Origin of the sequence: Peptoanaerobacter stomatis, from assembly GCF_000238115.1 — a bacterium.
GTDB classification, from domain to species: domain Bacteria; phylum Bacillota; class Clostridia; order Peptostreptococcales; family Filifactoraceae; genus Peptoanaerobacter; species Peptoanaerobacter stomatis.
In genome coordinates this window covers 1-57671 of sequence record NZ_JH414552.1, presented here as the reverse complement: position 1 = coordinate 57671, position 57671 = coordinate 1, and the positions used below count along the sequence as shown (strand labels likewise).

Genomic DNA, 57671 nt, shown 5'->3' with positions numbered 1-57671 from the left:
AAATGAAATAAAAAATAAAACTGTAGGTATACTTTCTCTTGGAAGAATAGGATTCAGAGTTGCAGAAATATGCTTAGCATTCGGAGCAAAAGAAATCGTAACTTATGACCCTTACCTAAAACAAGAAGTAGCTGATAAAATAGGTGCAAGAATACTTCCTTTAGACGAAGTTCTAAAAGTAGCTGACATAGTATCAATACACACTCCACTTACTCCTGAAACTAAACATATGATAGGAAAAGAACAATTGTCACTTATGAAAGACGGTTCTTTCTTATTCAATTTAGGACGTGGCGGTATAGTTGATGAAGAAGCTCTTTATGATGCTCTTACATCCGGAAAATTAGCAGGTGCAGGTTTTGACGTTATGGAAATTGAACCTCCTGCAAAAGATAACAAATTATTCAAATTGGATAATTTCAGCATAACTTGTCACATAGGTGCAGGAACAAAAGAAGCTCAAATATATATAGCAGACTCACTTGCAAACCAAATAATGAATTATATAAATAAATAATTTTTTATGTAACACCCTTTTTTGAAAAAATACCGTATATTTTACTTTATAAGAAGTATTTTATATGGTATTTTTTTTGCAAAAAAATTTCCCTATAATTAAGGGAAATCTTTTATTTTATACTAAACACTAATAAAATGATGGAAAATAGTGTTACACAAATATAATAAAGGGTTATTTATAAACTTATTAATTTATTACCTATTATTCTATTAGAAATCAGTTTTAAAATATTGATGGCTCTTCTTGAGTTTCATTTGAATTTTGTTGTGCGTTCACATTATTTACTGTTGTCGTTTTTGCAGCATCTTCAGCAGGTTTAACCTCTTCAGGTCCTGTACCTGTTCTTATTATTTTCGGTGTCATAGTATATCTGTCTTTTGATATAACTGTTTTTTGTCCGTCCACCATTTTATAGGTCACTGAAGTGTATCCTGTATGTCCCGGATCTTCTATTTCTTCTTTTCCTTTTGGCAAATTAGGATCATTTTTATATACCAATGTAGGCTCTACTGTACTTGTAACTTCAGAATATATGTCAACGTGTTTGCTTCTTGTTGTATCTCCATAAATTTGTGCTACCATAACTCCGCTGTCTGCATATGTTTTTATATATACAGGAAACGGATATGAGTTTTTATATTTTAAGTCCGGTCCTGACGTTGCAACTGTTGCATCTCTGCCTATCGGAACATATCCTATCGGAAATGAATGGTTTGTTCTTTGTGTTATATCCATTCCACCTAATAAAAGCGCATTATATAAAGTGGAACTCACTTGGCATACTCCACCTCCAACTCCGTCCTGATATTCATTATTCACTATAATTTTTGCAGCTCTAAATCCGTTTGATGTAGATACATCCCCAAGAACTCCAAGAAAGCTGACTTCTTCTCCCGGCATAAGCAACTGTCCGTTCAACTTTTGTGCGGCAAGCGCCACGTTGAATGAACGTTCTGAATCTTTGGTGGAATATTTTGAAGTATATGATGCTATAATTCCATTTATTGATGATAGCTCTTCTGTTTTTACTGAAGGCTCTTTTACAGCTACAGGTATAGCCACTTTTACTGTCTTTTCTTCACTTGATTTTACTGCGTTTTCAACATCAGCTTTTAATTTCTCTATATCCACTGCATATCCATTTTGTGAAGGAATTATGCTCACACTTCCTCCGTCTGCACTCACAGTGGCATTTACAGGTTCAGCATTGACCTCACTTGCAACTTTATTATAAAATTCATCAAGCTTTGTATAGTCTTCTTTTGTTTCAAGCTCAATAAATTCTTCCAAACCTGAATTCAGTGTAATAACTTTTATTGCATTTGTCAAAAAATTGCCTTTTCTTCCTATTTCATAGGCTTTTTCCACAGCTGTATCTATATCATATGAAAAACCTACATCTGACAATCCCTGCACCCACTGTTTATCTTCATTTGTAAGTGTAAGAGTTCCAAATTTAAAATTATTTTCTAATAAAGACTTGGCTTCATTAACGGAAAGATTAGACACGTTCACTCCATTTATAAATACATTATTGTATATGTTCCCTGTATTCATCAACGTATTTGCATATACTACAACTCCTGAAAAAATCATCAAAACAACAGCAAATACTATGGCTATTTTAGGAAAAACGGATCTTTTCTTTACTTTTTTTCTTTCTTTCACTTTATCACCTTCTTGCTGATTAAAAAATTATAAAAAATTATGATAACAAAAAATTTATATAAAAAATTCATATATATAGTAATCGAAAATAAGTTAAATATATTTAAGCAAATTGATATTACAATTATTTTAAATAAAATCACTATATATTTATTTTTTACTTAGCCAAAATTATAAAAAGCTTTTTAAAACATTTTAAACCTCTGTAAAATCCAATATATTTAAAAATTAACTCTTCTTTTTAAGTATATCTTTATAATATAGACAATATTCCTTGAGATTACACTTTTCACATAGAGGATTTTTGGCTTTGCAAGTATACCTGCCATGAAATATAAGCATATGATGTGCAAGAGTCCAGTCTTTTTTTGCAATCTTTTTTTGCAAATCAAGCTCGACTTTGTAGACATCTTCCTCTTTAGAAAAACCTAATCTGTGTGCTAATCTGAAAACGTGCGTATCGACTGCAATCGCCGGCACTTTAAAACAGTTGCTCATAACTACATTTGCAGTCTTTCGCCCTACCCCTGCAAGAGATGTTAACTCTTCCATGGTCTTTGGAACTTTAGAATTATATTTTTGTATCAAATCTCTCGACATTGATATTAAATTTTTCGATTTTGTATTAAAAAAACCTATCGTCCTTATATATTCTTTAAGTTTTTCTTCGCCTAAGTTCACCATCTTTTCAGGTGTATCAGCCACTTTGAACAAGTCTTTTGTGACTATGTTTACTCTCTTATCGGTAGATTGAGCCGACAGTATTGTTGCTACAAGCAATTCATAAGGTGTATTGTGGTTGAGCTCGCAAGTAGCATCCGGATACATCTCTTTTAAGATTTCAATTATAGCCTTATATTTATTCAAAATTTACTCCTTTTATTATGTTTTAACATAAAACAGTATCAATCATCTTTCAAAATATCCAAATTGCGCTTTATAACAGATTTTCCTCTAAAATTAAACGCCCTTGAAATGTATTTTTCTTTGAACTTTTTGTTTGACAACTCATCTATGTCTTCATTTTTTATAGTCTTAATTATATCACAATTTTTAGGAATAGTTTTTACATTATTATTAAAATGACACACATTTTGACATACATCGCAGCCGAAAATTTTTTTGCTCTTTTTAATTATCCCCTGCTCATGCTCGTTTAACTCCCCTTTTTTCTGTGTGATATATGAGGCACATCTATAACTGTTTATAGTAAAATCACCATTTATAGCTCCCCCGGGACAGCTTTTCACACAAGCCATACATTGGTCGCAATACTTTTTATCATATTTCTTCTCATTTAAAAGCAAGTCTGTCACTATAAGTCCTATGTTCACATAGCTCCCGTATATATCGCTAAAAATCATAGAGTTTATCCCAAGTCTACCTAACCCGCTATAAAATGCGAAAAATCTTTCATTTAATGTGCCTGTATCTGATTGAATATAAAAACCTGAATCTTTATGAAAGTTTTTGATATATTTTACAATCTCGCAAAGCATATCCTTAACAGATATATGATAGTCCATACCCATACAGTACATGGATAGATTTCCGTTTTTGCTGTGCTCATCTGTAAGATAAGGAAACAATATAACTATTATACTCTTTGCATTTTCAAGCACATTTTGGGCAAAAACTCTCGAGTTTATATCATCGCTTTCAAGCGAGGTTATCAAGTTGTCGTTTTTTCTATTTGTCAAAAAGCAAAAAAAATCTTGTTGGCTTTTGAGTAACTCTTCATCTTCCAAATTTAATATTGCATATTCTATTTCATAAGGCAAATTCAGATTCAAAATCGACTTTTTAACTATACTTGACATATCTTCCTCATCATATGGTATTATACTTTTAAAACCATACCAATTATATATTAATTATAATACTCCATTTGTCTAAAATCTAAACAAATGTATTTATATTTTTTACATCCGCTATTGATTTTTTACAAAAAAATGATAGAATTATATAATCATATTTCATTTTTATAAAATATATATTATTATATTATACCTTTACATTCCACTATATTCTAATAATTTATGCATAACAAAAACAATAACAATAACAAAACATATATTTTATAATTAAATTTTTGCATATTTAATATCATATTATTTCATTTTTGCATTATATTTTTAATTTATAACAAACTGCCTTAAATTTATATAAAGGAGATTTATTTATGAATACAGATGTTGTACTTATAAAGGGTGACGGCGTAGGTCCTGAAATTGTAGATCAAGCTGTAAAGGCTATACACGCTGTAGAAAAAAAATACTCTCATAAATTTAACTTTAATGAATATTTAATGGGAGAAAGTGCATATAACGTTTATAAAAAAACTCTGCCGGACAGCACTCTTGATGCCTGCAAAAAATGCAAAAATATATTATTCGGAGTGGTAGGCAGTCCCACTCTCGACCTTGACGAAGAAAAAAAGCCTGTAAAAGCATTGTTTGACATAAGAACGGAACTTGACCTGTTTACAGATTTAAGACCTATCAGAATAGACAAGAGACTTTCAAATCAAGCCTTACTAAAAAGTGAATACATAGAAGAGGGTGTAGATATACTTATAGTAAGAGAATTGACAGCAGGACTGTATATAGGAGAACATAAAATTTCAGGAGAAGGCGATAACAGATTTGCCACTGATTTAATGTATTATGATTTTAAGCAGATTGACAGAATAACATCGAGAGCGTTCGAGATGGCAAGGCGCAGAAGAAAAAAAATAACCTTGGTGGATAAAGCTAATGTGCTTGCGACATCTAAGTTGTGGAGATTGATATTCGATGATTATGCAAAGAAAAACCCTGACATAACAGTAGAACGTATGTATATAGATACCGCTACTATGCAACTGATAAGACGTGCAAGTGAATTTGACGTCATATTGTCCGAAAATATGTTCGGTGATATAATATCCGATGAAGCCGGCATATTATCAGGTTTTGTAGGACTTATACCGTATGCAAGCATCGGCGAAAATAACTGTATGTGCGGTCCTACTCACGGCTCTGCAAATGATATAGCCGGTAAAAATATAGTCAATCCTATGGCAAGCATATTATCGGCAGGTCTTATGCTTCGATACGGTTTTAACTTAAGTGATGAGGCTGACGATATAGATGAGGCTGTATACAGTGTACTTGCACAAGGCTATAGAGCAGGCATTTCTTCTCATAACAAAGACAGCTCTTTAAAATATGTAGGTACAGATACAATCGGTGATTTGGTAGCTGAAAAAATACTTATGAATTGTTAATAACTGTCGAAAAAAATTCTTTGTTTACAAAGTATAAATCTTATATTATAAGTTTAAAAATACATCTCCCCATAAGAGAACAAAAAAGTTCAATAATATTTGTTATAGAAAACTCTAATGTATATTATTAAATCTAATCATAACTTTCAGTTGAAGCGAATGCGGTATTTTCTTTAAATTTATAATAAAATCTTATAGAATAATGGAAAATCATGACAATTAATTTTTCTGATAGACTATGTATATTAATTTTATATAATTATACAACTTATCCATAATTTTATTAGAAAATAGTATTACAACAAAAAATACCAATACTAATCTTATTATGATTAATATTGGTATTTTTTTATATTATGCTGTCTCTTGCACTTCTTTTTGTTCTTTTACCTGTTCATTTTTTGCTTCTGCCGGAGGATTATTATCAGCTTCTTTTTTATCATCCGGTGCAGCCGGTTTCACACTCAAAGGTTCTTTTTTCTTTATTTCTTTACCTTTTATTGCATGTGTAGGGCATTTTTGAACACATATATTACACTGTTTACATTTGTCATAATCTATAGTAGGCAAGTTATTGTCAAAAGACATGGCTCCAAAAGGGCAACTCTTAACACATAGTTGACAGCCTATACATCCTACTGAACATACATCTTTTACATCTTTTCCTTTTTCTCTTGAGCGACAGAATATGTAAACTTGTTGATTTTCAGGTATCCAATCTATTATAGATTTTGGACAAACTTCTATACATTTACCGCAAGCAACACATTTTTCTCTATCTACGTGTGCAACTCCGTCTGTACCTATATATATGGCATCAAACTTACAAGCTCTGACACAAGTTCCAAATCCCATACAACCGTATGTACAGCCTTTTTGTCCGCTTTGTGCTATTGTCGCCGCTTTACAATCTATTATCCCTAAATATTTTGCTTTTTGAACTGCATTTTCAGTAGTACCGTTACAAGCTACATTTGCTACTTTTCTAACTCCTGATTCCGCTGTAACTCCCATTATAACCGCAACTTTTTCCGCTACTGCTGCTCCGCCTACAGGACATCCGTTTACAGGTGCTTTTCCTGAAGCTATAGCGGCTGCCAATCCTCCACAACCCGGAAAACCGCAACCTCCACAGTTTGCTCCCGGTAATACTCCTAATATTGCCTCTTCTTTAGGATCTACTTCAACAGCAAATTTTTTTGATGCAATAGCAAGTCCTGCTGCAAATGCAAATCCCATAACTGAAAGACTTACTACTGAATTTATTATTACGCTCATCTATTACACCTACTTTCCTAATCCACTAAATCCGAGGAATGATATTGCCATAAGTGACGCTGATATAAGTGCTATCGGAAAACCTTCAAATGTTTTCGGTATATCTGACAGCTCCAATCTCTCTCTTATTCCTGCAAATAATACTATCGCAAGTGTAAAGCCTAATGCTCCACCTAAACCGTTGAATATAGTTTCTATCAAGTTATAGTTGTTTTGTATGTTAAGTATAGCTACCCCAAGCACTGCACAGTTTGTAGTTATAAGAGGCAGATAAACCCCCAATGACTGATATAGAGTAGGACTTGTCTTTTGAATTACCATCTCTACGAATTGAACAAGTGCAGCTATTACAAGTATGAAAGCTATTGTCTGTGTAAACTGTATACCTAATGCGTTCAATAATAACTGTACCAACCATGTGATTATTGATGCCAATACCATTACGAATGTAACCGCCATACCCATACCTATTGCTGTTTCAACTTTTTTTGATACGCCTAAGAACGGACATATACCGAGAAACTTCGACATACAAAAGTTGTCAACAAGTATGGAGATTAAGAGTATCAAAAGTATATTTTTCATCGTATTCTCCTTTTATATTTCAATCTGTTATTTTTTATTCTTAATTTTATTAAATCCTGCCAATAATAATCCAAGTGCCAAGAATGCTCCCGGTGGAAGTATCATTATTAATGCCGGTTGATAACCTATTTTCCCCAATATGTCTATTCCAAATATTGAACCGTTTCCCAATATTTCTCTAACTGCACCTAATATTGAAAGTGCTAATGTAAATCCTAAGCCATTTCCCAAACCGTCACCGAATGATGCAAGAGGCGGATTTTTATATGCAAAACCTTCAGCTCTTGCAAGTATTATACAGTTAACAACTATAAGCGGTATGAAAAGTCCGAGTGCATCATATAGCGGAGGTACAAAAGCCTCTAAACAAAACTGTACAACTGTAACGAAAGATGCTATAACAACTACGAATATAGGTATTCTTATCTTTGATGGTATTATCTTTCTAAGCAGTGATGTCAGTAAATTGGACAATGCCAACACGACTGTTGCTGATAATCCCATACCGAGTCCGTTCATTGCTGATGTTGTTGTGGCAAGCGTCGGACACATACCAAGTACTTGGACGAAAGTAGGATTTTCGTCTATAATTCCATTTTTTAATGCTTTAAAAAATCCCATTTTAGCCTCCTATTTATTTAACTCATTTTCAAAGAGTTCTATAGATTGATTTACACCTTTTGTAACTGCATTTGATGTTATTGTTGCACCTGCAATCGCAACTATTTCATTATCTTTAGGCACTGCATTTTTAATTACTTTCAGCTCTTTTGCCTCTTTATCGTTGTATTGATCTATGAATGCAGGATCTTTTGATTTTGCTCCAAGTCCGGGAGTTTCCGACATACTTCCAAGGCTTACTCCGCTTATCTTACCGTCTGCTGTTATACCTGTAGTTATTTCTATATCTCCGCCGTATCCTTTTGATATATTTTTTATTGTATAACCGACTGTTTTATTATCAGCATCTACTCCTTTATATACTTCTACTATATCTTCTCCAAATTCTTCTTCTATTTTTTCAAAAGATTTTGCAACATATAGTATCTCTTGTCTTGCTTTATTGTCTTTTTCTATTTTTTGTGTTTCTATTATAGGTTGTGTTATTCCGTATATTGTTGATACTATTCCGGTAGATACCGCTGTTATTATAAATAATATCAATCCGAATTTAATTACTTCGTTTTTCATTTTTTATTTACCTCCCCAAACACTCTCGGTCTTACTTGTCTTTCTATAAGAGGTGTTGCCACGTTCATAAGCAATATTGAATAAGATACTCCTTCCGGATATCCACCGTAATATCTTATAACAGATGTTAAAAGACCACATCCGAAAGCATATATGACTTGTCCTTTTACAGTCATAGGTGATGTCGCATAGTCGGTAGCCATAAAGAATGCTCCGAGCATCAAGCCTCCACCGAATATATTATATAATATCATTGATGAATCAAATCCTGAAAAAGCATAAGTAAGTACTGCAACTGTAGCTATATAAGTAACAGGAATCACATATGTTATTACTCCTCTGTACATTAAGTAAATTCCACCTAATATTAGAAGTATCGCACTTGTTTCTCCTATTGTTCCCGGTATATTTCCTAAAAACATATCCATTAAATCCGCTCTTACCACTCCTTCTGATGCAGCATTTTTTATAAATGCAAGCGGTGTAGCTGTTGATACCATATCAGGTGATTTTGTATATGGTAATGTCCAAGATGTCATAAGTACAGGCCAAGATGCAAGTAACATCGCTCTTGCTATAAGCGCCGGATTTACAAAGTTATGTCCTAAGCCACCAAACAGTTGTTTTGCAATTACTATCGCAAATACCGCTCCTACAAAAGTAAGCCACCAAGGTGCTGACGCCGGTACGTTAAATGCTAATAATAATCCTGTTACAACAGCCGATAAATCTTTTATTGTAATAGGTTTTTTCATAAGTTTTTGTATTACATATTCTGCCAATACCGCTCCCACTACACCTGATACTATATTGATTGCAGCACCTGCTCTAAAATAATATATACTGGCAATGGTAGCCGGAAGCAAAGCAATAATCACATCTCTCATAACTGACGAAACTGTTTCGTTACTTCTTATATGGGGAGATGAAGATATTATTAAGTCTTTATTTTCCATTGTTCCCTCCTGTGTATCTGATTTTTTAATTTTTATTTTTCTTTTTTGTATATGGTAATTCATCGTATATGGCTTTACAAAGATTTGTTAAAAAACTTTTGTCATCTACGTCTACAAGTAACATAGGTTTTGCATTTTCATACGGTAATTCATATACTAAATCTCTTATCATTTCTTTTGCCTTATCGGTTTGTTTTATGAGCAATCTGTCATCATATACTCCACCTATAATTTTATCTTTATAGTATAAAATATACTCTCCCATCATCTTGCGATAATTTATATCCTCCAAATCTGACAACTGTTCTAAAACAAATTCAAGGTATTCTTTGCTACTTGGCATTCTTTTCAGCCTCTGCTTTGGCTTTTTCCTGTGCTTTTCTTCTCATCGCCATTATTTCTCTTTTTGCAACTCTTATTGATTGCAGTAACGGACGTTTTGAAGGGCATATAAAAGAACATGAACCACATTCTATACAGTCAAGTGCTCTATATTCTTCCGCTTTTTCAAAATTGTCTTTTAATGTATGTGCACTTATATAAATAGGCTCTAACCCTGCCGGACAAACGCCTACACATTTTGCACATCTTATGCAATTTTGTGTTTCTCCTATTTCAGCCTCTTTTTGTGTAAAACATAGTATGCCTGATGTTCCTTTGTTAGCAGGTACATTTATATTAGCTAATGCAACGCCCATCATTGGACCACCACTTATAACCTTTGCAGGATCTTCTTTAAATCCGCCTGTCATCTCTACTATATCGCTGTACAAAGTTCCTATCTTAAACATAACATTTTTAGGATTTGCTATCGCTCCACCTGTTACTGTACATATTCTTTCTATAAGAGGTAGACCTGTTCTTAAAGATTTTGCTATCTGTGCGGCTGTTGCCACATTATCAACTATTGCTCCCGCATCCGCAGGCAATCCTCCTGATGGAACTTCTCTACCTGTACATACGTTTATAAGTTGTTTTTCCGCTCCTTGCGGATATTTTGTTTTTAATGTTACAACTTTTATATTCGGATATTTTTCAACCTCTTTTTTTATCGCCTCTATGCAATCAGGTTTATTATCTTCTATTCCTATGTAACCATTTTCTACAGATGTTATTTTAAGTATGGCTCTCAGACCGTCTACAACATCTTTTGTCTGTTCAAGCATCAATCTGTGGTCTGCTGTAAGATATGGTTCACATTCAGCTCCGTTTAATATAATGGCATCTACCACCTTATCCTTCGGAGGATTAAGTTTTACATGTGTAGGGAATGTTGCTCCCCCCATACCAACCAAACCTATTTCTTTTACTATCTCTAAAAGTCTTTCTTTTGACAATTCCTCTATTGTTCCGTATGGTTTTATATCTTCGTGAATTGTGTATTCTTTATCATTTTCTATTATTACACAGTCAGCTTTTTCTCCTGTATTAACCAATATTTTTTTCACGTCTATAACTTTTCCTGAAACGGATGAGTGTATAGGCGCTGATACAAAACCGAGTGGTTCACCTATTTTTTGTCCCACTTTTACAATATCATTCTTCTTTACCAAGCTGCTACATGGAGCGCCGATGTTTTGGATAAGAGGTATATACACTTTATCCGGTGCATCGAGATACTCTATTGCACTATGCTCAGTAGTAGACTTGTTGTGTTTAGGGTGGATACCCCCTCTAAAAGTCGTTAATTGCATTGTCCCCTCCTACAATATAAAAATAAAAAACATTTATATATTAAATATAATTATAAACAAGTTTAAAATAAGTTATTTGCTATAATTTTAACTAATTATAATCACTCAATTTCTATTAAGATATATTATAAAAAACATTTTCACAAAAGTTCGCACTTATTTAACTTTTCAGTATCATCAAATAGTAAAAAATATTTCTTCAAGAGCTCTTACGGTTTTTTTGCAACTCCTGTAACGGAAAAATAACATAGACATAGTTTTTTAAGCATATGTTCATCTCCTTTTCTTTTATTTTTTAAATGAGAATTATTTTAATTCTTAAAAACGATTGCAGTTTGTTTAAATAATCATATATAGTTAGTATAAAACGAATATATAATTAATTTTAAGCAAATAAACTCTTTTCTCATAAGATAATACCACTTTATAATTGTACACCATTTATTAATAAATTACAATTTAGATTTTAAAAAAATTTAATTTTTATTATAATTTTTATTAATACTTTTTTATGATATAATCATTTATATACATTGTAAGCATATATTTATCTATATGTTGTTTTAGTTTAAACATTCACAATTATATAATATTTTATAAAAACAAGGAGATACAATGATTACCGTATCTAATATAAAAATCTCTTTAAATGAAGATGAAGCAAATATAAAGGATAAAATCGCAAAAAAATTAAAACTGAAAAATACAGATATACACTATAAGATATTAAAAGAGTCATTGGACGCAAGAAAACGAGATAATATACATTTTATATATCAGGTCTTGGTAGATGCTGATGAAAAAAAATTAAATAAACATATATTCGATGATACTGATATAAAACCTTATATAAAACAAAATATCCCCATATTAAAAAAGGGCAGTGTCTCTATTGATAAGCCTATATTAGTAGTAGGTAGCGGACCTGCCGGTTTATTCTGCGCTTATAAACTCAGCCTATATGGGTACAAAACGATATTGATAGAGCGTGGAAAAGACGTGGATAAACGCAGTATAGATGTAGAAAACTTTTGGAAAACAAGCATTCTTAATGAAAACTCCAACGTACAATTTGGAGAGGGAGGTGCAGGCACTTTTTCAGACGGCAAACTTACCTCAAGAAGTAAAGATGTAAGAGGTTTTGAAGTATTGGAAACATTCCATAAATTTGGTGCTGATGAAAATATATTATATAAACAAAAACCCCATATAGGAACTGACATATTAAAAAATGTGGTTAAAAATATGCGAAATGCCATATATTCACTGGGCACAAGCGTTAGATTCGAGAACAAATTGGAAGATTTTGTAATAGAAAATAACATCATAAAATCAGCTGTTATAAACGGAGAAAATATAGATGTATCTATGGTAGTACTTGCAATAGGTCACAGTGCAAGAGATACATTTGGTATGCTTTATAAAAACAATATATCAATGCTTCAAAAGCCGTTTGCAGTAGGATTCAGAATTGAACATTTACAAGAAAATATAGATAAAGCACAATATAAGGAGCATTACAACAACCCAAAATTGTCTTCGAGCGAATACTTCCTGACAAATGCCCTAAATGAAGTAAATAGAAGTGTATATACATTTTGTATGTGTCCCGGCGGATATGTTATCCCTTCGTCTTCTTCAAAAGAAGAATTAGTTGTAAACGGTATGAGCTATAACGCAAGAGACGGTGTAAATGCAAACAGTGCGATACTTGTAAACGTACGTGAAACTGATTTTAACGACAATATATTGGGCGGAGTAGATTTTCAAAAGGAATGCGAAAGAAAAGCATTTATCTTAGGAGGAGGAAACTATAAAGCTCCTGTTCAAAGAGTAGGAGATTTTCTAAATAATACAGTTTCCACACATATAGGAAAAGTCAAACCGACATACGAAATAGGCTATAAATTATCCAACTTAAACGAAATATACAAAAAAGAACTTACAGAGTCAATAAAAAAATCTATAATAGCCATGGATAAAAAAGTAAAAGGATTTGCCGATAACGATGCAATTTTAACAGGAGTAGAAACAAGAACATCTTCACCGGTCAGAATATTAAGAAATCCGGATAACTTAAACAGCGTAAGCATATCAAATCTATACCCTTGCGGAGAAGGTGGCGGATATGCAGGCGGAATAGTCAGCAGTGCTATAGACGGTTTAAAAATAGCCGAAAAAATAATAGAAAATTATTATTTTATATAGAAATATTGAATACTTAGTGATATAATGAGAAAAACACACACTTTCATTATAATTTTATTTTAAAGAGGTATTTTTATGAGCAACTTAAATTACAAAAAGAGAAAAAATCACTCTTATATACGATTAATAATAATTATAGCAGTTGTAATTGCAGCATTGTTAATTGCGATCAAGTTTGTACAATCATTCAATTCCGACAAAAAAATATCCAAAAACGATACTAAAATAGAAACGAACGTTTCAAAAAATGGTGAAAATGATAAAACAAAAGCTGATGACAGTTCAGATTCTCAAGATAGTGACGCAGCAGACGAGAAATCTAAAGAAGAACCTCAAATAGATCCGACTTCCCAAAAACCGGGTACATCTCATAACTATGAGGCTGAAGCTTGGGCATATAGCTGTAAAGATGTAAATAACTGGATATTGAATCCGTCAACTTATACAGGCACAGACAAACTTGTATTTTTAACATTTGATGACGGACCTTCGTCATCTCTTACTCCAATAGTATTGGATACATTGAAAAATTACGGGGTACACGGAACATTTTTCATAGTAGGAAGAAGCGCCGACCAGGATTACGCAAAACCTTTGCTGGAAAGAGAAATGAAAGAAGGACACGCTGTAGGCTTGCATTCATACACTCATGAGTATTCCAACCTTTATCCGAACAGAGTTGGCAGCGTAGAAAACGTACTTGCTGAAATAGATCAAAATATGAAAGCAATAAGAAAATCCCTCGGCGAAGACTTTAAAACTACGATATTTCGTTATCCTGGAGGACATATGTCATGGAAAGGACTTTCACCTGTAGATGAGGCATTGGCACAACAAAACATATACAATATAGATTGGAATGTCCTTACAGGTGATGCCGAGGCAAAAGGCTCAAGAAGGGATTTACAAGGTGCACTTGACAATATAAAAGAAGATATGGCTATGTACGGAGGAAGTCCAAAAGTAGTAGTTGTTCTTATGCACGATATAAAACAAAAAAGTGTAGATGCCTTACCGCAAATAATAGAATATTACAATTCTTTAGGCTATAAATTCGGCATATTATCTTAAAATAATTTTTGTGCCAATTGTTGCTTAAAACTTTCTTAAAATTATAAAAGTATAAAATATCAAATCTATAAAATCCTATAAATGCATATATTGTCCTGCTTTTATAGGATTTTATATTAATAATTTATAAGATATAGTATTGTTATAAGCGAATTTTAATGTAAGCATAATTTCCAAATAATAAAATATCTTGAATTTAATATATATAAGTTGTAAAATAACTTTAGGAGATATTTTATGAAACAATTTATACAAAAAAATAATGATTTATTATTAAACGGTCCTATAAGTAAGGGTATTTTACTTTTTGTAATACCCATATTTATAGGCAATTTATTTCAACAATTATATAATATTGTAGACTCTTTAATAGTCGGCAACTACCTTGGCAGTAGCTCACTTGCCGCTGTAAGCTCATCTACCGCACTTATTCTGTTGATGATAGGATTTTTTGACGGGCTTAGTATAGGTTCAGGAGTTGTTATTGCAAGGTATTATGGCAACAAAGATATAGAAAAAATGCAAAGAACAATCCATACTTGTATAGGCTTTGCATTAATAACCGGCATAGTGCTGACAGCTGTCGGAATTTATTTTGTACCTTACATATTGGTGTTGATGGACACTCCTGAACATGTACTACCTGAGTCCATTACTTATTTTAGAATATATTTTATGGGCTCTATGTTTTTTGTGCTTTATAATATGTCATCGAGTATACTGAGATCGGTTGGAGACAGTGTTACTCCTCTCAAATTTTTGATGATTGCATCTATTACAAATATCATACTTGATTATTTTCTCGTAGGTATTATGGGATATGGTGTAGGTGCTGCAGCTTTTGCCACTATTACATCACAATTTATCAGTGCTTTTTTATGCATTAATTATCTGATGAAAGTAAACTCTGATTATAAATTGCATTTTTCAAAAATAAAGATAGAAAAATTTTATCTTAAACAAATATTAAAAAATGGTATTCCTGCGGGAATACAAGGCTCTATAATATCTCTTGCCAATGTAGTGGTACAATCCAATGTCAATCATTTTGGAGAATATGCTGTAGCAGGAAACGGCTCTTATGAAAAAATATCCGGTTTTACTTTTTTGCCTATTACTTGCTTTTCTCTTGCAATATCTACCTTTATCAGTCAGAACTTAGGAGCCGGAAACTTGGAAAGAATGAAAAAAGGTGCAAAATTTTCAATATTTACAGGTGTGCTCTTAGCAGAATTTATCGGACTTATAGTATATATTACTATTCCATATCTTATGACTTTTTTCACAGATGATTTAAGGGTAATATCTTTTGGTGTAAGAAAAGCCAGAATTTGCGCAGCATTTTCATGTTTACTCGCTTTTTCTCATATTATGAGCGGAATACTGCGAGGCCTTGGTAGAGCATATGTGCCGATGTTTATAATGCTCACATTCTGGTGCATAGTCAGAGTAACATATCTTAACATTGTTGTACCTATTTTTCCAAGCATAGATACAATTTCGTGGGCATATCCGATTACATGGTCTTTAAGTTCATTAGTATACCTGATATATTATATTAGGATAAAATGGGAAAAATTATAAAATCTATTTTATACTAAACCCTATTTTAAAAATATCTATATTTAATTGGATAACGGCATGGAGGTTTTATTATGAATTTTAAAAAATTATTTTGGATAAAAAGCGTTATATCAGGATTTGTTGTATTGTTTTTTATAAATTTAATGGATAAAATTGCAAAAAATAATGATTATTACAAAAACTTGGCAATTATCAGCTTTTTAGGTTTTTTTACATTACTCATAATAAATCTTGTTTTTGCAATTATAAAAAAGAAGATTGCTAAAAAATGACATCGTACTAAACGTTAATAGAATAATTGATATTATTTTTTAAGAATTTATTAGCTAAGTAAATTTATGTCTACTTAAAATAAAATTCTTATATATTTTAAAATTTATACTCTTTTCTAATAAAATTATGAATACCTTGTATAATTATATAACATTGGTACAAATAGTCTACCAGAAAAATTAATTATTATGTTCTTCCATTGTTCTATAAGATTTTAGTATTAATTAAACTATATTTACATAAAACAAAAAATGGATTTTAAAAGATATACTCGATCTTTTGAAATCCATTTTTTATGCAATTTATTAATCTATGTTATTTTTTACAACTTTTCTCATATCGCCTATCAAATATAATGAACCTGCTATCATAAGCAAATCGTCTTTATCACAATAAGAAAGTGCTTTTTTATATGCCTTTGCATAGTCTTCCTCATATTCACAATTAGGATTTGTATTTTTTATTATTTGGGCAAGCTCTTTGGCGCCTTTTGCTCTATCGCTGTGCGGAGATACGGCTATTATTTTACTTGCAATAGGTGTCAGCATTTTTATCATGTCATCTACTTGTTTATCTGCTAATATTCCAAGTATCAAAACCATTTTATCGTATTTGAAATATTTTTTTATACTGTTTGTAAGATTAGTTATTCCGTCTATGTTATGCGCACCGTCCAAAACTACCATAGGCTCTCTTCTCATAATCTCCAGACGTCCTATCCATTTTACTTCTCTCAAACCTTTCAATATATCTGCCTTTTTTATATCTATACCTTGCGATATAAGCACTTCCATCAAATTTATCACAGTCGCACAATTAAGTTTTTGATGTACTCCGAGAAGATTTAACGATATATCATAACTGTCATTTTGAGTTTTTACAATTATTTCCTGCATAGCGGAATTTTTTATGATTTCTTTTTCTTGTACGGAGTTTCTATCTACCAATATCAACTTGGCATTTTTTTCTTCGCATACTCGTTTAAATACGTCTAAAGCTTCTTGTTCTTGTGGATACATTATTACAGGCACATTTTCTTTTATTATTCCTGATTTTTCAAGTGCGATTTTTTCCAAAGTATCTCCCAATATTTGCATATGGTCAAAACTTATTGATGCTATCACACAAGCTATCGGTGTCATAACATTTGTAGAGTCCTGTCTGCCTCCAAGCCCCACTTCTATCACCGCAAAATCTACACCTTGCTCGCAAAAATACAAAAACATTGCACAAGTTATTATCTCAAACTCTGTAGGATTGTCATATCCAAGTGACAATACTTCATTTACAGCTTTTTCCACTCTTGTAATTGCTTTTGCCAAATCGTCTTTTTGGATATTTGCTCCGTTTATCTGTATTCTTTCCTCAAATTCCTCTATGAAAGGCGATGTATACATACCCACTTTATATCCTGCACTTATTAGTATTTTTGCAGTCATCGCACTCATAGAGCCTTTGCCGTTCGTGCCGGCTATATGTATACATTTTATTTTATCTTGAGGATTTCCCAAAATCTCCAGTATTTTTTTTGTTCTCTCGGTACCATAATTACTGCCGAATTTATATGTGCTTTTTATATACTCCATTGCTTCTTCGTAATTCATATTCTTCTCCAATTTCAAATATTAAATTTGTAAAATATTTCCTGCTGTCAAAACTTATAATAAAGCTTAATTAAAATACTTATATTATCTCTTGTAATGCACTTTAGTAAATAAGAATTATCAATCTATATGATTATAACATATTTAATATTAAATTTATATTATTTCATATTAAAAAATTTAATATTAAATGTAAGAAAGCTCAAACCTTTTTGATATATAAAGCAAAAGCTGTAAGATGGCAAAAAATTGATTATATACAACATTTATGATAAAATTAATACAATCAAGCTATTTACTCATTATTGAGTGTATATATAAAAGTTATTAACAAAGAAAATATTATAACATATACTACAATTATATAAGGGAGGGAGGATTGAATGAAATCAAAAAAAATCACCTTAATATTAATGATATTTTACTTGATAGCATTGATATGGGTAATTATTTTTAAGTTAGAATTTTCTATTAAGGAATTACCACAAATAAGGAATATAAACTTAATCCCTTTTAATCAGCCATCTATAGTAAATGGTAAGGCAGATATAAGTGAGATTGTTTTAAATGTCTTGGCATTTATTCCATATGGACTGTTTATACATATTTTAATGGATGAAAAGTCCATACTAAAAAAACTTTTTATTATTTTTGCTACAAGCTTCATATTTGAGTTAATACAATATATTTTTGCTATTGGAGCAAGTGATATTACAGACATTATTTCAAATACATCCGGAGGTATTATAGGAGTTGTTGTTTCTATGTTTATGGAAAAACTCTTAAGAGAAAACTGGATAAAATTTATAAATATTGTAAGCACTATTTGTGCAATTATATTAACAGCAATAATTGTAATTTTACTTTTGGCTAATATCTAAATTTGAAATTGTGGGAGTATAATCAAAATGAAAGAAATTGAAAATTTTTGTAAAATAGCATTGGTTCAATCCGAGCCTGTTTTGTTCAATAAAACGGAATCACTTAAAAAGGCATTAAATTACATTAATGAATCTGCCGTTCACAATCCTGACTTGATTGTATTTCCGGAATTGTTTATACCCGGATATCCTGTTGGGATGAACTTTGGATTCAGCATTGGTAAACGTACGCAAGCAGGCAGAAAAGACTGGAAAAGGTATTATGATGCTTCCATAGTTCCAGGTGATGACGAATTTAAAAAACTTGCAGAAGCTGCCAAAAAATCAAAAGCATATATTAGCATCGGGTTTTCTGAAAGAGATGCAATTAGTGCAACTCTCTATAACAGCAATGTAATATTTGAGCCGAACGGTTCTTACAAAATACATCGCAAACTAAAACCAACAGGTTCTGAAAGAATGGTTTGGGGTGATGCAAATAAGGATTATTTCCCTATCACAGAAACACCTTGGGGACCAATCGGAAGTTTGATATGTTGGGAAAGCTATATGCCTCTTGCACGGGTAGCCTTATATCAAAAAGGCATCACAATTTATATTTCTCCTAATACAAACGATAACCCTGAATGGCAAGCAACAATTCAACACATTGCAATTGAAGGTAAATGCTATTTTATCAATGCCGATATGATTATAAGAAAAACTTCGTATCCTTTAGATATAAATGAAAAGGATATTGTAACTCAATTACCGGAAATGGTGTGCAGAGGCGGAAGTTGTATTGTTGATCCATATGGACATTACGTTACTGAACCGTTATGGGATAAGGAAGAAATTATTTTTGCAAAATTGGATATGAACTTACCTATTAGCTGTAAAATGGAGCATGATGCAATCGGTCATTATGCAAGACCTGATGTATTGGAACTCATAGTTAATGAGAAATAAAACGAAAACCTGTTTAAACACATATATAGAATAATAGTTAATACTATTCTCCGATAAAACTATGGATAACCTATACAATTGTATAAGTTTAATATAAATAGTTTATCAGAAAGATTAACTATTATGATTTTCCATTATTCTATAAGATTTTAGTATGGCAATAAATCTCATTGGTTTATTAAAATATATGTTCTTTTAATTAGGTAACGATATAAATATTTGCAAAAAAAGTAAATTAGAATTTGTGAGAGGAATATTATGAAATTCAATTCTTTAATACCAGAATTGGTAGTATCAGATATTGATAAAACTAAAGAGTTTTATGTGAATATTTTGAATTTTATAGTTGAGTATGAAAGAACGGAAAATAAATTTATCTTTCTTTCATTGGAAGATAATCAAATGATGTTTGAGCAAGATAATGGTTATTGGAATGTTGGCGAACTTGAATATCTATACGGAAGAGGAATTAATTTTGAAATGAAAGTCTCTGATGTAGAAGGTCTTTATAAACGAATTTTAGACTTTCATATTAAACCATTTAGAGAAATGAAGATAAACCATTATCGTAGCGGTGAGGAAGATATTATTCAAAAAGAATTTTTAATACAAGATCCTGATGGATATCTTTTAAGATTCACAGATTAATAAACTTGAAGTTGCAAGGATAGAGTGAATCTATAAAGGCTTAATGAACATTAAATTGTGAAATTGGATAGAGAAATTCCTTTCATTAATTAGAGGTGATTACATGAAACAAATTAATAAAATTATTCCGATATTAACAGTTATGCTATTGATGTTTTTTTTATTAGGATGCGGTAAACAAAAACACAGATTGAATTTTGACTCTTATGGTTTTGAAAGCAAAAAAAGTGAATATGCCTACGGAGATAAGGTAAAAGTATATTATAATCTGATTGGTACAGACACAGATTATAATTTCTACCTTGATGATGAAAGCATTGAACTCAAACAAAGTTATGATGATAAACATGGATATATCTTAACTTTTACTATGCCTGACCATGATGTAACCTTAAATGTGAACTCTCATAACAACATGGTGTATATTCCACAAATCAATGTCACTTTTATAAACGAGGTAAACGAAGCAGATATTTGGATTATCCCTCAGACTGAAGAAAACACGAAGCCCACTTGGGATAATGCAACAATCAGTAAACTACCCGTAAATGAAGAAAAAGAAATCAGCTTGCAAGAAAACAGAGACGCTGAAAGCTGGATAATAAACATTATTGCAGGATATCAGTATTATTCTGTTTCAGATATTGCACTTAAAGAAGGATATACAATAATTTTCAAAACAGAAACAAAAGAATATAATGGCATTCAGCACAAGAATGAGTTTATTGAAATTCTGGATCAAAACGGTAATTTGTTATCTAAAAACGAAGATATTTTTATCGGTTCCTTGGGAGCTAAGTAAGCGATTATAGAAAATTTATGGATTAAATTTATTTATAGAGGTGTGATAATGACACTGGAAGAAAGAGTATTTGAACGGAAACGCTTCATTTTAGATAAACTTGTAAAATACGGATTTCACAAGATAGCGAGCGAATATTTATATGAAACAGATTTTATGGATGGAGATTTTCATGCTATAATCATAATTTCTGAAAAAGGCATTATAACAGGCAAAGTGGTAGATGTAATGAATGAAGAAGAATATGCTCAGCTACGTATGGAAAATTTGAATGGGTGCTTATATCAGGAGTGTAAGAAACGAATATGAGAAGTTACTAAATAAGATAGCAGGTGCTTGCTGTACTGATGTATTATTTGCCTTCGATCAGGCAAATCGAATTACTGAAATGATATTAGAAAAATATGATGTTCAGCCTGATTTCCCATGGGAGCAAAGCCAGTACCAAAGCTACGGAACATTTCGTCATACCGATTCCGGAAAATGGTTTGCTTTAATTATGAATATTACGTGGGATTCCTTGCTTAAAGACAAAAACAAAGAAACTGTAGACGTTATTAACCTCAAAATTAATTCACAAGATAGTGAAAACCTCACCACAATCAAAGGCATTTATCCAGGATACCATATGAACCACAAGCATTGGATTTCAGTAGTTTTGAATGAAACTTTATCCGATAATGAAATGATGAAATTAATAGAAAACAGCTTTTCTTTGACTTAATTAAATAACAAATTTTTTTAATAACAACAAATCCCCATCTGCAAAGAAAGTAAATTGGAATTTATAGGAGAACATAGATATGAATATAGAATTAAGAAAGTGGTCAATTGAAGATAAAGAAGCGTTGATAAAAATGTGTAATTCAATTGATAGAAGTTTTTTATCTGATAGATTACCTAATCCATATACAAATGCATCTGCTGAGTGGTGGTTAAACATGGTAAAAGACAACGAAGGTAAAAAAGGTGTCTTTCGAGAGATTGTTGTTGATGGTGAAATTGTAGGAACGATATCTGTTGAACAAAAAGACGATGTATATCGAAAGGATTCTGAAATTGGTTATTATTTATTGCAGGAAGTATATTCAAAAGGCATTATGAGTGAAGCAGTAAGACGGATTTGTGAAATTGCATTTGAAACATTAGACATTATTCGTATTACAGGACTTGTATATGAACCAAATATCTCATCAAGAAAAGTATTAGAAAGAAATGGCTTTTTACTTGAAGGGAAAATGGAAAAAGCCGTTATTAAGAACAATAATATATTTGATTTATGCATTTATGGAAAAGTAAGATAAATTTAAATTTGTAAAAGCACTAATGTATAAGATTGCTCATATCTGTTTGGATATTGACGTTATGAAAATATTAATGGAGATGGTTATGAAAAAAACCTGGAATAGCTGGCTAAAAGAGGCTGTATTTATTTACAGTATTATCTATACAATTACAACAATTGTTAATAGTATAGCATATCTTATTCAGGGAATTAGATATGATCCAAGTGGTAATTGGTATGAACTAACAAGAGCATTGATTGTTCTTATTGGTGTTATTGCATATGAACTGGCGAGACATCTGCCTATAAAAAATATATTTCTCAGAACAGTGATTGTATATGTAGTTACTTTAGCGTGTGCATTTTTTACCGTATCGTCAACTCAGTTTGTTGAGCCACTTGCAAAAAGTGCTTATAAAGATATTTTTATAAATTATACAGGTTTATTTATAGTTATTACTATAATAATAGTGATATTTCAAAAGATAAAGCATAAAAAATGAACATAATGTAAACTTGATCAGATAATTTTAATTTTGTTACTTATATAAATAATCATACAAGTTCATATTTTCAGATAAAGATAATTTTATAGATTTACCTAACTTTGTCAGACTTTACTTCTATCCAATTCACATAGCTACAAGCTTACGCTCATTGATCTTTAGCTCGTATACATTTCTGTTCAAAATCTATATTAAAATTAATACCGTTCTTTAAAAATTATCTATATGTAATCGGATAGAAGCATCAAATACATTATTAAAACAGTATAAATAACAGTGTATTTAAAAATATATAAAAACAAATCTATACTTTTTTTATATATTTTTAAAAAAATGGTGTTTAATCTTTTTTTATTGGGTATAGATGTTGTATAATGAGTATTTACAAACAATAAGTCAAACCTATTTATGATGAACAAATCTTTTATTAAATTAATATAGAGCATATATTATAAATATTAAAAGCTATATAAAAATTTTTAAATATTTATGAATTGTGAGATTTTAATTTGATAATATAAGTTTACCGGTTTATTTTTAACTTAAATAACCATATATGTTGATATTTGGCTTATTATAATATATACTACAATATATTGTACAATTTTGTGTATGAAAATAATATTTTTAGGAGGTTACTATGTCAGTATTAGGTCAATTAATTCAAACAGGAGATTGGAAAGGTGAAAAACACGTTCCGGCAATAACTGCTCCTCAAACAGTAAAAGCAGGAGAAGTAGCAGAAGTTAAAGTCTGTATCGGTCAAGAAATCGCACACCCTAACACATTAGAGCACCATATCTCTTGGATAAAACTATTATTCGTTCCTTCAGGTGGAAAATTACCTGTAGAACTTGCTCACAGTGAGTTTTCTGCTAACGGAGAATCGGAAATATTCACTGCCCCTTCTTTAGTAGCAAATGTTAAACTTTCAAAGAGCGGAACACTTGTAGCTATAAGCTACTGCAATATCCATGGTTTATGGGAAAACAGTGTGGAAATAACTGTTGAATAATATTTGTACAAAAAAATACCACCTAAAAAGGTGGTATTTTTCTAAGAGTATATTATAAAGCATTTAAGGGGTAAATGAAAATCCTATTAAAAACTGTAACTGTATCTTCTTTTGTATATTATTTTTTCGACATATCTCTCAAAAGTCTTTGAATTTATCTTAATCACTTTTACACATATGAAAGGTATCGCCATCAATAGCTCCTTTTTTAGAAATGTCGGTTTTTTTATTGTTATACTTTTAGCCTTTTGCATTTCAATGGTTCTCCCTTCTTATAATTATTGATTGTCTTAATTATACAATTCCCCTCTTAAATTATTCTTAAAATAAAAAATATTTTCTTTATAAAAAAATATAGTATGTGCCAATACTTGTCAGAATTGTTTGATTGTCCACCATAAATAGCTGTAAATATTTCAAATTTCAGGTTTTAAAAAATAAATTTTCTGATATTAGTTTTTAAAATCGAATTATTGAACAAGTCTATTATTTTTACAATTCTTTTGATGTGCTTTAAGTTTTTTTATCGCCCAATCATAATGGCTTGATGTACTGCTCACAAAGTATGAACCCAATGTAGTACCGCCTGTCCATTTATACACACCTTTTGAAAACAACTCTTCATTTGTAAATTTTTTTGCCAATTCCAATACTTCATTATGTGACTTATTCAGCATTTCTTTTGCATCTTTTAAAGAAGTATCCTGATGTTTTTTCCAAAACTCGACATTCATATCACCATAGCTTTTCCAGTTGTACGGCTTTGGTAAAAACGGCTTTGCTTTGCCATTTTGATTTGAATTTACCCAATTTAATATCAGTTGATGCCATTCATAGAGATGAATTAAAATATCTCTAAGGTTTTTATCTCTTTTCCAGTGAGCCTCTTTCTTTTTTTCGTCTTTTGTAAAATCAAAGGGTGCATTTAACTCTTCATCTGTCAGATTTGAAATAAGTAAATTAAGTTTTTCATAATTTTCACTTGCAGAGATTATCAAATCATCTTTTGTTGTAGGTCTTGGCATAGTAAAATATCCTCCTATATTACAAAATATCTCAATATTGTTTTCAACTTGTCTTCAGCTGTCCTGTTTTTATTGCTTAAATATATTTCTTTATGTGAATTACAAACTCTTTTTAATCCTGCTTCACTTGCAAATTTATCCATTTTTTCAAAAGATTTTACTTCGTTATCATAACTCCCTACATGTAAAATTTGAAGGGCTTTTCCATCTTTTAATTCATCAAATACTATTTCGTCATATAAAACATTCGGCTTTTTCTTTTTTACATTTTGTAATGCCTGCGTAAATATATCCTGTGTTATAAAATCAGGCTGTTTTATCATGATATTGTATTTTAACTTACTCTTATCCTTTTTATCCTCTTCCCATTCTTCCCATATTCCTTCTAAAGGATAAACAGTAAAATCTGTAATATTTTCATCATCTTCATTTTTCATCATAGACTTAAATAATATCTTTATACCATAAGCAAGGGAATAAAGTGCAGACACTCTGTTTGAAAAGTCTTCCATATTCGGATTGCCTTGCCCTTGTATCATTATAAATTTTTGACTTGGAACATCTACTACTTCCGCTTTTTGCTTAACGCCGTAGATATTTTTTTCAAGTTTTTTCCATTCATATTTCATCTCAATTTTCCTCTTCAAATTTTTGTATTGAACAGTTAATAAATTATTTTATATCTACAAATCTATAATAAAAATATCCGCTGAATAACACGAACATTCGTATTATGTAAATCAATTAAATACTATTTATGAACTTCTAATATAAATTATATATCATTCTTAATATATAAAGTATTAGAATATGATTAAAAAGCTAAAAAGTTTCTACAAAAGCAAAACAGTGTAGAAACTTTTTTTATTATTTTAATATTGAATTTTAATACTTTTTTATATCTATTTAACTGCCATAACTTCTATTTCTAATATACCGTCTTTTGGAAGTTTTGCAACTTGTACGGCTGATCTTGCAGGCGGTTCATTTGTAAAGAATGTAGCATATACTTCATTCATAGCTGCAAAATCGTTTATATCTCTTAAAAATACTGTTGTTTTCACAACTTTATCCATTGATGTTCCTGCTGCTTCTAATATAGCTTTGCAGTTTTCAAGGCTTTGTTTAGTAGCCTCTTTTATATCTGTTTTTAATTCGCCTGTTGCAGGATCTAACGGTAATTGACCTGAAGTTATAACCAATTCTCCGCTAAAAGCCATTCCTTGTGAATATGGTCCGATTGCTCCCGGTGCATTTTTTGTTTCAAGAACTTTTTTCATGATATCCTCCTAAATAAATGTTTTATGATTTTATTATATCACATTTTAAATTTTAAAAAAAGGTTTTACTATATTTTTTTGCCATATATCATTGACTGATACATATGTTACAATCTGCACATCCATTGCATATACTTCTGCTACCGCAATACTTGCAATTTTCTTTATAATGAGGTTTATACAGATATTCGCTTGGAATTTCTATACCAAAACCGTCAGTAAGCTTATATTTTATTTCTTTTCCTTCGTAATTCATATTTGACTTTTTTGCCATTTGACTTTGAAGTTTTTTGCTCGGCAGATTATATTTTTTCCCATCTTTTATAAAAACTGTTCCGGTTTCCATAAAGCAAAAATTTATATCATATTTTTCGCATTGATTTCTAAGTGATTTTACCCAATCAAAATCGCATGGTCTCGCTCCGTCATAGTTTTCACCACCACAGATAACCTGCTCTATATCTCCTGTTTTTAAATAAGTTTCTATATTTATTTCACTTAAAAGTGGTGCACATACTATGCCTTTATGTTTAAATGGCAACTTCAACAATATAGGAACTCTTTCGTCAGCTCTTTTTTGATTTTCACAAGTCACATTTAAAGATATATTTTCCCATCCGTTATCCCAATATTGAGGCAAGCATTGTTCTACTCTTTGTATTCTCTTGGTTAGTATCAAAAACTTTACATCACTTCTAATACGCATCATTTCCCAAACTTCGTCTCGCCACTTATCCGCCTCTTCTAAGAAAAAGTCGGATGTCAAACACAATCTTATAAGCTCTCCACTTTTTATTTTATAATGACCGTTTCTGTTTTTTTGTAGCGGATAGTTGAAATTGGTCTTCACTTTGTATATATCTGAACCTTTTTTGTCTCTTTTTTTATCGAGGTAATACATATAACAGTTGTCACAACCTTCGCTATATTTAATACACCCATGCCATGGATTCCATATGTCGTGCATTTTATCTCCTATGAAACTGTATAAAGCCTTAATAATTTTTATATATCTTCTCTAATTATTTGTGCAATGCGTTTTTTGTCAGATAAATCATCAAAATGCTTTTTCAATTTGAATTTATCATCAGACATCAGGTTTATATTATCCGATATATCTATCACCGTATCTATATCATGCTCTACCAATATACAGGTATTTCCTGTCTCATTATGCAGTGAAACAAAAAAGTTTTTTATATCTTCTTTCAGTTTCAAATCTATAGATTTAAAAGGCTCGTCAAGCAACATTATTTCAGATTTTACTATGAAGGCTCTTAATATATTGATTCTTTGACGCATACCTCCGCTTAGTTTTGTCGGATAATAGTTGCTGTATTCTTGCAGACCGCATTTTTCAAGGGCGGTTGTTATAATATCATATGCGTTTTTTTCATCATCAAGTACCAATTTAAGATTGTCAAAAACGCTCAAATAGTCTATCAACCTATCATCTTGAAATATGAATGATATTTTTTTGCCTTGAAAATCACTTATGTCGCCTGAATATTCTTTATCCAAACCTGACAATATATTGAGCAAGGTGGTTTTACCTATGCCTGAACGCCCTATTATAGAATTAATCTTATTTTTCTTGATATTGAGCGACAGGTTGTCTATTATAACATTACCATCGTATTTTTTAGTTAAATTCTTTATCTTGTACATAATATCCAAAAGTCAGTTTTTCTCAAGCACAAATACCGTACCTTTATCAATCAGTGCTGTATCTTTATTTGAGCTTAAAAAAATCAGCTTATCTCCATCAATTTGAAATTTATATAAATCATTAATACCGTTAAGTATCAATATATTTCCGTCTACTTTATACTTACCGATCGGAACATATGATGTCGCTATGTTTCGCACAAACTCAAACTCGTTATTTTCTTTAAGCAAAACATAGGAATAACTGCCATCTTCTAATGTACCGTAAGCATACATCCCCAATTTTATATCTTTTCTACTCAATGTATAAATACTTAAAATAACAGCTATAATACACATCACTAATACAATCACTTTTTTCACAGCTGTCTCTCCTTATAATCAAAAAATTAAGATTTTGTAATACTCTATTCAATTTATAAAAAATATTTTATACTAAAATTCATTCGATTAATATAGATTGTTTATTTTAAATATACTTAATTTACTTATCCAATAAACTCTTAAAAACAAAATATTAACTTTCAGTATTTAAATCATTAATTCAATAATATGCCTTGATTATATAAAAATCTGATTTTATAACACCTTCTTTTTTGATTACAACTTGGTATTTATAGATATTTTCAGATATTTTATCTGATACACTCGTTTGTATTTGATATTCATCTATGTCTTTATCGGCTATTATCTCACTATCGCTATTTAATGAAAGTATGCAGTCTTTTTCATCTTCCATTATTTCAATCAATCTCTTTGCCTGTATATATTTGATTTTATCTTGTCTTACGGCATTTACAGTCTGTATTATGGGTATTGACAAAATAAGTATACATATAATGGATAAAATTGTATCTATAAGTGCAAATCCTCTTGATGCACGTTTATTTTTTACATAAATATTCTCCATTGCCCTCTCCGTTTATGACGATATTTACAATATTTTTTATTTTAGCAAATTTTCAATTTCATCTGCAATACTCATATACTTCTTACCGACTGATATCACCTCAACATCTCGTGCATCATCATATTTTGTAAATTTAAATTTTAAATAGTTTTTCGGCAATGAACTTTCAAATCTATCTGCCCATTCTATTATTATTATAGCCTTTTTGTTAGAAAGATAGTCATCAAAACCTATACCGTACAATTCGCTTTCATCTTCCAATCTGTAAAAATCGAAGTGATATATTGTTTTTGCATTTGCATTATATTCATTCACTATATTAAATGTAGGGCTCACAACGTCGTCTATACCTGTGAGTGAATGTATTATAGCTTTTGAAAGTGTGGTTTTGCCACTTCCGAGATCTCCTACAAGCGCAAGAGTAACACCGTCTTTCAATAAGCTTGATATTTTTTCTCCGAAACCTATAGTTTCTTTTTCTCCTTTTAAACTAATCATAAACACTCCTGAATAAACTTTTTATATAATATCAAGATTATATCATTTTTTTGAATTTTAGTAATAATATTTAGATAAAAATAAAAATAAATTAAGAAATCGTTTATAATAAAAATTGATTTTTTTTAAAGTTTTAGTATAATAAAATATAGTTAAATTTTTAATTAGCAAGTGACATATATTAATATTAATCTTGGAGGATTATATGTATCAAAAAAAAATATCTATGAATGTTATAAGGCGATTGCCTAAATATCATAGTTATCTTATAGAATTAATGGAACGTGGAGTTGTAAAAGTATCTTCAAGAGAACTCAGTGAAATAACAGGTTTTACAGCATCTCAAATAAGACAGGATTTAAATAATTTCGGCGGATTCGGCAAGCAAGGCTCAGGTTATGAAGTAGAATTGTTGTTTAAAGAAATAAGTGACATTCTCGGACTGAATATGAGCTATAAAACAATAATAATAGGTGCCGGCAATCTCGGACAGGCAATAGCAAATTATCCGGGATTCAAAAAATATGCACTTGACATAAAAGCACTGTTTGACGTAAATCCGAAACTGATCGGAATGAAAATACACTCACTTGATGTTTTGGATATAGATACAATCTCAGATTACATAAAAGATAACAATATTGAAATAGCTATAATATGTACACCTAAAGAGGCTGTGAAAAAAGTAGCACGTATATTGGAAAAGACAAATATAAAGGGCATATGGAATTTTGCACCGGTAGATTTCACGGTAAATGCGGATATAAAAGTGGAGAGCGTAAATCTTACCGACTCTCTATTCGTGTTATCCTATATGATCAGCCAAGAAGAAAAAAATTAAATATCAGACAAAAAAGCCTACATTTTAATCGCACCGAATGTAGGCTTTTTATATATAAAATATAAAAAACTGTTAAAATTTTTTAATACATATGGTATGATAATATATAAGTTTATAAATATCAATTTCATATTTTAATACTATCAATTTTTGTCTATATTTATACCAAATTAAAAAGAATCATATAAAAAATATTTCTCTATTAACTATTTTTTTAATATATGAATATTTTATAAAATTCGTTTTTTAAAATTAATCAGCTAATCTTTTTAAAAATAAAATATAAATTTTTTAAGCAAAATTCCGTATAATGTTTATATAAATTTTAATATTGATTGAGTTTTATAATTTGAACAGGAGGGGTTAAATGGGTTCATTCATTATAAGAGACGTAATACACGGCGATATAGAGTTTGACGATAATATTAAACAGATACTTAATTGTCCTGAATTTCAACGACTTCACAGAATACATCAATTAAGCTGTGAATATCTCGTATTTCCTACAGCTACACACACCAGATTTTCTCACTCCATAGGCACCTATCATGTAATGAAAAAACTCATTGAGCATTTCACTGTAAAATTAGAAGAAAAAGGATACAAAGTAAAAAAAGAGGACAAACAACTCGCTTATGTTGCCGCACTGCTTCACGATATAGGACATGGTGCTTTTTCCCACACATTTGAAAAAATATTTTCACTCAAATCTCATGAAGCATGGACTATGTCTATAATAAAAGATAAAAATACACATATCCACAAAAAAATAATAAAACTTTATGGCAAAGCATTTTTACAAAAATTGATTGACGTAATGTCCAAATCATATAAAAATCAGGAGTCTTCCAATATATTCAGCATAATTGCAACACTTGTAAGCTCACAGACAGATGCAGACAGAATGGATTATCTCCTAAGAGATTCATACTTTACAAGTGTTACCAACGGAAGATACGATATAGAAAGACTGATAAAATCCTTCGGAGTTACACAGATAAATTCAGAGCTCAGGATATATATAAACGAAAAATATATGTCTACCTTGGAAGAATATGTGCTTGCAAGATATTTTATGCACAAAGAAGTATATCAGCACACTACAAAAAGACATATGGAGATTTGTCTTTGTCTTATATTTAAACGTGTAAAAGAAATATTGGAATCAAAAACAAAAATATTTTGCGATGACGCTCTAAAAAATCTCATACTTAAAAAAAATATAACCGTATCAGACTATCTGAAAACAGATGACAGTTATTTTATGTATCACATTATGGCTTGGACAAAAAGCAAAGACGATATACTCGTATTCTTGTGCAACTGTTTCTTGAACAGAGAGCAATTTGACATAGAAGTATCATATGATAAAGATATGCTCAAAGATAAAATAAATAAACTGCTAAAAAAACACAATAAACAAGAAATAAAAGATTTGAATAACGAATATTTTTATATAGAAACACAAAAACAGGTAAATCTGTATGTGAGCTCAACTGAAAATATATGGATAAAATCTAAGGATGATGATAAGCTCTACGACTTATCTCAAAAGTCACTAATAATAAATAGGGAAAATGCTATAAAAGACTATAGTTCAAAAAATATATTTATAAGCGGCACCCTATTTAAAATTATATATGGAATAGATTTAAAACTATGAGTTTATTCATAATTTTTTGAGGGTATTAATAAAAAAGTTTATTTTAAATAAGTTGTTAATATTTATTTTAAAAATTTTTTTAAAACATTCTATATTGATGAGGTGAATTGATTTTATGAAGAGTAACTTGCTTACAAATAGTGAACTTTCATTATTTTGCTATCAGCTGTCTTTGATATTCAAATCAGGCATACCGCTTGATGAAGCAATGTCGGTATTCACAGATGAAATGAGTACGCCTGTGCTGAAAAAAATTGCACAAGACATAAAAGAAAGTGTCGGTATGGGAGAAGGACTTCACGATGCTATCAAAAAACACGAAGAATTTCCCAAATATATGGTAGGTATGATAGAAATAGCCTATAATACAGGAAACTTAGAAGGAGAATTGGAAAGACTCTCCAACTATTATCAAGAGCTTGAAAGACTTAACCAAAAAGTTTCAAATGCTGTAACATATCCTATTATACTTACAGGGCTTATGTTCATAGTTATAGGTTTCTTAGTTATAAAAGTTATACCTATGTTCAATAATATCCTACAAAGTATAGGCGGAAGTATGCCTCAAGCAACAAATATGCTGATAAATGTCGGTATGATACTTAGAAATTACGGACTTATAATAGTAGCTATACTTGTAATATTAGGATTTGCACTTTATTTTTATACAAAGTCAAAATCAGATGCTTGGAAATACAAAACACCGTTTATAGGTGAAATCAACAAAAAGATATTTTCGGAAAAATTTGCCTTAGGTATGTCAATGCTTATGAAAGGCGGATACAGTTTTGATGACGCTCTTGAAGTATATATCCGTTCAGTCGAATCCGTATATGCAACATCAGTTTTAAAAAAAGCTCAAAAAAACATATTGGAAGGCGAAGATGTAGCGCAAGAGATAAGCAAAGTCAATCTTTTCCCTACATTATTTACAAAAATGCTCACAATAGGATATAAGACAGGAGAGCTTGAAAGCTCTCTTACAAAAGTATCAAGCGTTTATAAATTGGAAGTTGAAAAAACTATGGATAAAGTAACATCATCAATAGAACCTGCACTTGTAATAATATTATCATTAGTTGTAGGTGTTATATTATTTACGGTTATGACACCTCTTATCAGTATAATATCATCACTTTAATCAAGAATCAGCTTATTTATTAAAAAAGGAGATATTATATATGGAAGGCAAACAAAAATATAAAAAAATAGGTCTTCTACTTGCAATTATAGTAATCGGATATATAAGTATGTATATATCAAGTATAGACAAGTTTTGGGAAAACGGACAGGAAGATACAAATACAGCCATAGAAGATGCAATTAGAAAATCCGCTTTGGAATGTTATGCATTGGAAGGCAGTTTCCCTCCCTCAGTAGATTACCTTAAAAAAAATTACGGATTAATAGTAAACGAAGATGCGTATTTTTATCACTATCAAGTGACTGCATCCAATATGATACCGGATATAAAAGTTGTGAAAAGGTGGAGCAATGAATAAAAAGTCTAATGGAAAAACAAGGCTTGAAACTATGCTTGTAATGTTACTGCTCATAGTTTTCGGTATATCAACATACACCTTAGTAGTAGTAACTGCAACATCATATGAAAAAACACAAGCCGAAACTACAGCAAAAGACAATCTTCGCTTGGCATCATCATATATAGAATCAAAATTGAGAAGTGCTAACAAAGATAATGTCAAAATCGTAGACAGCATATTTGACTCACAGTCAAAAGCAATAATTTTAGAAGAAAAGCTTGAAGGTGACACATACCAAACAGCGATATACTACAAAGATAATGCCCTAAGAGAAATTTATATCAAAAAAGGCACACAGTTAGAAGATACTTCAGGTTTTGAAATAGCAAAAATAGATAAATTCGACATAGAAAAATTGCAAAACAATACACTAAATATTTCGTTTGCAACTTCTGCAAATGAACAGGATTATGATATGCAAACCATTGTAAATCTGAACTAAAAGAGGTGTATATATTGAATAATAAAAATAAAGGCTTTACATTAGCGGAGATGATTATATCAGTAGCAATACTGTCCGTAGTCAGCATATATATATTGCAAATGTTCTTAGCCACAAAAAATCTCAGCATAAAATCATACGAAATAGATAAATCTCTAAGGATAAGCAAAAATATAATAGAGCTCATATCCGCAGGTCAGGACATAGAAAACTCAGAAGATGCACTGCTCTCTAAGATGAGGTTCGAAGACGGTGCATATAAGCTTGATTTTGATTCAAATTTTGATTTAGCAAATGAAAACAACAAGTTATACACTATGACTATGAGCATAAAAAAAGAAGACGGACTTAATCAAATAGACATAGAGTTTACAAGATTGAAACCTTATATTATGAAAAATGAATCAAATATTCAAATATCAAGTGTAAGTTCTACAAAAAGAATACAATAATTACAACAAATCTACTCAATAAATTGAAAATAGGAAGATGATAATGAATAGATTAAATAAAAAACAAAAAAACTCCAAAGGAAGCGCAACAATATTGGTAATATTGATAGTGCTTACAGTCGTACTGTTCGGAGTTATGAATATGATGAGTGTATATACATCATATAAAATATCACAAAAAAATTTAAAATGGACAAAACAGTACTACGAATTTGACTCAAAGGCTCAAGTGTTTGCCAATAATATTGCAAAGGTGATAGACAAATACTCCTATAATTCTCAAATAAACCAAGCTGATATATTGGACGAGCTGTCAAAAAATATGGCAGATGACAAAGAAATATTGTTAAATGGAAAAACATTGAATTTGCCTATTGACAAAAATCAAAAAATAGCACAAAATAACTATATAGATGTAGGGGTGTACTTCTTGGGAGAAGATGGCAAAAGAGCCTTTTATATAGACCTTAAAATTCCTCAAGTAAAAGGCAATAAGCCCTATGAAACATCTTATTGGAATAGAGTTTCCGAAAGTTTTGAATACAATACAAACCCTGAATTTAGTGAAGGAGAGGAGATAATAATCCAATGATGGCATTAGACGATATATTAAGATTAGCTGTAGAAAAAAAAGCTTCCGATATATTTATAAGCGTAGGTATAAAACCTACTCTTAAAGTAAGCGGACATCTTGAAACCATAGGTGATGAAGTGCTTATGCCTGACACCGCAGAAGAAATTGTATCAGCCATGTTCAAGAAAAAAGAGCATATGGATGATTTTTTAGCAAACGGAGAAAAAGACTTTTCTTTTTCATTGGCAGGTGCCGGTAGATTTCGTGTGTCCGCATATATACAAAGAGGTTCATATGCCGCTGTTTTAAGAGTATTGGCTTTTGGAAACATAGATATTAATTCTTATGGAATACCTCAGCAGGCACTTGATTTAAGCAAAAAAACAAGAGGACTTATACTGGTAACAGGTCCTACAGGATCAGGCAAGTCCACTACGTTATCTGCGATGATAACACTTATTAATCAAAATCGTTCCTGTCACATACTTACACTTGAAGATCCTATAGAATATCTTTTCAGACATGAAAAAAGTATAGTGGATCAAAGAGAGATAGGCATAGACACTAAAAGTTATAGCTCCGCTCTAAGATCAGCATTAAGACAGGCTCCTGATGTAATACTTATAGGAGAGATGAGAGATTTTGAAACTATGTCGATAGCTATGACGGCTGCCGAAACGGGTCACTTGGTATTGTCCACCCTTCATACCACAAGCTCATCAAAAACGGTAGACAGAATAATAGACGTGTTCCCTCCGGAACAACAACAGCAAGTAAGAGTACAGTTGTCTACAGTATTAAACGGAGTGGTATCACAACAGTTGTTACCTTCAACAGACGGCGGCAGACATGCAGCATTTGAAGTTATGGTTGTAAATACAGCTATTAAAAATCTTATAAGAGAAGGTAAAATACCTCAAATAGATGCTATGATACAAACAGGAAAATCACAAGGTATGATAAATATGGACAGTTCAATAGCAGACTTATATAATTCAGGCAAGATTACAGAAGAAACAGCAAAAAAATATGCTGTCAACCCTGAAACAATATCAAAATATTTCAAATAATACTCAGCAATATTTAAATTGGAATAGACTCATATAGCTTTGACAATATGAAATATTAATTGATATGATGGTTTTGAATAATATGTATTTTGCTATTTTACAATATTCAAATCGTTAATAATAAAAATGTAAAGAAGGTATTGATGTGAAAAAAATTACAATTTTATTTATATCATTAATGCTTTTTTCATTGGCAAATATTGCTTATGCAGCAGAAATACACACTGACAAAGTCTCCAAGGGAGCAGTAGGAGCAAGCCACAGTGCATCAGGCAAAAATCTGAAAGTGATGATAGAAAAAGACGGACAAAAATATTCCTATGCGCTTAGAAATGACGGAAACCCGGATTATTATCCATTACAATTAGGCTCAGGCTCATATAAAGTCAGTGTGCTTGAAAATGTGTCAGGAAACAAATATTCCGTACTGAAATCAGAAAGCATAAATGCCAATATAAGCAATAATAATGATGTATATCTAAACTCCATACAGATAATAGATTGGAAACCCTCAGATCCCGCCATATCAAAAGCAAGCTCTCTAAAAAAATGTAGATGGGGTTTATGGTTATATAATAAAAAATGTAAAATATGACTATGATAAAGCAAAAACAGTAAAACCCGGATATTATCCCGTATTGAATGAAACATTCAAAACGAATAAAGGCATATGTTACGACTACTCATCATTAGAAGCAGGTATGCTAAGAAGCTTAGGCGTTCCTACAAAACTTGTAAAAGGCTACGCAAAAGGTGTAGACGGATATCACGCTTGGAATGAAATTTTGATAAACGGTGCATGGGTAGTAGTGGACAGCACATTTGACGCGGCAATGTGGGGCGGTAACGTCAAATACTCCATGAAGAAAAAAACAAGCGATTATCAAAAAGTATATGAATATTAATAAAAAATGGTTATTATCAGCAGATTGAAATGTTGAACAATAACCATTTTTTGATTTTAAAATTTACCGAATAAGCACAGATAATTTACCGTTTAATGAATAAATTTTGAATAAACGGTTATAAAATTAAGTACACTAATAATTTAGGAGGTAGTATATGAACTTAAAAAAACTTATCGCCATAATTATAGCAGTGATAATACTTGCTGTAAATTTAGCGATAATCAAGGAAAACTTCAGAGATTTTACAGTAAATAAATTAAATCAATTTACAAAGACTAAGACGGATATTACAGAAAATATCATTTCAGGCACAAACTCATCGACAAAAATAGCCGTACTCGGTATATATGACACAATAGAGCTCGGCGACAAACATTCACAACTTATGAATAGTCTCGAAAATATAAGAAATGACGAAGATATAAAAGGCGTAATATTAAATGTTGAAACACCGGGAGGCGGAGTTTATGAATCCGCTCAAATATCAGACAAGATAAAACAAATAAAAAGCGAAAGAAACATACCTTTTTATACAGTTATGGGCTCACTTGCGGCAAGCGGAGGATACTATGTATCTGCAAGCACCGACAAAATATATGCAATGCCCGAAACTATGACAGGCTCTATAGGTGTTATAATGTCATCTACCAATTTTTCCGGTCTTTTTGAAAAATACGGTGTAAAAACAGACGTTATAAAATCAGGAGAATTTAAAGATATAGGTTCATCTACAAAACCTATGAGCGACCAAGATAGAGAAATATTCCAAAAATTGATAGACAATTCTTACGCAAGATTCGTAAAAGTTGTATCTGAAGGCAGAAATATGCCAATAGAAACCGTAAAGATGATAGCTGACGGAAGAGTGTATGATGGACAGCAGGCATTGGAACTTGGACTTGTAGACAAAATGGGATATTATGAAGACGCATTAAATGATATGATAGAAGATTTGGCATTAGACGATCCTAAAGTTATAGAATACGAATATACTGAAAATATAGACAGTTTATTATCACTCTTAGGAGTAAGTTATAGCAATCTTATGAAATCAGAGATGCAAAAGAGCATCGATGCTGTAAAAAATCTGCAAACATCTAATCAAAACAGACCTATGTACCTTTACGGAGGTATGTAAAATGTTATTCAAAAATAATGAAAATTCAGACAAAGTAACAGATTTTATAGAAAAAAATGAAACAAATATGGCAAATAAAGAAAATTCATCAAAAAACCGAAATATAACATTAACCGCCAAAGATATGGTCGATGAAACTGCAAATACTATAATACTTGAAAAATCTGCCATAGCAAATGCAAAACTCGAAGAAGAAACTGAAGAAAACTTAACAAATATAAATTTTAACAAACAAGCTATAGATAAAAAAGTAGACGAGTTTTACAGTGAATACAAAGACGAAAATCATGAAGAATACAACAGCACAGGCGTAAAAGAAACCGTCCCTTCATTTGCGCAAGATGAACCTTCACCCTCAGATATTTATGTAAAAAACAATATGTATGCAGATTTTTGGATAAGAGGTCTTGCATTTTTGATAGACTATTTTTTAGTCTGCGGAATAAAAAACATAATTGATTATTCAAACATATTTACCTTAGGCTATGTATTAAATAATATGATGTGGATAATATTATTCGTACTTTACAACTTCATATCTGTATATATTACAAACGGCTATACCATAGGTAAAATACTTACAAATATTAAAGTTGTACCCGAAAAAAAAGAATATATGGACTTTTCAACAACTTTTGTTAGAGAATTGGCAGGAAAATATATCCTGTTAAAACTTCCTATAATATTTTTCTTCTTAGTATTTTCAAGTAAAAAACACAGTCTTATAGATTATCTTTCTGACACAAGCGTAATTAGAGAAAAATATTTACCATATTTTGAAAAACTTACAAATGATAGTAAAATTCAATAGATTTTTAATTATAATGGTATAAATTTAATAAGACCATTTATAAATTTTTTATATAAATTATCTATTATTCTATCAGTGATTAATATGAAAAGTAATTCCCTACGAAAAGAGGAAAAAAAGTGGATATAAATATAGTAATTAACAAACTTATAATGCTTTTATTTTTAACATTGCTCGGTTATATAGGCAGAAAAAAGAACATATTAAACGATATATATAACAAGGGTTTTTCAGTGCTTATACTCAACTTTACCTTGCCTTGTATGATTATAACGTCAATGTTAAGCACAGGTGCACAAATAGGCAAATTTCAAATTGTACAGATTTTATTATTAGGTTTTTGTATGTACGGATCTTTGACACTTATAGCAAAATTTGTATCAAAAGCTTTCAAAGCAGACGATTTGGAAGACGGAGTTTACAGATTTTGTACAGTTTTTAACAACAATATCTTCATAGGTTTTCCAATTATTCAAAGCATGCTCGGAGATGAAGCCTTGTTTTATGCCGCTGTATTAAGCATAGCAAACACTCTGTTTATGTTTTCGGTCGGAACATATTTTATGAGTAAGCACAAAAAAGCCGAAAAAATCTCCATAAAAAAGATATTAAACCCCGGAATAGTAACATCAGTGATCTGCACAATACTATATTTTTCAGGTTTTACTCTTCCTAATATGTTGAAAGATGTCTGCGAACAAGTAGGAAATATAACAGTACCTCTGTCAATGATAGTAATAGGTGTATCACTTGCGGATATTCCTGTGAAAGATGTTGTAAAAGACATAAAAATATATATTTTCTCAATCCTCAGAATGATTATAATACCGGTATTGTTTTTCTTCATACTTTCACCTATAATAACAGACAAAACTATATTACACGTCATAATAATAACATTAGCCATGCCCGGTGCGACACTATGCGTATCAATGGCGACAGAATATGACTCCGACATTATGCTCGCATCAAAATATGTATTTATGTCCACAGTGCTTTCAATAGCAACAATACCGCTTGTAATAAAAATCATAGCTTAGAATATAATTTTCAATAAATTTTATTAATATATCAGCTCTAAAATAAAAAAATTATACTAATGCCTAATTAAATATACATTGCTCAATTTAATATATTTTTTAAATATGCCGGCATTTCTATATTTTATTTTAAAAAGGTTTAGTATAAAAATGAATATTCAGACACTTAACAAATCAAAGAAAGTAGGCTTATTATGAGTAATATAGCTATAATATGCCATTCAACACATCATGGCAACACAAAAAAAGTTGTTGATGAAATGGCAAAAGCAAGAGAAATAGATATTTTTACAATAACACAAGCAAAAGAACAAGATTTTTCCTCTTATGAATATATAGGCTTTGCGTCAGGCATATACTACCAAAGTTTGAGCAAAGACATACTGAAATTGGCACAAACCATTTGCTTTAATAAAAATCAAAAAATATTTATAGTCTATACCTGTGGTGTAATTAACAAAAAAAATACTTCAAAATTAGAAAAAATTATAAAAGATAAAGGTATAAACATAACAGATACATTTTGTTGTAAAGGATACGACACCTTTGGTCCTTTCAAGCTCATAGGCGGAATTGCAAAAGGACATCCAAACGCAAAAGATCTTGACAATGCTAAAACATTTATAACAAATCTATAACAAATTCTATATTATACTAAACTTATTTTAAAATATCATAAAATATATAAAACTTAATTCAATAAAAATATTACAGATTTAATTTTTTCATAAAGCAATAACAATCTATCTAATTAAAAAATATCAACTTATAAATATTTTTATTTAGATATTCAAGCTAAATAAATATAAAATCAAATTTATAAAACAGAAAGGATAGCCATGTACACATTCGACACTATAGTTGCCCCTGCAACAGCGAGCGGTACAGCAAGCATAAATATAATAAGAATAAGCGGAAAAGACGCTGTTAATATAGGCGAGAAGATTTTTACGCCTAAAATCGCCAAAAACTGCCTGTCACAAAATCCGAGAAAATTAATTTACGGTCGTATAGTACATAACGAAAAGATAATAGATGAAGTAATGGCTTGTTATATGAACGCTCCACACACATTTACCTGCGAAGATGTGGTCGAGATAAACTGTCACGGCGGTAAAAAAAGTGTTGAAGAAATAATATCCATAATACTCACAAGCGGTGCAAGACTTGCAGAAAACGGAGAGTTTACAAAAAGAGCATTTTTAAACGGAAGAATAGATTTGTCTCAGGCGGAGTCAGTTATTGATATAATAAACGCAAAATCTTCAAAAGCATTTGAAAATGCACAAAAACAATTACAAGGCAAATTGTCAAAACGCATTTTCGATATAAATAACACCTTGAAAAAATCTCTCGCACAAATAACAGTCGCCATAGATTTTCCTGAAGAAGACGTACCCGAAGTCACAAGACAAGAGCTGACAGGAGATTTGGATTATTGCATGGAAAATCTCCAAAAGCTCGAAAAAACATACAAGGACGGAAAAATAATATCTGACGGAATAAATATAGCAATTATCGGCAGACCGAACGTAGGAAAATCATCCTTGTTAAACGAACTCTTGGAAGAAAACAGAGCCATAGTTACCGATATAGCCGGCACAACAAGAGATATAATACAAGAAAGCTTAAGCATAAACGGTCTATGTGTAAATTTGGTAGATACAGCAGGAATAAGAGATACATCAGATGTAGTGGAAAAAATAGGCGTTGAGCGTTCAATATCATCAATAGAAAATGCCGACATAATTTTACTCATGCTTGACAATTCAACTGAAATATCAAACGATGATATAAATCTTATAGAAAAATTACAGCAAAAACAATATATTGTACTGATAAACAAATCCGATTTGGATAGCAAACTCAATATAAATCATATACCTGATTTTATTGATAAAAACAATATTATGAACATATCCGCAGAAAAAAAAGAAGGTATAGAGCAATTAAAAGAGAAAATATATTCTATGGCAATAACATATGAAGATGAAAATACAAACTCTGTAATACTCACAAATTCAAGACATTATGCACTCATACAAAATACAATATCCAGCCTTAAAGATGCAAAAACAGCCATATTAGATGATGTGGAGCTTGATATAGTAGAAACTGACTACAAAGACGCACTGCAATATTTGGGAGAGATAACAGGAGAAAGCGTCAGTGAAAGCTTACTTGATACCATATTCTCACAATTTTGTATAGGAAAATAAATTCCGATTTTAAAAATGAATAATCAATAATATTAATACATCAAAAATCCAAAGCTAAAAATTGTAACATAATAAAAACTAAAAATTCAGCATATCTTGTTGTATAATAGTATTATAGAAAAATGTACAAAAGGAGGAGTATTATGCAAGATTATTTGTTATTAGAATTATCTATAAAATCTATCGCAAATAGTGATGACAGATTTATAAGCAAATTATCAAATCTGTCGGCAGTTATATATCAATATATGGACAGACTTAATTGGGCAGGATTTTATATATTAGACGAAACTTGGAACAATTTATACTTAGGTCCATTCCAAGGCAAAATGGCTTGCAGCAATATAAAAATATCTGAAGGCGTATGTGGTAAAGCCGTTAGAGATAATGCCGTTCAGCGTGTATCTGATGTACACAGTTTTGAAGGACATATTGCGTGCGACTCTGACAGTAAAAGTGAGATAGTTTTGCCACTTAAAAAAGACTGTAAAATATGGGGAGTTTTAGATATAGATTCACCTAAAAAAAACAGATTTTCTCAAGAAGACGAAGAGTTTTTAACACGGATGGCGCAAATAATAGGAGAAAATGTATTTGAAGAAAAAAAAGTTTATGAAGGACTTTTTACAAACCAATGGATATAACTCCCTTATAATAGGGAGTTTTTTGTATTTTTTATATGGTAGACTATAATATTAATTTTATATGATTATATAGCTTATACATAATTTTATTAAAAAATAATATAATACTGAAATATATTCAATTAATGGATACATTTATATAAATTATTTACTTTAAATATACTTAATTTTATTTATCTAATAAATTCTTAAAAACAATAATATCCATTATTCTATTAATTTTTGATATAAATTAAAATATTCTTAAATATATTAAAAAATATTTATATTTAAATAATAGTATTATAATTAATCTTTGAAAAGGATATTTATGATAGTAAATGATAAACGATACAACAATATAAACTTTGAATTAAAAAAACATTTTTCACAAAAAATAATCAAACTTTCACTTGATGGAGGCTTTACCTGTCCGACAAGGGATGGCAAACTCGACACAAGAGGTTGTATATTCTGCTCCAAAAAAGGTTCAGGTGAATTTACCAATTTTCACACAGATATACAAATACAAATCGATGAACAGATAAAACTGTTATCAAACAAATGGCAAAATTGCAAATACATAGCATATTTTCAAAACTTCACCAATACATACAAAAACGCAGATGAACTTACGAAATTATATAATTCTGCACTAACCAGTCCGGATGTTATAGGTCTATCTGTTGCAACAAGAGCCGATTGTTTAGGTGATGATGTACTTAAAGTGCTTGATTATTTCAACAAGCATACATATTTATTTGTAGAATTGGGATTACAAAGCATACACGAAGACACCGCAAACTTTATAAGGCGTGGCTATAATCTCAACACATTCGAAAATGCACTCACAAAATTGAATGAGCTTAATATTAAGACTGTTGTACATACAATATTAGGACTCCCCACAGAAGACAAAAACAAAATGATGCAAACTTATAAATATCTGAACACAAAAGATATATGGGGCATAAAAATAAGTCAACTGAATATATTAAAAGACACAGATTTAGAGATTTATTATAGAAAAAATCCGTTTTATATTATGAATGCAGATGAATATATATCCTTCATATGTGATATTATCGAAAACCTGAGAGATGACATAGTCATACACCGTCTTACAGGAGATGGTGCAAAAGATGAACTCATAGCTCCGAAATGGATATTGAACAAAAGATATGTATTAAACGGTATAGATAAAGAACTTAAAAAGAGAGATACTCGTCAAGGAGACTTATACTTTCTCTAATAAATGTAAATTAGAAATTATTTTTAATAAATTGAAACTAAACAATTTAATATTAAAACAATATAAATTGTTAATTTTTATAATACTTGATTACGCTTGAGTAAAGTTTGTTCTATAAAACGTGTAGCACGAGGCGAACAAGTGGAGCTTGAGTGCGTGTACTGTAGTTACACAAGCGAAAGCTCTACGAAGTCTAACGAAGTAAATACACGATTTTAGGGCAAATTTTGACAAATTAAACTGTGAAAATCTTTACATGCTCCATTTAAAATGATAAAATAAATTTAGCAAACGATTTACAAATTTAAAATGAAAAGGAGGAATATTTTATGAAAAAATTTAAACTTATATTGTTGTTTACGCTTATGTTTACAATTTTAAGCTCCACTTGTTCAAATGCAACCGACAAGTACTCCAAAATTTATCCTGATTGCAAAACAAAAAAAGGCAAATACACTATCTCATACACCAAAAAAAAGGGCTTGAACTTATATATAAAAGGAAACAGTAAACCTGTAGTTTCTATTCCATATTCACCTGAAATCCTTGATTACGTCTTGAATGACGAAAAGATATATTATTCCTATAATAAAAAAATTATGCAATTCGATATAAGCACAAAAAAGAAAATCTCCATAAAAGAGTTTAAAAATAATCCTAATATATGTGCTGTAAGAGATGAATACATATATGTAACTGTATATCCTTTTGATGAAAATCACGAAGGAGCATATGAAACTGATTTTTACAAAATAAATATGAAAAATAAAGAAACAAAATTACTTGCAAAAAATGCAAGTTCAATTGTACTTGCAGAAAATAATATATTTTACAGACCTACAACTACCGATGTAAGCGGTCAACCATTATACTCCATAGACTATAACGGCAAAAATTTAAAAAAGATATCAGATGATGTAATACACTACCAAGTAATTAATAAAAAGCTGTACTTTGTTACAGAATCTATCCAAGATTTTATACAAACAGTATATGTATCAAACGTAGACGGAACGGATAAAAAACAACTTGCAGGCAACATAGACGGTTACGTTTATAATATAACACCTACCGATATATATTATTCAGTTATAGGAAATGACACTAAAAACTATAAGCTTAACTTGAGCACAAAAAAAATCGAGATTGTAAAACAAATAAATACCAATGTATATGAGCTAAATTATTAATAATGTAACTCATTAAACAAATAAGTATAATCACATTTTACTATTGAATTTTAAGCTTATTTCAACATTAAAAACCGTCATAATAAAGGAGAAACATTATGAAATCTGCAAAGATACTTGCAATATTTTTATCCCTATTTTTAGGAATGTCCAATATTATATATGCTCAAGATACATTTTCAGCTATAAGCAATGCTAATAAAACACTGAAAAAAGGCGACTATACTTATAAAATTGATTATGTAGACTATAATTTTATATTAAAAGTATACAACAAAAACAATAAGTTGGTGATTTCATTGCCAAAAGTATATTATGCACTTGCAGGAGATAAAGGATTTTATTATTCAACCAACGACTATAACACCTCAAATACGGACATAATATATACAAATTTAACTGACAACTCATCAAAAGTATTATACAGCAAAAAATCGAATGATTCCGGATTTTTAAATGCAGTAAAAGACGATTATCTATATTTTCAAATATCAGACGGAGAAGTTGCCGAAGCAACCATATCGCCTGTATACAAATTGAACCTGAAAACCGGCAAAGCTACAAAAATAATTGAAGATGCAGGAGAAATACACTTATCCGACAACAAGATATTCTACAAAAAAACTTCACGAAATAAAGAAACAGACACATTATATTCAAGCGACTTAAATGGAAAAAATATAAAAGTTGTAGAAAAATTTGCAAATACATTAACAGTCGAAAACAACAAGCTCTACTATGCAGCAAAAAAATCTGACGGAAGTTACTGTATATATGAGATGAGCGAAGATTTATCAGGCAAAAAACAAATATCAAAGCCTTTTTACTGCACGCATATATTGAGCATTACAAGCAAAAGCGCTAAATACACAGTAAAAGAAAACGAAGTAGAAGAAACATACAAAATGGATTTTGCAAGCGGAAAAATCACAAAAATAAATTAAGCTTTCATAAACCGTATAATTATTGATATTATAGTGATTATACGGTTTATTTTTTATATCATATATATTACTCCACTTTCATAAATTTCAAAATCAAAAAATGTATTAATAATTTAATATATTTTTATAATTAATTTAATGTTAATAAGGTATAACAAATATATAATTAATTTAGCTATATGAATTTAATATCAGAAAGGAGAAAACTTATGGGATATGATTTATTAGGATTAATGGCTTTGGGTTATTTAAGTCTGTTCTTAGGTGCAGCGATAATAACTACAATCAATATAGTAGTGTTAATCGCAACTTATCTTTTGACAGGAATATCGCTGTACAAATTGGCTATGAACAATGGACATCAAGACAAAGCTATACTTGCTTGGATACCTGTAGTTAATTTGTATTTAGTGGGATTATTGGCAGGAGATACAAAATTGCTTTCAATAGATTTACCGGCACAATGGTTAGGCATTATATTGGTAATACTTAGAATAATGGGCGGTTTCGGCGATAAATCTCCGTTTATACTTTGGCTTGTATCAACTATACTTATAATATTCGCATTTTACAACCTATACAAAAGAGCCGAATCCCCTTTAGCTGTTATTATGGCTATACTCAGCCTTATACCGTTTTTAAAAGCCATATTCTTATATATTATAAAAGATAGAAACTTATTATATTTTTATGAATAATTTTTTAAACACATAATATCACTATAACAAATTATAAAATCTCTAAAGTTTATATAATTTGTTATTTCTAAAAATATAAATTTTTAAAGCATTTAGTATAATACTCAATAAAAAGATAGATAAATAGCATTGTATAAATTCAATAAGATTTAACAATATTTATGCTTTTCTCATATAAATTATCTATTATCCTATCAGAGTTTAGTATTGACATAAAAAATGAATTGAATGTATTTGATTAGGGATATATTTACGTTTTAGCAATTCCTTCAATCAAATACATTCTTTTTAATATTTTTATTATACGCTTATTTAGCTATATATTAGTATATCTTATAATTTAAATAAGCTTTAATATAATAAAAATTTTCAACATAATTTTTATTTTTAGAACAAAAATTTTTTTAAAAAAGTTTAATAATTATACTTGACCTTATTTTTTTATTGTGGTAGTATTTTATATGTAAGTTTGGGATATTGTTTTCTTTAGTATAAAAGTTTTAATAGAAGATGATATCTTACTCAACTTTTCTATAATTTATAGTAAAATATATGTATAGTATTTGTTTTTTTAATAAATGATGAATATTTTAATATTTTTTTATTTTAAAACTATACTTTTTTTGTAGTAAATATGTGCAAAATACAAAAAAGATATGAATATAATTTGAACTACAATATCTTTTATATATTTGATTAATTTGTTGAAAATGTAATTTATTTTTAAAAATATTATATATAAAAGTTTCATTAAAAATTAAGATATTAAAAAAAATCAAAATTATTCTGAGTTTAAATAGATAAATAATTTATTTATGGGTATGTTGTAATTATCAGTTAGTCTATTTATAAAATATATTTTAATGTATATTGCGCATTTATATTTTTGAAAATTTAAGGAGGCAGTAATATGTTGTATACTACAACACAAGAACACGAGGCGTTTCGTAAAAAAGTAAGAGAGTTTGCAGAAAAAGAAGTAAAACCCATAGCATTTGAACTTGACCAAAATAATGAGTTTCCTGATGAAGTTGTCAAAAAAATGGGTGAACTCGGCATAATGGGTATACCTTATCCTAAGGAATACGGCGGAGCAGGCTTAGACGTTATAAGCTATGCAATCGCTGTTGAAGAGTTATCAAGAGTTGATGGTGGAGTAGGCGTTATATTATCGGCTCATACTTCACTTGGAACATATCCTATAGCGGCATTTGGAACAGAAGAGCAAAAGAAAAAATATCTTGTTCCTCTTGCAAAAGGTGAAAAAATAGGTGCTTTCGGTCTTACAGAATCAGAAGCCGGTTCTGATGCAGGCGGTACAGAAACTACAGCTGAACTTGACGGAGATTATTATATATTAAATGGTGGAAAAATATTTATAACTAATGCCGGAAAGGCTGACACTTATATAGTATTTGCAGTTACTACTCCAGGAATAGGGACAAAAGGTATAAGTGCATTTATAGTTGAAAAAGGTTGGGAAGGTTTCTCATTTGGAGATCACTATGATAAATTGGGTATACGCTCTTCTCAAACTTGTGAATTAATATTCAACAATGTAAAAGTTCCTAAAGAAAACTTGCTTGGAAAAGAAGGTCAAGGTTTTAGAATAGCAATGGCTACATTGGACGGAGGAAGAATAGGTATTGCATCTCAAGCCTTAGGTATTGCACAAGGCGCTTATGAATCTGCACTTGCTTATTCAAAACAAAGAGTACAATTCGGTAAACCTATAGCATTCCAACAAGCTATTCAGTTCAAATTTGCAGATATGGCTACAAAGCTAAGATCAGCAAGACTTCTTGTGTATTCAGCAGCAGACTTAAAAGAAGCTCATGCAGATTACTCTATGGAAGCAGCTATGGCTAAAAAATACGCATCAGACATAGCATTAGAAGTATGTAACGATGCTCTTCAAATATACGGCGGTAGTGGATACCTTAAAGGTATGGATGTTGAAAGATTCTATCGTGATGCCAAAATAACTACAATATATGAAGGAACAAACGAAATAATGAGAGTCGTAATAGCATCTCATATAATCGGAAGACCTCCAAAATCAAATAAATCCGTAAAATCTGCAGTTATACAAAGAAAATCAGTAACAGGCGACAGAAAGAGAACAATATTTAAAGACGGAACAGCAAAAGAACAAGTAGATGCACTTGTTGCAGCACTTAAAAAAGACGGATACGACTTCACGGTAGGTATACCTCTTGATACTCCAATACAATTATCTGAAAGAGTTGTATCAGCAGGTAAAGGTATAGGCGATAAGAAAAATATGAAATTGATTGAAGACCTTGCTAAAAATGCAGGAGCTTCAATAGGTTCATCAAGACCTGTAGCAGAAACTCTAAAATATGTTCCGCTTAACAGATATGTAGGTATGTCTGGACAGACATTCAAGGGTAATCTATATATAGCTTGCGGTATATCAGGAGCTTCTCAACATCTAAAAGGTATAAAAAATGCAACTACAATAGTAGCTATAAATAAAAACGGTAATGCACCTATATTCAAAAATTGCGACTATGGTATAGTTGGAGACTTAGCTGAAATCTTACCTCTTCTTATCAAAGCGTTAGATACAGGTAAGAAAAAAGATGCACCTCCTATGAAGAAGATGAAACGTTCAAAACCTGAAAAATTAGCACCTAACTATAAATTATATGTATGCAACGGTTGCGGATATGAATATAATCCAATGGTTGGAGATTTAGAAGGTGAAATAGATCCCGGAACAGAATTCAAAAATATTCCTGATGAATGGACTTGCCCTGAATGCGGTGAAGAAAAATCAGGCTTTATAGAATTAGAATTCCCATATGCACAATAATTTATGAATATTTTAATACAGCGATTTAAAAATAAAATTTGAAAATATGATTTTTGATTAGATAAAATTTCATCTTATAAATATTTTTACTTTATAGTTAACTTGAATTATTGTTTAATTACATTTTTTCAAATAATTGCAAATTTTAAATCGTTGTATAAAGTCAAAATCGTATAAATAAGATTATTATAACAGGAGGATTACAATGTTTTGTGTAAGAAATATAACTGAAAACTTATACTGGGTCGGTGGAAATGACCATCGCTTAGCACTATTTGAAAATATACACCCTTTGACAAAAGGCGTTTCATATAACTCATACCTATTATTAGATGAAAAAACTGTACTTTTCGATACAGTTGACTGGTCTGTGACAAGAGAATTTTTAGAAAATATAGAAAGCGTATTAAAAGGCAGACCACTTGATTATCTTGTAGTAAATCATATGGAGCCTGACCATTGCGGTTCAATAGAAGAAATAGTAATAAGATATCCAAATTGTAAAATAATATCAACAGAAAAAGCATTTATGTTCATGCGTCAATTCAATTATCACGTTGAAGGTAGAGAAATAGAAGTAAAAGAAAGCGATACATTTGAATTTGGTAAACATAAAGTGGCATTTTTAGAAGCACCTATGGTACACTGGCCTGAAGCTATGATTACACTTGATTTAACAAACGGAGCATTGTTCTCAGCAGATGCGTTCGGTTCATTCATAGCATTAGACGGAAAATTATTCAATGACGAGGTAAACTTCGACAGAGATTGGTTGGACGAAGCAAGAAGATATTATACTAACATAGTAGGTAAATACGGACAATTCGTACAAGCACTACTAAAAAAAGCTGCTCCGCTATTACCTAAAGTAAAATATATCTGCCCTTTGCACGGACTTGTTTGGAGAAACAATTTTGATTATATATTAGATAAATACAACAAATGGTCAACTTATGTACCTGAAGAAAAAGGTGTATTAATAGCATATGCTTCAATGTACGGAAACACAGAATATACAGCACAAGCACTTGCAACTAAGCTTTGCGAAAGAGGAATGTCAAACGTACACCTATATGACGTATCTAATACAGACGTGTCATATCTTATATCAGAAACATTCAGATTCAGCCATGTTGTATTAGCATCAGTAACTTACAACTTAGGTATATATCCGAAAATGCTTAACTACTTGCATGATATGAAAGCATTAAACGTACAAAACAGAACAATATCAGTAATAGAAAACGGATCTTGGGCACCTAAGTCAGGTCAATTAATAAGCAACTTCTTAGACGAAGAAATGAAAATGATAAATATATTAGACCCAATGGTTACTGTAAACTCAGCACTTAAAAAAGATAAAGAATCTGATTTGGACGACTTAGCTGATGCAATAGTAGAATCAATGAAATTAAACGAAAAATAAATAATTGTTTATATCTTATTTAAAACTTATATAAAAAATCTCCTTATTATAAATATGGAGATTTTTTTCTATTGTATAATTTTATTTATACAGTTATAATGAATTTTATAAATATTAATTACCATTTACATATAATACCTAATTAATATAAGTTATTACAGTTATATAAGGAGGCATTATGATTTTAAAAAATATGAATTGTTGTGAGAAAAAACAGCTATTTTTAAAAATAAATGATGAATTTGAACAAATACCCTTCACATTTATAAAAGGTAAAAAACAAGGACTAACAGCCCTTATAACAGCCGGAGTACATGCCTGTGAATATACAGCTATAGAAACTGCAAGAAGACTTTCAAAGGAAATAGATGCAAATGATGTAACAGGTAATATAATAATTGCAAACCTTTTAAATGTAGAAGCATTTAGAAAGAGAATTCCATTTATCGTACCACAAGATAACAAAAATTTGAACAAAGTTATGCCTGGAGATAAAAACGGTACTAAATCAGAACAGATAGCATATTTTTTGTGCGAAAATTTTACAAAAATATCTGATTTCGCATTAGACTTGCATTCAGGCGATTTACAAGAAGAACTCACACCTCACTTATACTATATCAAATCACAAGAAAAAAGATGTATAGAGTTTGCAAACAAGACAGATATACCATATGCAGTACCTGTAGAAAACTCAAAAGCACTTTACGGATATATGTCTATCTTAAATAAACCCGCATTACTTATGGAGCGTGGACAAATGGGCAATGTTGATAGAGATGAAGTAGATAAGTTTGTAAATGATGTTAAAAATATATTGTGCTCACAAGGGATTTATGATTACAAAAACTGTTCAAAAGAAGATAAAATGACTCAAATAATAAAAAAATCTATATATAAAACAGCAGATATAGACGGTTTTTTTATAAGTCACAAAAAAGTTGGTGAAACAGTGAAAAAAGGCGAAGAATTATACACAATAGAAGATGTTTTCTCAAACACAAAAAGCATATATAAAGCTGAATTTGACGGAATAATTTTATATAAGTGCGGTGCATTGGCAATAGAAAAAGAACACACTTCAATAGCATACGGCAGTATATAATACTAAAAAATATATTTATAATACAACTTAATATAATAATGGATATTTCTATTTTTAAGAATTTATTAGCAATACTGAAATTTTATAGAATATTTTAAAATAAAGCATTTATACTATTTTCTAATAAAATTATGGATAACTTATATAATTATATACCATTAATATAAACAGTTTATTTTAAAAATTAATTATTATGTTTTTCCATTATTCTATAAGATTTTAGTATTATATTAATGTGTATTATTTATCCATAATTTTATGTATAATAGTATTAAAATATGCTCAAATTTATTTTGCAATCAATACTACTAACACTTTTAAATATCTGTTTTTTAGATATTTATAGAAAGTGCTCAAGCAAAATAATCTGAGCATTATATTTTTTAAAAAATATCCATATTTACCATATAATCATATCATTATATATTACAAAATTAATATTTTTTCACCGATAATATATAGTTTAAAATTTTATCTATTAAAAATGACAAAAATAATATTATGACTATCCACGAAAATACACCTGCAGTATTTATGTAAATTTTTTCTAAATACAACTTACTGCCTATTGCGTATTTGGGTTGTGATATTACTTCTCCTGCTATTACCATCTTAAAGTTTATAGAAAATGATGTAGGTATTATTTTTTTTAGATCTATAAATATCTTAGGCATATATATTTTTTTTATTCTTTTTTTAAAATCTATGTTATATACGTCCAACATCTTTATTATCTTTTTGTCATAATCATACATACTGCAAAATACACTTTGATATATCATAGGAAATACCATTATACAGCCTATAAGCATACTCACAAAATTAGGTCTTAGCCATATGAGCATCAAAAGTATAATTGCAACTGTAGGTATACTTGCACATATTTTTGTTATAAATATGAATATTTCTTTTAAAAATTTGTTGCAAAAAGATAATACTCCTGAAAAAACGCCGAGCATTACAGCTGTCAAAAAACCTGTAATGCTCCTCAATAAACTGTTTAATATGGTTAAATAAAAATCATCTTCACTAATTACAACAACTATTTGTTTGATAGTTGCGTTTATGCTTGGAATTATAACTTCAGAGTTTACAATCATAGAGCTTATCTGCCAGATAGCTAAAAATATTATAAACACTGAAATTTTTAATTTTTTATTTTTCATAATATGCGTTTAAATCCGGTACTTTGCCACCTATACTTTGAGGATTGTCCTCTTTTAACATTTCAAAGTATTTATCATAATCTTTTGTGCTTGTAATCACAAAGTTACCTATGTTCATATTTTCAAGACCTTTTATTACAGCCGGTTTTTGTACTCCCAATTCATACATTTCACTTAATGTAGCCAAGCCTTCTTTGTTTTCAACTGCCCATTTAATTGAATTTTCATAGCTTGCTATAATTGTATCCACTAAATCTTTATCTTTTTCAATAAGTTCTTCTTTTACTATAAGTGTGGCTTGAGGATATCCGTTTTCCATTCCGGCTTTTTTTGCCTCTTCATTCAAGCTTGCAAGTCTTACAGCTTTTTCATCTTTAAGTGTTATCGCTGTTGCCATAGGCTCAGGTGCTACAACTATATCAGCTTTCCCTCCCAAAAATGCCGGTGCTATTTCTGTAGGAGATGACAAATATTCCATCTCAACATCTTTATCAGGATTAATTCCGTTAGATTTTAAAGCAAATCTCGTCATCAAATCAGGTGTCAAACCTTTTGCAAAAAGTGTTAATTTTTTTCCTTTTATATCTGCTAAAGTTTTTACACTTTCATCTTTAGATAATATATAGGCATTTCCCCAAACACTTGTACCTACTATCTTATACCCAAGTCCTTTGTTGTATGCTGTCGCTGCAAAATTGGAAGGTACTATCGCTATATCAGCCTCTTTGTTCAAAACTTTTGAAGTCAAAACATCAGGTGATGCTACCATATCATAATTTATATTTTCGATTGCCTTTTCATCCATCATCTTGGCAAGTGTAAGCGCCGTAACTCCATCTCTGAATACTATGTTTACTTTAGAATCCTTTGATTTATCTTCATCTTTTTTTGTTTCACCTTGTTCAGTTTTAGAAGTGTCAGGTATTTCTTCTTGCTTAGTGTTTGTACAAGCTGTAAACAGCATGGTAAGTAAGATCATAAAAATAAATAAAATTTTAGATTTATTTTTCATAAAAATCCTCCTGATTTATAAAAATAATTTTTTAATTTAAAAACTAATTAAAAATAAATATCATATATATTTTATATTTATTCTAACATCTTTTTTTAATCATATCAATACAGTTTTAAAATTTATACTAATCATCAATCAAAAAACTATGCAATATAATATACTTTAATCTTACTTATTTATTTTTATATCCTAAATTATCCAACAACTCTTGTTTTGCCATATTCTCAAATCTGTCATCTAAGGCAGACAACTCCACTTCTTTATAATCCTTTGACAATGATTTTTTTATTATAAAATCTGCTAAATTTGGATTTTTAGGTAACAAAGGTCCGTGCATATAAGTACCAATAACATTCTTATAAAAAAAGCCTTCATACTTTGAATTATAATGGTTACCGTTGCCAAATATAACTTTTCCAAAATACTTGTCATCTGCGTCATAAGTTTGACCGCCATGATTTTCAAAACCTAAAACCTTGAATTTATCGTCTCCTAATTCCACATCAATATAGATATTACCTATACATCTGTCATTTTTTTGTGATTTTTCTGTTCTGTATGGAAAAAATTTCAAGCCTTGTATTTTTTCTCCGTTCGCATTTACATAATATTGACCAAACAACTGATATCCACCACATATAAGCAAAAAAAACACATTATCTTTTAAGGCTTTTTCAAGTCCTTCTCTTTTATTTTGCAAATCCTGTGAAAGCATCAACTGCTCTTTGTCAGCTCCTCCACCCATAAATATAAGATTGTATGAGGAATAGTCTTTTTGTTCACCTATAGAACAGGTATCATAAATAAAATCAATATTTCTCATCTTACATCTATATTCCAATGTCTTTATATTTCCCTTATCTCCATACAAATCCATAATATCGTGATAAAGGTGCAATAATTTAAGCTCCATAAATACCTCTATTTTCTATTTAATACTTATATTTTGAAATAGTTTTTATTATTAATATACAGGTATGTTCAAACATATTAAAAAAATCTTTAAAAACCCATATTAATTATAATAACATAAAAACAAATCATATAGAAATCAAAACTATATTATACTTCCAATGAAGAATAATGTTAAAATCCATTGTTCTAATTTTAAACGTATAATTTTTTTGATATTCATCATTCTTCGTCTCTATTTTTATACTTTAAAGTCTAAAAGTTTTTTCCTTATGTCAAATAAACCTGTATATGTTGAAATAACATACATATCCATATTTGTATCAAGCATTTTTGCAATGGCTTTATCGATATCTTTTTCAACTGCAATATTTTCCGATATATTGGAGAGTTTGAACCTTACAGCAGCTTCGTATGCACGTTTACCTGTAATTATAGCATATTTTAAATTATTAATCTGTTCAAAATTTACATCCCATATCCACGAAATATCTCTTCCATCTGCATGATTATCATTTAACAAGAATATCAATGCTTTTTCATTTTTATTATTTCCTATATATTTGATTATTTCGTTACAACCTGTCGGATTTTTTACTAAGTTTAAGAGTATTTTTTTATCTCCTATATTTATTTTTTCCATTCTGCCTATTCCAAGGTTGAAGTTTTTGAATACTGTGTTTATATCATCTGAACTTATACCATAAGTTTTACCTACCGCAAGTGCAGATACAAGATTATATATATGATAAGTAGCATTTATAGAAGTTTTGTATTTTTCTATCTTTTTGTTTGGTATTTCATCAAATTCTTTCTCACTATTAGCAATGACTTCTACTTCAAACGTGTTATCTTCATAATTTATATCTTTTGCCAGATAATTAGGCATATCTGATTTAAAATCGCAATTTTTACAATGATATTTGCCTATATGAGAATACTGATAATACTCATATTCAAGTATACCATTACAAATAGGACAAAATTTACCTTCTTTTGCATCAAAATTTTCTGTTTTCGCATTTTTTTCTTTACCAAGACCGAAACTTACAATTTTGATGTCTTTTGATATTTTAGAGAATCTTTTCACATTGGGATCATCTTCATTCAAAAATAGCCTACCCTTATAATTTTCCATAGCCTTAGAGATTTTTAAAATTATGCTCTCCATTTCGCCTGCTCTGTCTAATTGATCTCTAAAAAAATTTGTTATAACTATATCACTTGCTTTTATATTTTTAAGTTGTTTAGCCAATGTAAGCTCATCTATTTCTATAATAAGAGCATCTGCGATTATTTCAAAAGTAAAATTTGAATTTTTTATAAGTAAACTTGTTATTCCGTTTATTATATTATCTCCTTTAGAATTGGAAACCGTCTTATATCCTGCTCTTTTAAATATATTGGCAATTATATTTGATGTTGAAGTTTTACCATTAGTACCTGTAACAAGTATTGTTATTTTCGGATACTTAAAATATGAAAGCATATTAGAACAAAATCTTATGGCAGTTTTTCCTGGAAGAGAGCCTCCACTTCTACCAAATATTTTAAGCAAGAAAAAAATTATTTTTCCTAAAATTAAAGCAAAATATCTCATAACCCCTCCAGTAATTATGGTTATAATACTATAGTAAAAATCTTTCTTTAGTTAAAATAAACTTATGATAATAGTATTAATACTAAAATCCAATAGAAAAATAGTATTGTATAAATTTAATAAAATATAACAGATATTTATAGAACACTCAAATAAATTGTATATTGTTATACTTAGAAATATATCTATTAATCAAACGAATATTAGTATAATATAAACTTATACTATTTTCTAATAAAATTATGGATAACTTGTATAATTATATAAAATTAATATACATAGTCTACCAGAAAAATTAATTGTTATGATTTTTCATTATTATATAAGATTTTAGTATTATACAATATACATATATAATAAATAAAAAAGAGAAAAAAAGCAATAAAAAAAGACAAGCATAAATGCCTGCCTCCTTTATCCAATTGGCTATGACCTACTCTCCCAAGACCCTGCGGTCTAAGTACCATCAGCGATGAAGAGCTTAACTTCTGTGTTCGGTATGGGTACAGGTGTATCCTCTCCTCTTTTATAACCATATTGTTTCTTTCGATTGATATACTTCGCATAACTTCGTTAAGTTTCATATCGCTCGTCGGTCACGTAGCCTTAGTACGCTCTCTCCTTACTCATTCACTTGCCTCGTTCTGCTTGTATCTGAATCGAAATAATTTTCATTTGTTATTTAAAAACATAATTTATTGGTGGAGACAAGGAGATTCGAACTCCTGACCCCCTGCTTGCAAGGCAGGTGCTCTCCCAACTGAGCTATGCCCCCATCATATCTTTCAGCTATACTTTGCACAATGAAAACTGCATATCATCTGTTAGGTTAA

General features: G+C 30.1%; 62 protein-coding genes, 1 tRNA gene and 1 rRNA gene (1 of these 64 running past the window's edge). 38 read left to right on the top strand and 26 right to left on the bottom strand.

Annotated features, from left to right (window positions below; genetic code table 11):
* On the top strand, positions 1 to 517 hold the 3' portion of the coding sequence (locus tag HMPREF9629_RS06055) for a D-2-hydroxyacid dehydrogenase (RefSeq protein WP_009525492.1). It extends 401 nt beyond the left edge of the window; the window shows 517 of its 918 coding nt (coding positions 402-918); the start codon falls outside the window, past its left edge; the stop codon is at positions 515 to 517.
* 225 nt (positions 518 to 742) lie between these two features.
* Here the strand turns inward: HMPREF9629_RS06055 and HMPREF9629_RS06050 are convergent, their stop codons facing one another.
* From HMPREF9629_RS06050 to HMPREF9629_RS06040, 3 genes are all read right to left on the bottom strand, one after another.
* A complete protein-coding gene (locus HMPREF9629_RS06050) occupies positions 743 to 2188 on the bottom strand; it encodes a VanW family protein (protein ID WP_009525491.1) in 1446 nt (481 codons plus the stop codon).
* Between the two features lie 228 nt (positions 2189 to 2416).
* Positions 2417 to 3055: an endonuclease III gene (gene nth, locus HMPREF9629_RS06045; protein WP_009525490.1), complete on the bottom strand. Its 639-nt coding sequence runs from the start codon at positions 3053 to 3055 to the stop codon at positions 2417 to 2419.
* A gap of 38 nt (positions 3056 to 3093) precedes the next feature.
* A complete protein-coding gene (locus HMPREF9629_RS06040) occupies positions 3094 to 4008 on the bottom strand; it encodes an epoxyqueuosine reductase (protein ID WP_009525489.1) in 915 nt (304 codons plus the stop codon).
* A 362-nt stretch (positions 4009 to 4370) separates the two neighbouring features.
* Here HMPREF9629_RS06040 and leuB point away from each other — a divergent pair, with 362 nt between their 5' ends.
* Positions 4371 to 5456, top strand: a complete 1086-nt coding sequence (leuB, locus tag HMPREF9629_RS06035) for a 3-isopropylmalate dehydrogenase (protein ID WP_009525488.1) — start codon at positions 4371 to 4373, stop codon at positions 5454 to 5456.
* Positions 5457 to 5810: 354 nt separating this feature from the next.
* Here leuB and rnfB read toward each other — a convergent pair whose 3' ends face one another.
* From rnfB to rsxC, 7 genes are read right to left on the bottom strand one after another with little or no spacing between them, the layout of a single operon-like run.
* Positions 5811 to 6734, bottom strand: coding sequence for an RnfABCDGE type electron transport complex subunit B (gene rnfB / locus HMPREF9629_RS06030; RefSeq protein WP_009525487.1), 924 nt, complete (start codon positions 6732 to 6734; stop codon positions 5811 to 5813).
* Positions 6735 to 6743: 9 nt separating this feature from the next.
* A complete protein-coding gene (rsxA, locus tag HMPREF9629_RS06025; RefSeq protein ID WP_009525486.1) occupies positions 6744 to 7319 on the bottom strand; it encodes an electron transport complex subunit RsxA in 576 nt (191 codons plus the stop codon).
* 27 nt (positions 7320 to 7346) lie between these two features.
* Complete coding sequence (rsxE, locus tag HMPREF9629_RS06020) at positions 7347 to 7940, bottom strand: electron transport complex subunit RsxE (protein WP_009525485.1); 594 nt, start codon at positions 7938 to 7940, stop codon at positions 7347 to 7349.
* A 9-nt stretch (positions 7941 to 7949) separates the two neighbouring features.
* Entirely contained in the window at positions 7950 to 8510 is a 561-nt protein-coding gene (locus tag HMPREF9629_RS06015; RefSeq protein WP_009525484.1) for an RnfABCDGE type electron transport complex subunit G, read from the bottom strand.
* Positions 8507 to 9466, bottom strand: coding sequence for an RnfABCDGE type electron transport complex subunit D (locus HMPREF9629_RS06010; RefSeq protein WP_009525483.1), 960 nt, complete (start codon positions 9464 to 9466; stop codon positions 8507 to 8509). The genes HMPREF9629_RS06015 and HMPREF9629_RS06010 overlap by 4 nt, the downstream gene beginning before the upstream one ends.
* Positions 9467 to 9491: 25 nt before the next feature.
* Positions 9492 to 9809 (bottom strand): TfoX/Sxy family protein, encoded by a 318-nt coding sequence (locus tag HMPREF9629_RS06005; protein WP_009525482.1) that lies wholly within the window; start codon positions 9807 to 9809, stop codon positions 9492 to 9494.
* On the bottom strand, positions 9799 to 11160 hold the full coding sequence (gene rsxC / locus HMPREF9629_RS06000; RefSeq protein WP_009525481.1) for an electron transport complex subunit RsxC: 1362 nt from the start codon (positions 11158 to 11160) through the stop codon (positions 9799 to 9801). Before rsxC ends, HMPREF9629_RS06005 begins: the two co-directional genes overlap by 11 nt.
* Positions 11161 to 11775: 615 nt before the next feature.
* On the opposite strand from rsxC, the gene HMPREF9629_RS05995 reads away from it, so the two are divergent.
* The 4 genes from HMPREF9629_RS05995 to HMPREF9629_RS05980 all read left to right on the top strand — a co-directional run bounded on the left by HMPREF9629_RS05995 (position 11776) and on the right by HMPREF9629_RS05980 (position 16295).
* Complete coding sequence (locus tag HMPREF9629_RS05995; RefSeq protein WP_009525480.1) at positions 11776 to 13368, top strand: NAD(P)/FAD-dependent oxidoreductase; 1593 nt, start codon at positions 11776 to 11778, stop codon at positions 13366 to 13368.
* Positions 13369 to 13443: 75 nt separating this feature from the next.
* Positions 13444 to 14439, top strand: coding sequence for a polysaccharide deacetylase family protein (locus HMPREF9629_RS05990; RefSeq protein ID WP_009525479.1), 996 nt, complete (start codon positions 13444 to 13446; stop codon positions 14437 to 14439).
* A 237-nt stretch (positions 14440 to 14676) separates the two neighbouring features.
* Entirely contained in the window at positions 14677 to 16023 is a 1347-nt protein-coding gene (locus tag HMPREF9629_RS05985; RefSeq protein ID WP_009525478.1) for an MATE family efflux transporter, read from the top strand.
* A 71-nt stretch (positions 16024 to 16094) separates the two neighbouring features.
* Positions 16095 to 16295 (top strand): hypothetical protein, encoded by a 201-nt coding sequence (locus HMPREF9629_RS05980; RefSeq protein WP_009525477.1) that lies wholly within the window; start codon positions 16095 to 16097, stop codon positions 16293 to 16295.
* A 306-nt stretch (positions 16296 to 16601) separates the two neighbouring features.
* Here the strand turns inward: HMPREF9629_RS05980 and HMPREF9629_RS05975 are convergent, their stop codons facing one another.
* The gene (locus HMPREF9629_RS05975; RefSeq protein WP_009525476.1) at positions 16602 to 17900 is read right to left on the bottom strand and encodes a bifunctional folylpolyglutamate synthase/dihydrofolate synthase; all 1299 of its coding nucleotides are present in this window, start codon (positions 17898 to 17900) and stop codon (positions 16602 to 16604) included.
* Between the two features lie 383 nt (positions 17901 to 18283).
* On the opposite strand from HMPREF9629_RS05975, the gene HMPREF9629_RS05970 reads away from it, so the two are divergent.
* From HMPREF9629_RS05970 to HMPREF9629_RS05935, 9 genes are all read left to right on the top strand, one after another.
* On the top strand, positions 18284 to 18781 hold the full coding sequence (locus tag HMPREF9629_RS05970) for a VanZ family protein (RefSeq protein WP_009525475.1): 498 nt from the start codon (positions 18284 to 18286) through the stop codon (positions 18779 to 18781).
* Positions 18782 to 18808: 27 nt separating this feature from the next.
* Positions 18809 to 19729, top strand: coding sequence for a carbon-nitrogen hydrolase family protein (locus HMPREF9629_RS05965; RefSeq protein ID WP_009525474.1), 921 nt, complete (start codon positions 18809 to 18811; stop codon positions 19727 to 19729).
* A gap of 258 nt (positions 19730 to 19987) precedes the next feature.
* Entirely contained in the window at positions 19988 to 20377 is a 390-nt protein-coding gene (locus HMPREF9629_RS05960; RefSeq protein ID WP_009525473.1) for a bleomycin resistance protein, read from the top strand.
* Between the two features lie 103 nt (positions 20378 to 20480).
* Positions 20481 to 21179: a hypothetical protein gene (locus HMPREF9629_RS05955; RefSeq protein WP_009525472.1), complete on the top strand. Its 699-nt coding sequence runs from the start codon at positions 20481 to 20483 to the stop codon at positions 21177 to 21179.
* A 48-nt stretch (positions 21180 to 21227) separates the two neighbouring features.
* Entirely contained in the window at positions 21228 to 21488 is a 261-nt protein-coding gene (locus HMPREF9629_RS11965) for a hypothetical protein (RefSeq protein ID WP_009525471.1), read from the top strand.
* Positions 21451 to 21903, top strand: a complete 453-nt coding sequence (locus HMPREF9629_RS05950) for an MmcQ/YjbR family DNA-binding protein (protein WP_009525470.1) — start codon at positions 21451 to 21453, stop codon at positions 21901 to 21903. Before HMPREF9629_RS11965 ends, HMPREF9629_RS05950 begins: the two co-directional genes overlap by 38 nt.
* A 79-nt stretch (positions 21904 to 21982) precedes the next feature.
* Positions 21983 to 22483, top strand: coding sequence for a GNAT family N-acetyltransferase (locus tag HMPREF9629_RS05945; protein ID WP_009525469.1), 501 nt, complete (start codon positions 21983 to 21985; stop codon positions 22481 to 22483).
* Positions 22484 to 22568: 85 nt separating this feature from the next.
* Complete coding sequence (locus HMPREF9629_RS05940) at positions 22569 to 22967, top strand: DUF6608 family protein (RefSeq protein WP_009525468.1); 399 nt, start codon at positions 22569 to 22571, stop codon at positions 22965 to 22967.
* A gap of 643 nt (positions 22968 to 23610) precedes the next feature.
* The gene (locus HMPREF9629_RS05935) at positions 23611 to 23985 is read left to right on the top strand and encodes a class II SORL domain-containing protein (RefSeq protein WP_009525467.1); all 375 of its coding nucleotides are present in this window, start codon (positions 23611 to 23613) and stop codon (positions 23983 to 23985) included.
* An 86-nt stretch (positions 23986 to 24071) separates the two neighbouring features.
* Here HMPREF9629_RS05935 and HMPREF9629_RS11890 read toward each other — a convergent pair whose 3' ends face one another.
* The 9 genes from HMPREF9629_RS11890 to tsaE form a co-directional block, all read right to left on the bottom strand.
* Positions 24072 to 24239, bottom strand: a complete 168-nt coding sequence (locus HMPREF9629_RS11890) for a hypothetical protein (protein ID WP_009525466.1) — start codon at positions 24237 to 24239, stop codon at positions 24072 to 24074.
* 216 nt (positions 24240 to 24455) lie between these two features.
* The gene (locus HMPREF9629_RS05930; RefSeq protein WP_009525465.1) at positions 24456 to 25010 is read right to left on the bottom strand and encodes a ClbS/DfsB family four-helix bundle protein; all 555 of its coding nucleotides are present in this window, start codon (positions 25008 to 25010) and stop codon (positions 24456 to 24458) included.
* A gap of 14 nt (positions 25011 to 25024) precedes the next feature.
* The gene (locus tag HMPREF9629_RS05925) at positions 25025 to 25639 is read right to left on the bottom strand and encodes a GyrI-like domain-containing protein (RefSeq protein WP_009525464.1); all 615 of its coding nucleotides are present in this window, start codon (positions 25637 to 25639) and stop codon (positions 25025 to 25027) included.
* Positions 25640 to 25912: 273 nt separating this feature from the next.
* Positions 25913 to 26290, bottom strand: coding sequence for a RidA family protein (locus HMPREF9629_RS05920; RefSeq protein WP_009525463.1), 378 nt, complete (start codon positions 26288 to 26290; stop codon positions 25913 to 25915).
* An 88-nt stretch (positions 26291 to 26378) separates the two neighbouring features.
* Entirely contained in the window at positions 26379 to 27257 is an 879-nt protein-coding gene (locus HMPREF9629_RS05915) for a DUF5131 family protein (protein ID WP_009525462.1), read from the bottom strand.
* A 38-nt stretch (positions 27258 to 27295) separates the two neighbouring features.
* A complete protein-coding gene (locus tag HMPREF9629_RS05910; protein ID WP_040012686.1) occupies positions 27296 to 27958 on the bottom strand; it encodes an ATP-binding cassette domain-containing protein in 663 nt (220 codons plus the stop codon).
* A gap of 12 nt (positions 27959 to 27970) precedes the next feature.
* Positions 27971 to 28321: a hypothetical protein gene (locus tag HMPREF9629_RS05905; RefSeq protein WP_009525460.1), complete on the bottom strand. Its 351-nt coding sequence runs from the start codon at positions 28319 to 28321 to the stop codon at positions 27971 to 27973.
* 181 nt (positions 28322 to 28502) lie between these two features.
* Positions 28503 to 28868, bottom strand: a complete 366-nt coding sequence (locus tag HMPREF9629_RS05900; RefSeq protein ID WP_009525459.1) for a hypothetical protein — start codon at positions 28866 to 28868, stop codon at positions 28503 to 28505.
* Positions 28869 to 28904: 36 nt separating this feature from the next.
* Positions 28905 to 29366: a tRNA (adenosine(37)-N6)-threonylcarbamoyltransferase complex ATPase subunit type 1 TsaE gene (gene tsaE, locus HMPREF9629_RS05895; protein WP_009525458.1), complete on the bottom strand. Its 462-nt coding sequence runs from the start codon at positions 29364 to 29366 to the stop codon at positions 28905 to 28907.
* Between the two features lie 205 nt (positions 29367 to 29571).
* On the opposite strand from tsaE, the gene HMPREF9629_RS05890 reads away from it, so the two are divergent.
* The 23 genes from HMPREF9629_RS05890 (at position 29572) to HMPREF9629_RS05785 (ending at position 52145) form a co-directional block, all read left to right on the top strand.
* Positions 29572 to 30207, top strand: coding sequence for a redox-sensing transcriptional repressor Rex (locus HMPREF9629_RS05890; protein WP_009525457.1), 636 nt, complete (start codon positions 29572 to 29574; stop codon positions 30205 to 30207).
* A 367-nt stretch (positions 30208 to 30574) separates the two neighbouring features.
* On the top strand, positions 30575 to 31870 hold the full coding sequence (locus HMPREF9629_RS05885; RefSeq protein ID WP_009525456.1) for an HD domain-containing protein: 1296 nt from the start codon (positions 30575 to 30577) through the stop codon (positions 31868 to 31870).
* 115 nt (positions 31871 to 31985) lie between these two features.
* Positions 31986 to 33011 (top strand): type II secretion system F family protein, encoded by a 1026-nt coding sequence (locus HMPREF9629_RS05880; protein WP_009525455.1) that lies wholly within the window; start codon positions 31986 to 31988, stop codon positions 33009 to 33011.
* Between the two features lie 40 nt (positions 33012 to 33051).
* A complete protein-coding gene (locus HMPREF9629_RS05875; protein WP_009525454.1) occupies positions 33052 to 33372 on the top strand; it encodes a hypothetical protein in 321 nt (106 codons plus the stop codon).
* Positions 33365 to 33856, top strand: a complete 492-nt coding sequence (locus HMPREF9629_RS05870; RefSeq protein ID WP_009525453.1) for a DUF4860 domain-containing protein — start codon at positions 33365 to 33367, stop codon at positions 33854 to 33856. Before HMPREF9629_RS05875 ends, HMPREF9629_RS05870 begins: the two co-directional genes overlap by 8 nt.
* A gap of 14 nt (positions 33857 to 33870) precedes the next feature.
* Positions 33871 to 34308, top strand: coding sequence for a type IV pilus modification PilV family protein (locus tag HMPREF9629_RS05865; protein ID WP_009525452.1), 438 nt, complete (start codon positions 33871 to 33873; stop codon positions 34306 to 34308).
* 43 nt (positions 34309 to 34351) lie between these two features.
* Entirely contained in the window at positions 34352 to 34900 is a 549-nt protein-coding gene (locus HMPREF9629_RS05860; RefSeq protein WP_009525451.1) for a hypothetical protein, read from the top strand.
* Positions 34897 to 35952 (top strand): type IV pilus twitching motility protein PilT, encoded by a 1056-nt coding sequence (locus HMPREF9629_RS05855; protein ID WP_009525450.1) that lies wholly within the window; start codon positions 34897 to 34899, stop codon positions 35950 to 35952. Before HMPREF9629_RS05860 ends, HMPREF9629_RS05855 begins: the two co-directional genes overlap by 4 nt.
* 145 nt (positions 35953 to 36097) lie before the next feature.
* The gene (locus HMPREF9629_RS12190) at positions 36098 to 36547 is read left to right on the top strand and encodes a hypothetical protein (RefSeq protein WP_009525449.1); all 450 of its coding nucleotides are present in this window, start codon (positions 36098 to 36100) and stop codon (positions 36545 to 36547) included.
* The gene (locus HMPREF9629_RS12185; protein ID WP_330367842.1) at positions 36525 to 36857 is read left to right on the top strand and encodes a transglutaminase-like domain-containing protein; all 333 of its coding nucleotides are present in this window, start codon (positions 36525 to 36527) and stop codon (positions 36855 to 36857) included. Before HMPREF9629_RS12190 ends, HMPREF9629_RS12185 begins: the two co-directional genes overlap by 23 nt.
* Positions 36858 to 37014: 157 nt before the next feature.
* A complete protein-coding gene (gene sppA, locus HMPREF9629_RS05845) occupies positions 37015 to 37998 on the top strand; it encodes a signal peptide peptidase SppA (protein ID WP_009525447.1) in 984 nt (327 codons plus the stop codon).
* A gap of 1 nt (position 37999) precedes the next feature.
* The gene (locus tag HMPREF9629_RS05840; RefSeq protein ID WP_009525446.1) at positions 38000 to 38809 is read left to right on the top strand and encodes an RDD family protein; all 810 of its coding nucleotides are present in this window, start codon (positions 38000 to 38002) and stop codon (positions 38807 to 38809) included.
* A gap of 119 nt (positions 38810 to 38928) precedes the next feature.
* Positions 38929 to 39849, top strand: coding sequence for an AEC family transporter (locus HMPREF9629_RS05835; protein WP_009525445.1), 921 nt, complete (start codon positions 38929 to 38931; stop codon positions 39847 to 39849).
* A 194-nt stretch (positions 39850 to 40043) separates the two neighbouring features.
* Entirely contained in the window at positions 40044 to 40487 is a 444-nt protein-coding gene (locus HMPREF9629_RS05830; protein WP_009525444.1) for a flavodoxin family protein, read from the top strand.
* Between the two features lie 201 nt (positions 40488 to 40688).
* Positions 40689 to 42068 (top strand): tRNA uridine-5-carboxymethylaminomethyl(34) synthesis GTPase MnmE, encoded by a 1380-nt coding sequence (mnmE, locus tag HMPREF9629_RS05825; protein WP_009525443.1) that lies wholly within the window; start codon positions 40689 to 40691, stop codon positions 42066 to 42068.
* A 143-nt stretch (positions 42069 to 42211) separates the two neighbouring features.
* Complete coding sequence (locus HMPREF9629_RS05820; protein WP_009525442.1) at positions 42212 to 42712, top strand: GAF domain-containing protein; 501 nt, start codon at positions 42212 to 42214, stop codon at positions 42710 to 42712.
* Between the two features lie 310 nt (positions 42713 to 43022).
* Entirely contained in the window at positions 43023 to 43943 is a 921-nt protein-coding gene (locus HMPREF9629_RS05815) for a TIGR01212 family radical SAM protein (protein WP_009525441.1), read from the top strand.
* A gap of 329 nt (positions 43944 to 44272) precedes the next feature.
* A complete protein-coding gene (locus HMPREF9629_RS05810; RefSeq protein WP_009525440.1) occupies positions 44273 to 45133 on the top strand; it encodes a DUF5050 domain-containing protein in 861 nt (286 codons plus the stop codon).
* Between the two features lie 98 nt (positions 45134 to 45231).
* Positions 45232 to 46077: a DUF5050 domain-containing protein gene (locus HMPREF9629_RS05805; protein WP_009525439.1), complete on the top strand. Its 846-nt coding sequence runs from the start codon at positions 45232 to 45234 to the stop codon at positions 46075 to 46077.
* A gap of 209 nt (positions 46078 to 46286) precedes the next feature.
* Entirely contained in the window at positions 46287 to 46775 is a 489-nt protein-coding gene (locus HMPREF9629_RS05800) for a hypothetical protein (RefSeq protein ID WP_009525438.1), read from the top strand.
* Positions 46776 to 47685: 910 nt separating this feature from the next.
* The gene (locus tag HMPREF9629_RS11500) at positions 47686 to 49614 is read left to right on the top strand and encodes an acyl-CoA dehydrogenase family protein (protein WP_009525437.1); all 1929 of its coding nucleotides are present in this window, start codon (positions 47686 to 47688) and stop codon (positions 49612 to 49614) included.
* A 205-nt stretch (positions 49615 to 49819) separates the two neighbouring features.
* Entirely contained in the window at positions 49820 to 51040 is a 1221-nt protein-coding gene (locus HMPREF9629_RS05790; protein WP_009525436.1) for an FprA family A-type flavoprotein, read from the top strand.
* Between the two features lie 178 nt (positions 51041 to 51218).
* Entirely contained in the window at positions 51219 to 52145 is a 927-nt protein-coding gene (locus tag HMPREF9629_RS05785; RefSeq protein ID WP_009525435.1) for a M14 family metallopeptidase, read from the top strand.
* Positions 52146 to 52579: 434 nt separating this feature from the next.
* On the opposite strand, the gene HMPREF9629_RS05780 is transcribed toward HMPREF9629_RS05785, so the two are convergent.
* The 6 genes from HMPREF9629_RS05780 to HMPREF9629_RS05755 all read right to left on the bottom strand — a co-directional run bounded on the left by HMPREF9629_RS05780 (position 52580) and on the right by HMPREF9629_RS05755 (position 57613).
* Positions 52580 to 53311 (bottom strand): ABC transporter permease, encoded by a 732-nt coding sequence (locus tag HMPREF9629_RS05780; protein WP_009525434.1) that lies wholly within the window; start codon positions 53309 to 53311, stop codon positions 52580 to 52582.
* A complete protein-coding gene (locus HMPREF9629_RS05775; protein ID WP_009525433.1) occupies positions 53301 to 54323 on the bottom strand; it encodes an ABC transporter substrate-binding protein in 1023 nt (340 codons plus the stop codon). Before HMPREF9629_RS05775 ends, HMPREF9629_RS05780 begins: the two co-directional genes overlap by 11 nt.
* Before the next feature lie 175 nt (positions 54324 to 54498).
* Entirely contained in the window at positions 54499 to 55239 is a 741-nt protein-coding gene (locus HMPREF9629_RS05770) for a type 1 glutamine amidotransferase (protein WP_009525432.1), read from the bottom strand.
* A 240-nt stretch (positions 55240 to 55479) separates the two neighbouring features.
* Positions 55480 to 56838: a Mur ligase family protein gene (locus HMPREF9629_RS05765; protein WP_009525431.1), complete on the bottom strand. Its 1359-nt coding sequence runs from the start codon at positions 56836 to 56838 to the stop codon at positions 55480 to 55482.
* Positions 56839 to 57258: 420 nt separating this feature from the next.
* A 5S ribosomal RNA gene (rrf, locus tag HMPREF9629_RS05760) occupies positions 57259 to 57375 on the bottom strand.
* Between the two features lie 162 nt (positions 57376 to 57537).
* A tRNA-Ala gene (locus HMPREF9629_RS05755) sits at positions 57538 to 57613 on the bottom strand.
* Positions 57614 to 57671 lie beyond the last annotated feature (58 nt).

Excerpts from the sequence above, each read along its gene's own strand:
- leuB (WP_009525488.1), top strand. The coding sequence starts at position 4,371 with ATGAATACAGATGTTGTACTTATAAAGGGTGACGGCGTAGGTCCTGAA.
- HMPREF9629_RS05840 (WP_009525446.1), top strand. The coding sequence starts at position 38,000 with ATGTTATTCAAAAATAATGAAAATTCAGACAAAGTAACAGATTTTATA.
- HMPREF9629_RS05980 (WP_009525477.1), top strand. The coding sequence starts at position 16,095 with ATGAATTTTAAAAAATTATTTTGGATAAAAAGCGTTATATCAGGATTT.
- HMPREF9629_RS11500 (WP_009525437.1), top strand. The coding sequence starts at position 47,686 with ATGTTGTATACTACAACACAAGAACACGAGGCGTTTCGTAAAAAAGTA.
- HMPREF9629_RS05940 (WP_009525468.1), top strand. The coding sequence starts at position 22,569 with ATGAAAAAAACCTGGAATAGCTGGCTAAAAGAGGCTGTATTTATTTAC.
- HMPREF9629_RS05885 (WP_009525456.1), top strand. The coding sequence starts at position 30,575 with ATGGGTTCATTCATTATAAGAGACGTAATACACGGCGATATAGAGTTT.
- HMPREF9629_RS06015 (WP_009525484.1), bottom strand. The coding sequence starts at position 8,510 with ATGAAAAACGAAGTAATTAAATTCGGATTGATATTATTTATAATAACA.
- rsxE (WP_009525485.1), bottom strand. The coding sequence starts at position 7,940 with ATGGGATTTTTTAAAGCATTAAAAAATGGAATTATAGACGAAAATCCT.
- HMPREF9629_RS05930 (WP_009525465.1), bottom strand. The coding sequence starts at position 25,010 with ATGCCAAGACCTACAACAAAAGATGATTTGATAATCTCTGCAAGTGAA.
- HMPREF9629_RS05805 (WP_009525439.1), top strand. The coding sequence starts at position 45,232 with ATGAAATCTGCAAAGATACTTGCAATATTTTTATCCCTATTTTTAGGA.
- HMPREF9629_RS05820 (WP_009525442.1), top strand. The coding sequence starts at position 42,212 with ATGCAAGATTATTTGTTATTAGAATTATCTATAAAATCTATCGCAAAT.
- HMPREF9629_RS11965 (WP_009525471.1), top strand. The coding sequence starts at position 21,228 with ATGACACTGGAAGAAAGAGTATTTGAACGGAAACGCTTCATTTTAGAT.
- HMPREF9629_RS05950 (WP_009525470.1), top strand. The coding sequence starts at position 21,451 with ATGGGTGCTTATATCAGGAGTGTAAGAAACGAATATGAGAAGTTACTA.
- HMPREF9629_RS05810 (WP_009525440.1), top strand. The coding sequence starts at position 44,273 with ATGAAAAAATTTAAACTTATATTGTTGTTTACGCTTATGTTTACAATT.
- HMPREF9629_RS05775 (WP_009525433.1), bottom strand. The coding sequence starts at position 54,323 with ATGAAAAATAAATCTAAAATTTTATTTATTTTTATGATCTTACTTACC.
- HMPREF9629_RS05915 (WP_009525462.1), bottom strand. The coding sequence starts at position 27,257 with ATGCACGACATATGGAATCCATGGCATGGGTGTATTAAATATAGCGAA.
- HMPREF9629_RS05875 (WP_009525454.1), top strand. The coding sequence starts at position 33,052 with ATGGAAGGCAAACAAAAATATAAAAAAATAGGTCTTCTACTTGCAATT.
- HMPREF9629_RS05965 (WP_009525474.1), top strand. The coding sequence starts at position 18,809 with ATGAAAGAAATTGAAAATTTTTGTAAAATAGCATTGGTTCAATCCGAG.
- sppA (WP_009525447.1), top strand. The coding sequence starts at position 37,015 with ATGAACTTAAAAAAACTTATCGCCATAATTATAGCAGTGATAATACTT.
- HMPREF9629_RS05995 (WP_009525480.1), top strand. The coding sequence starts at position 11,776 with ATGATTACCGTATCTAATATAAAAATCTCTTTAAATGAAGATGAAGCA.
- HMPREF9629_RS05815 (WP_009525441.1), top strand. The coding sequence starts at position 43,023 with ATGATAGTAAATGATAAACGATACAACAATATAAACTTTGAATTAAAA.
- HMPREF9629_RS05770 (WP_009525432.1), bottom strand. The coding sequence starts at position 55,239 with ATGGAGCTTAAATTATTGCACCTTTATCACGATATTATGGATTTGTAT.
- HMPREF9629_RS05900 (WP_009525459.1), bottom strand. The coding sequence starts at position 28,868 with ATGGAGAATATTTATGTAAAAAATAAACGTGCATCAAGAGGATTTGCA.
- HMPREF9629_RS05960 (WP_009525473.1), top strand. The coding sequence starts at position 19,988 with ATGAAATTCAATTCTTTAATACCAGAATTGGTAGTATCAGATATTGAT.
- HMPREF9629_RS05955 (WP_009525472.1), top strand. The coding sequence starts at position 20,481 with ATGAAACAAATTAATAAAATTATTCCGATATTAACAGTTATGCTATTG.
- HMPREF9629_RS05790 (WP_009525436.1), top strand. The coding sequence starts at position 49,820 with ATGTTTTGTGTAAGAAATATAACTGAAAACTTATACTGGGTCGGTGGA.
- rsxC (WP_009525481.1), bottom strand. The coding sequence starts at position 11,160 with ATGCAATTAACGACTTTTAGAGGGGGTATCCACCCTAAACACAACAAG.
- HMPREF9629_RS05830 (WP_009525444.1), top strand. The coding sequence starts at position 40,044 with ATGAGTAATATAGCTATAATATGCCATTCAACACATCATGGCAACACA.
- HMPREF9629_RS06010 (WP_009525483.1), bottom strand. The coding sequence starts at position 9,466 with ATGGAAAATAAAGACTTAATAATATCTTCATCTCCCCATATAAGAAGT.
- HMPREF9629_RS05860 (WP_009525451.1), top strand. The coding sequence starts at position 34,352 with ATGAATAGATTAAATAAAAAACAAAAAAACTCCAAAGGAAGCGCAACA.
- HMPREF9629_RS05925 (WP_009525464.1), bottom strand. The coding sequence starts at position 25,639 with ATGAAATATGAATGGAAAAAACTTGAAAAAAATATCTACGGCGTTAAG.
- HMPREF9629_RS05880 (WP_009525455.1), top strand. The coding sequence starts at position 31,986 with ATGAAGAGTAACTTGCTTACAAATAGTGAACTTTCATTATTTTGCTAT.
- mnmE (WP_009525443.1), top strand. The coding sequence starts at position 40,689 with ATGTACACATTCGACACTATAGTTGCCCCTGCAACAGCGAGCGGTACA.
- rsxA (WP_009525486.1), bottom strand. The coding sequence starts at position 7,319 with ATGAAAAATATACTTTTGATACTCTTAATCTCCATACTTGTTGACAAC.
- HMPREF9629_RS05990 (WP_009525479.1), top strand. The coding sequence starts at position 13,444 with ATGAGCAACTTAAATTACAAAAAGAGAAAAAATCACTCTTATATACGA.
- HMPREF9629_RS05870 (WP_009525453.1), top strand. The coding sequence starts at position 33,365 with ATGAATAAAAAGTCTAATGGAAAAACAAGGCTTGAAACTATGCTTGTA.
- HMPREF9629_RS05920 (WP_009525463.1), bottom strand. The coding sequence starts at position 26,290 with ATGAAAAAAGTTCTTGAAACAAAAAATGCACCGGGAGCAATCGGACCA.
- rnfB (WP_009525487.1), bottom strand. The coding sequence starts at position 6,734 with ATGAGCGTAATAATAAATTCAGTAGTAAGTCTTTCAGTTATGGGATTT.
- HMPREF9629_RS05785 (WP_009525435.1), top strand. The coding sequence starts at position 51,219 with ATGATTTTAAAAAATATGAATTGTTGTGAGAAAAAACAGCTATTTTTA.
- HMPREF9629_RS05945 (WP_009525469.1), top strand. The coding sequence starts at position 21,983 with ATGAATATAGAATTAAGAAAGTGGTCAATTGAAGATAAAGAAGCGTTG.
- tsaE (WP_009525458.1), bottom strand. The coding sequence starts at position 29,366 with ATGATTAGTTTAAAAGGAGAAAAAGAAACTATAGGTTTCGGAGAAAAA.
- HMPREF9629_RS05765 (WP_009525431.1), bottom strand. The coding sequence starts at position 56,838 with ATGAGATATTTTGCTTTAATTTTAGGAAAAATAATTTTTTTCTTGCTT.
- HMPREF9629_RS05780 (WP_009525434.1), bottom strand. The coding sequence starts at position 53,311 with ATGAAAAATAAAAAATTAAAAATTTCAGTGTTTATAATATTTTTAGCT.
- HMPREF9629_RS05800 (WP_009525438.1), top strand. The coding sequence starts at position 46,287 with ATGGGATATGATTTATTAGGATTAATGGCTTTGGGTTATTTAAGTCTG.
- HMPREF9629_RS05910 (WP_040012686.1), bottom strand. The coding sequence starts at position 27,958 with ATGTACAAGATAAAGAATTTAACTAAAAAATACGATGGTAATGTTATA.
- HMPREF9629_RS06005 (WP_009525482.1), bottom strand. The coding sequence starts at position 9,809 with ATGCCAAGTAGCAAAGAATACCTTGAATTTGTTTTAGAACAGTTGTCA.
- HMPREF9629_RS06040 (WP_009525489.1), bottom strand. The coding sequence starts at position 4,008 with ATGTCAAGTATAGTTAAAAAGTCGATTTTGAATCTGAATTTGCCTTAT.
- HMPREF9629_RS05985 (WP_009525478.1), top strand. The coding sequence starts at position 14,677 with ATGAAACAATTTATACAAAAAAATAATGATTTATTATTAAACGGTCCT.
- HMPREF9629_RS11890 (WP_009525466.1), bottom strand. The coding sequence starts at position 24,239 with ATGCAAAAGGCTAAAAGTATAACAATAAAAAAACCGACATTTCTAAAA.
- HMPREF9629_RS05935 (WP_009525467.1), top strand. The coding sequence starts at position 23,611 with ATGTCAGTATTAGGTCAATTAATTCAAACAGGAGATTGGAAAGGTGAA.
- HMPREF9629_RS05890 (WP_009525457.1), top strand. The coding sequence starts at position 29,572 with ATGTATCAAAAAAAAATATCTATGAATGTTATAAGGCGATTGCCTAAA.
- HMPREF9629_RS05970 (WP_009525475.1), top strand. The coding sequence starts at position 18,284 with ATGAAATCAAAAAAAATCACCTTAATATTAATGATATTTTACTTGATA.
- HMPREF9629_RS05975 (WP_009525476.1), bottom strand. The coding sequence starts at position 17,900 with ATGAATTACGAAGAAGCAATGGAGTATATAAAAAGCACATATAAATTC.
- HMPREF9629_RS05855 (WP_009525450.1), top strand. The coding sequence starts at position 34,897 with ATGATGGCATTAGACGATATATTAAGATTAGCTGTAGAAAAAAAAGCT.